59 protein-coding genes and 4 pseudogenes (2 of these 63 cut by a window edge) are annotated in these 54,989 nt (G+C 70.3%); 35 read left to right on the forward strand and 28 right to left on the reverse strand.

Annotated elements, in window-relative coordinates; all coding sequences use genetic code 11:
• Window positions 1-700: pseudogene (locus BIV23_RS05275) on the forward strand (adenosine deaminase); it begins 545 nt to the left of the window's first position.
• Window positions 701-737: 37 nt separating this feature from the next.
• A complete protein-coding gene (locus tag BIV23_RS05280) occupies window positions 738-1,424 on the forward strand; it encodes a glycerophosphodiester phosphodiesterase (protein WP_071379767.1) in 687 nt (228 codons plus the stop codon).
• 4 nt (window positions 1,425-1,428) lie between these two features.
• Here BIV23_RS05280 and BIV23_RS53850 read toward each other — a convergent pair.
• From BIV23_RS53850 to BIV23_RS05300, 5 genes and pseudogenes are all read right to left on the reverse strand, one after another.
• Window positions 1,429-1,701 (reverse strand): annotated as a pseudogene (locus BIV23_RS53850) (hypothetical protein); the annotation flags it as partial.
• 117 nt (window positions 1,702-1,818) lie between these two features.
• Window positions 1,819-3,132 (reverse strand): alginate lyase family protein, encoded by a 1,314-nt coding sequence (locus tag BIV23_RS05285; protein ID WP_071379561.1) that lies wholly within the window; start codon window positions 3,130-3,132, stop codon window positions 1,819-1,821.
• A gap of 100 nt (window positions 3,133-3,232) precedes the next feature.
• Window positions 3,233-3,745, reverse strand: a complete 513-nt coding sequence (locus tag BIV23_RS05290; RefSeq protein WP_071379562.1) for a hypothetical protein — start codon at window positions 3,743-3,745, stop codon at window positions 3,233-3,235.
• Window positions 3,746-3,810: 65 nt separating this feature from the next.
• Entirely contained in the window at window positions 3,811-4,275 is a 465-nt protein-coding gene (locus BIV23_RS05295) for a hypothetical protein (RefSeq protein WP_071379563.1), read from the reverse strand.
• A 348-nt stretch (window positions 4,276-4,623) separates the two neighbouring features.
• Window positions 4,624-6,093, reverse strand: coding sequence for a multicopper oxidase family protein (locus BIV23_RS05300; RefSeq protein WP_071379564.1), 1,470 nt, complete (start codon window positions 6,091-6,093; stop codon window positions 4,624-4,626).
• A gap of 1,052 nt (window positions 6,094-7,145) precedes the next feature.
• Here BIV23_RS05300 and BIV23_RS05305 point away from each other — a divergent pair.
• The 8 genes and pseudogenes from BIV23_RS05305 to BIV23_RS51560 all read left to right on the forward strand — a co-directional run bounded on the left by BIV23_RS05305 (window position 7,146) and on the right by BIV23_RS51560 (window position 14,037).
• The gene (locus BIV23_RS05305; protein ID WP_071379565.1) at window positions 7,146-7,811 is read left to right on the forward strand and encodes a response regulator transcription factor; all 666 of its coding nucleotides are present in this window, start codon (window positions 7,146-7,148) and stop codon (window positions 7,809-7,811) included.
• A complete protein-coding gene (locus BIV23_RS05310) occupies window positions 7,808-9,112 on the forward strand; it encodes a sensor histidine kinase (RefSeq protein ID WP_071379566.1) in 1,305 nt (434 codons plus the stop codon). Before BIV23_RS05305 ends, BIV23_RS05310 begins: the two co-directional genes overlap by 4 nt.
• A 446-nt stretch (window positions 9,113-9,558) precedes the next feature.
• A complete protein-coding gene (locus BIV23_RS05315; protein ID WP_071379567.1) occupies window positions 9,559-10,548 on the forward strand; it encodes a LysR family transcriptional regulator in 990 nt (329 codons plus the stop codon).
• Window positions 10,549-10,730: 182 nt separating this feature from the next.
• Window positions 10,731-11,909 carry a S1 family peptidase gene (locus BIV23_RS05320; protein ID WP_071379568.1) on the forward strand — a complete coding sequence of 393 codons (1,179 nt, stop codon included), beginning with the start codon at window positions 10,731-10,733 and terminating at the stop codon, window positions 11,907-11,909.
• Window positions 11,910-12,316: 407 nt separating this feature from the next.
• Window positions 12,317-12,580, forward strand: coding sequence for a hypothetical protein (locus BIV23_RS05325; RefSeq protein ID WP_071379569.1), 264 nt, complete (start codon window positions 12,317-12,319; stop codon window positions 12,578-12,580).
• A pseudogene (locus BIV23_RS05330) lies at window positions 12,544-12,906 on the forward strand (helix-turn-helix domain-containing protein); the annotation flags it as partial. The gene BIV23_RS05325 and the pseudogene BIV23_RS05330, both read left to right, overlap by 37 nt.
• A gap of 120 nt (window positions 12,907-13,026) precedes the next feature.
• Complete coding sequence (locus tag BIV23_RS51090) at window positions 13,027-13,407, forward strand: hypothetical protein (RefSeq protein WP_143079050.1); 381 nt, start codon at window positions 13,027-13,029, stop codon at window positions 13,405-13,407.
• Between the two features lie 390 nt (window positions 13,408-13,797).
• Window positions 13,798-14,037, forward strand: coding sequence for a hypothetical protein (locus BIV23_RS51560; protein ID WP_245790379.1), 240 nt, complete (start codon window positions 13,798-13,800; stop codon window positions 14,035-14,037).
• Window positions 14,038-14,102: 65 nt separating this feature from the next.
• Here the strand turns inward: BIV23_RS51560 and BIV23_RS05340 are convergent, their stop codons facing one another.
• A complete protein-coding gene (locus BIV23_RS05340) occupies window positions 14,103-15,296 on the reverse strand; it encodes an ABC transporter substrate-binding protein (RefSeq protein ID WP_071379570.1) in 1,194 nt (397 codons plus the stop codon).
• Between the two features lie 201 nt (window positions 15,297-15,497).
• Window positions 15,498-16,937, reverse strand: a complete 1,440-nt coding sequence (locus tag BIV23_RS05345; protein WP_071379571.1) for a gamma-aminobutyraldehyde dehydrogenase — start codon at window positions 16,935-16,937, stop codon at window positions 15,498-15,500.
• Between the two features lie 181 nt (window positions 16,938-17,118).
• On the opposite strand from BIV23_RS05345, the gene BIV23_RS05350 reads away from it, so the two are divergent.
• From BIV23_RS05350 to BIV23_RS05380, 7 genes are all read left to right on the forward strand, one after another.
• Entirely contained in the window at window positions 17,119-17,640 is a 522-nt protein-coding gene (locus BIV23_RS05350) for an Lrp/AsnC family transcriptional regulator (protein ID WP_071379572.1), read from the forward strand.
• Window positions 17,625-19,007 carry an aspartate aminotransferase family protein gene (locus BIV23_RS05355; protein ID WP_079172969.1) on the forward strand — a complete coding sequence of 461 codons (1,383 nt, stop codon included), beginning with the start codon at window positions 17,625-17,627 and terminating at the stop codon, window positions 19,005-19,007. Before BIV23_RS05350 ends, BIV23_RS05355 begins: the two co-directional genes overlap by 16 nt.
• Before the next feature lie 199 nt (window positions 19,008-19,206).
• Complete coding sequence (locus BIV23_RS05360; protein ID WP_071379574.1) at window positions 19,207-19,947, forward strand: ABC transporter ATP-binding protein; 741 nt, start codon at window positions 19,207-19,209, stop codon at window positions 19,945-19,947.
• Window positions 19,929-21,272, forward strand: coding sequence for a hypothetical protein (locus BIV23_RS05365; protein ID WP_071379575.1), 1,344 nt, complete (start codon window positions 19,929-19,931; stop codon window positions 21,270-21,272). The genes BIV23_RS05360 and BIV23_RS05365 overlap by 19 nt, the downstream gene beginning before the upstream one ends.
• 145 nt (window positions 21,273-21,417) lie before the next feature.
• On the forward strand, window positions 21,418-21,825 hold the full coding sequence (locus BIV23_RS05370) for a VOC family protein (RefSeq protein ID WP_071379576.1): 408 nt from the start codon (window positions 21,418-21,420) through the stop codon (window positions 21,823-21,825).
• A gap of 40 nt (window positions 21,826-21,865) precedes the next feature.
• Window positions 21,866-22,990, forward strand: coding sequence for an SLOG cluster 4 domain-containing protein (locus tag BIV23_RS05375; protein WP_071379577.1), 1,125 nt, complete (start codon window positions 21,866-21,868; stop codon window positions 22,988-22,990).
• 162 nt (window positions 22,991-23,152) lie between these two features.
• On the forward strand, window positions 23,153-23,848 hold the full coding sequence (locus tag BIV23_RS05380) for an LAETG motif-containing sortase-dependent surface protein (RefSeq protein ID WP_177239724.1): 696 nt from the start codon (window positions 23,153-23,155) through the stop codon (window positions 23,846-23,848).
• Window positions 23,849-23,912: 64 nt separating this feature from the next.
• Here BIV23_RS05380 and BIV23_RS05385 read toward each other — a convergent pair whose 3' ends face one another.
• The 6 genes from BIV23_RS05385 to BIV23_RS53855 form a co-directional block, all read right to left on the reverse strand.
• Window positions 23,913-24,710: a maleylpyruvate isomerase family mycothiol-dependent enzyme gene (locus BIV23_RS05385; protein ID WP_071379579.1), complete on the reverse strand. Its 798-nt coding sequence runs from the start codon at window positions 24,708-24,710 to the stop codon at window positions 23,913-23,915.
• 25 nt (window positions 24,711-24,735) lie between these two features.
• A complete protein-coding gene (locus BIV23_RS05390; RefSeq protein WP_071379580.1) occupies window positions 24,736-25,758 on the reverse strand; it encodes an ABC transporter ATP-binding protein in 1,023 nt (340 codons plus the stop codon).
• 20 nt (window positions 25,759-25,778) lie between these two features.
• A complete protein-coding gene (locus BIV23_RS05395; RefSeq protein WP_071379768.1) occupies window positions 25,779-27,380 on the reverse strand; it encodes an ABC transporter permease in 1,602 nt (533 codons plus the stop codon).
• Window positions 27,381-27,427: 47 nt separating this feature from the next.
• A complete protein-coding gene (locus tag BIV23_RS05400; protein ID WP_071379581.1) occupies window positions 27,428-28,510 on the reverse strand; it encodes a thiamine ABC transporter substrate-binding protein in 1,083 nt (360 codons plus the stop codon).
• Window positions 28,511-28,726: 216 nt separating this feature from the next.
• Window positions 28,727-29,833: a dual-specificity RNA methyltransferase RlmN gene (gene rlmN / locus BIV23_RS05405; protein ID WP_071379582.1), complete on the reverse strand. Its 1,107-nt coding sequence runs from the start codon at window positions 29,831-29,833 to the stop codon at window positions 28,727-28,729.
• A 187-nt stretch (window positions 29,834-30,020) separates the two neighbouring features.
• Window positions 30,021-30,404, reverse strand: coding sequence for a ribosomal protein L7/L12 (locus tag BIV23_RS53855; protein ID WP_079172970.1), 384 nt, complete (start codon window positions 30,402-30,404; stop codon window positions 30,021-30,023).
• A gap of 280 nt (window positions 30,405-30,684) precedes the next feature.
• Between BIV23_RS53855 and BIV23_RS05415 the strand changes: the two genes are divergently transcribed.
• A complete protein-coding gene (locus tag BIV23_RS05415) occupies window positions 30,685-31,473 on the forward strand; it encodes a nucleotidyltransferase family protein (RefSeq protein WP_071379584.1) in 789 nt (262 codons plus the stop codon).
• 24 nt (window positions 31,474-31,497) lie between these two features.
• Window positions 31,498-31,728 carry a hypothetical protein gene (locus BIV23_RS05420; protein ID WP_143079051.1) on the forward strand — a complete coding sequence of 77 codons (231 nt, stop codon included), beginning with the start codon at window positions 31,498-31,500 and terminating at the stop codon, window positions 31,726-31,728.
• A 236-nt stretch (window positions 31,729-31,964) separates the two neighbouring features.
• On the opposite strand, the gene BIV23_RS05425 is transcribed toward BIV23_RS05420, so the two are convergent.
• The 4 genes and pseudogenes from BIV23_RS05425 to BIV23_RS05435 form a co-directional block, all read right to left on the reverse strand.
• Entirely contained in the window at window positions 31,965-32,222 is a 258-nt protein-coding gene (locus BIV23_RS05425) for a hypothetical protein (RefSeq protein ID WP_071379586.1), read from the reverse strand.
• Window positions 32,223-33,018: 796 nt separating this feature from the next.
• On the reverse strand, window positions 33,019-33,951 hold the full coding sequence (locus BIV23_RS05430) for a transcriptional regulator (protein ID WP_245790391.1): 933 nt from the start codon (window positions 33,949-33,951) through the stop codon (window positions 33,019-33,021).
• 111 nt (window positions 33,952-34,062) lie between these two features.
• Window positions 34,063-34,254: pseudogene (locus BIV23_RS53120) on the reverse strand (helix-turn-helix domain-containing protein); the annotation flags it as partial.
• Window positions 34,251-34,571, reverse strand: coding sequence for a putative quinol monooxygenase (locus BIV23_RS05435; protein WP_071379588.1), 321 nt, complete (start codon window positions 34,569-34,571; stop codon window positions 34,251-34,253). The pseudogene BIV23_RS53120 and the gene BIV23_RS05435, both read right to left, overlap by 4 nt.
• Window positions 34,572-34,764: 193 nt before the next feature.
• Between BIV23_RS05435 and BIV23_RS05440 the strand changes: the two genes are divergently transcribed.
• The 14 genes from BIV23_RS05440 (at window position 34,765) to BIV23_RS05510 (ending at window position 42,211) form a co-directional block, all read left to right on the forward strand.
• The gene (locus tag BIV23_RS05440; protein ID WP_071379589.1) at window positions 34,765-35,097 is read left to right on the forward strand and encodes an SCO3933 family regulatory protein; all 333 of its coding nucleotides are present in this window, start codon (window positions 34,765-34,767) and stop codon (window positions 35,095-35,097) included.
• Between the two features lie 2 nt (window positions 35,098-35,099).
• Entirely contained in the window at window positions 35,100-36,437 is a 1,338-nt protein-coding gene (locus BIV23_RS05445) for an FtsK/SpoIIIE domain-containing protein (RefSeq protein WP_071379590.1), read from the forward strand.
• An 82-nt stretch (window positions 36,438-36,519) separates the two neighbouring features.
• Complete coding sequence (locus BIV23_RS05450) at window positions 36,520-36,726, forward strand: hypothetical protein (RefSeq protein ID WP_071379591.1); 207 nt, start codon at window positions 36,520-36,522, stop codon at window positions 36,724-36,726.
• 278 nt (window positions 36,727-37,004) lie between these two features.
• The gene (locus BIV23_RS05460) at window positions 37,005-37,277 is read left to right on the forward strand and encodes a hypothetical protein (protein WP_071379593.1); all 273 of its coding nucleotides are present in this window, start codon (window positions 37,005-37,007) and stop codon (window positions 37,275-37,277) included.
• A complete protein-coding gene (locus BIV23_RS05465; protein WP_071379594.1) occupies window positions 37,274-37,909 on the forward strand; it encodes a DUF2637 domain-containing protein in 636 nt (211 codons plus the stop codon). Before BIV23_RS05460 ends, BIV23_RS05465 begins: the two co-directional genes overlap by 4 nt.
• Before the next feature lie 19 nt (window positions 37,910-37,928).
• Window positions 37,929-38,108 carry a hypothetical protein gene (locus tag BIV23_RS05470; protein ID WP_071379595.1) on the forward strand — a complete coding sequence of 60 codons (180 nt, stop codon included), beginning with the start codon at window positions 37,929-37,931 and terminating at the stop codon, window positions 38,106-38,108.
• Between the two features lies 1 nt (window position 38,109).
• Window positions 38,110-38,295 (forward strand): mobile element transfer protein, encoded by a 186-nt coding sequence (locus BIV23_RS05475; RefSeq protein WP_071379596.1) that lies wholly within the window; start codon window positions 38,110-38,112, stop codon window positions 38,293-38,295.
• A gap of 19 nt (window positions 38,296-38,314) precedes the next feature.
• The gene (locus BIV23_RS05480; protein ID WP_071379597.1) at window positions 38,315-38,632 is read left to right on the forward strand and encodes a SpdD protein; all 318 of its coding nucleotides are present in this window, start codon (window positions 38,315-38,317) and stop codon (window positions 38,630-38,632) included.
• A gap of 1 nt (window position 38,633) precedes the next feature.
• Complete coding sequence (locus BIV23_RS05485; protein ID WP_071379598.1) at window positions 38,634-38,870, forward strand: hypothetical protein; 237 nt, start codon at window positions 38,634-38,636, stop codon at window positions 38,868-38,870.
• A 91-nt stretch (window positions 38,871-38,961) separates the two neighbouring features.
• A complete protein-coding gene (locus BIV23_RS05490; protein ID WP_071379599.1) occupies window positions 38,962-39,144 on the forward strand; it encodes a hypothetical protein in 183 nt (60 codons plus the stop codon).
• Window positions 39,145-39,149: 5 nt separating this feature from the next.
• Complete coding sequence (locus BIV23_RS05495) at window positions 39,150-39,356, forward strand: hypothetical protein (RefSeq protein ID WP_071379769.1); 207 nt, start codon at window positions 39,150-39,152, stop codon at window positions 39,354-39,356.
• A gap of 4 nt (window positions 39,357-39,360) precedes the next feature.
• Complete coding sequence (gene repSA, locus BIV23_RS05500; RefSeq protein ID WP_071379600.1) at window positions 39,361-40,749, forward strand: replication initiator protein RepSA; 1,389 nt, start codon at window positions 39,361-39,363, stop codon at window positions 40,747-40,749.
• A 2-nt stretch (window positions 40,750-40,751) separates the two neighbouring features.
• Window positions 40,752-40,949 (forward strand): helix-turn-helix transcriptional regulator, encoded by a 198-nt coding sequence (locus BIV23_RS05505; RefSeq protein ID WP_071379601.1) that lies wholly within the window; start codon window positions 40,752-40,754, stop codon window positions 40,947-40,949.
• Window positions 40,949-42,211 carry a tyrosine-type recombinase/integrase gene (locus BIV23_RS05510; protein WP_071379602.1) on the forward strand — a complete coding sequence of 421 codons (1,263 nt, stop codon included), beginning with the start codon at window positions 40,949-40,951 and terminating at the stop codon, window positions 42,209-42,211. Before BIV23_RS05505 ends, BIV23_RS05510 begins: the two co-directional genes overlap by 1 nt.
• A 179-nt stretch (window positions 42,212-42,390) precedes the next feature.
• Here BIV23_RS05510 and BIV23_RS05515 read toward each other — a convergent pair whose 3' ends face one another.
• Entirely contained in the window at window positions 42,391-42,597 is a 207-nt protein-coding gene (locus BIV23_RS05515; protein ID WP_071379603.1) for a hypothetical protein, read from the reverse strand.
• Between the two features lie 297 nt (window positions 42,598-42,894).
• Here BIV23_RS05515 and BIV23_RS05520 point away from each other — a divergent pair, with 297 nt between their 5' ends.
• Window positions 42,895-43,560: a YceI family protein gene (locus tag BIV23_RS05520; RefSeq protein ID WP_071379604.1), complete on the forward strand. Its 666-nt coding sequence runs from the start codon at window positions 42,895-42,897 to the stop codon at window positions 43,558-43,560.
• 87 nt (window positions 43,561-43,647) lie between these two features.
• Here BIV23_RS05520 and BIV23_RS05525 read toward each other — a convergent pair whose 3' ends face one another.
• From BIV23_RS05525 to rpsB, 5 genes are all read right to left on the reverse strand, one after another.
• Window positions 43,648-44,790 (reverse strand): phosphatidate cytidylyltransferase, encoded by a 1,143-nt coding sequence (locus tag BIV23_RS05525; RefSeq protein WP_079172971.1) that lies wholly within the window; start codon window positions 44,788-44,790, stop codon window positions 43,648-43,650.
• Window positions 44,790-45,347: a ribosome recycling factor gene (gene frr / locus BIV23_RS05530; protein WP_071379770.1), complete on the reverse strand. Its 558-nt coding sequence runs from the start codon at window positions 45,345-45,347 to the stop codon at window positions 44,790-44,792. The genes BIV23_RS05525 and frr overlap by 1 nt, the downstream gene beginning before the upstream one ends.
• Window positions 45,348-45,522: 175 nt before the next feature.
• Window positions 45,523-46,281: a UMP kinase gene (gene pyrH, locus BIV23_RS05535; protein ID WP_071379606.1), complete on the reverse strand. Its 759-nt coding sequence runs from the start codon at window positions 46,279-46,281 to the stop codon at window positions 45,523-45,525.
• 228 nt (window positions 46,282-46,509) lie between these two features.
• Window positions 46,510-47,346 carry a translation elongation factor Ts gene (gene tsf / locus BIV23_RS05540; RefSeq protein WP_071379607.1) on the reverse strand — a complete coding sequence of 279 codons (837 nt, stop codon included), beginning with the start codon at window positions 47,344-47,346 and terminating at the stop codon, window positions 46,510-46,512.
• A 173-nt stretch (window positions 47,347-47,519) separates the two neighbouring features.
• Window positions 47,520-48,419 (reverse strand): 30S ribosomal protein S2, encoded by a 900-nt coding sequence (gene rpsB / locus BIV23_RS05545; protein WP_071379608.1) that lies wholly within the window; start codon window positions 48,417-48,419, stop codon window positions 47,520-47,522.
• 273 nt (window positions 48,420-48,692) lie between these two features.
• Here rpsB and BIV23_RS05550 point away from each other — a divergent pair, with 273 nt between their 5' ends.
• Window positions 48,693-49,280: a murein hydrolase activator EnvC family protein gene (locus BIV23_RS05550; RefSeq protein ID WP_245790381.1), complete on the forward strand. Its 588-nt coding sequence runs from the start codon at window positions 48,693-48,695 to the stop codon at window positions 49,278-49,280.
• A gap of 789 nt (window positions 49,281-50,069) precedes the next feature.
• On the opposite strand, the gene BIV23_RS05555 is transcribed toward BIV23_RS05550, so the two are convergent.
• The 5 genes from BIV23_RS05555 to BIV23_RS05575 all read right to left on the reverse strand — a co-directional run.
• The gene (locus BIV23_RS05555; protein ID WP_071379610.1) at window positions 50,070-50,627 is read right to left on the reverse strand and encodes a TetR/AcrR family transcriptional regulator; all 558 of its coding nucleotides are present in this window, start codon (window positions 50,625-50,627) and stop codon (window positions 50,070-50,072) included.
• 115 nt (window positions 50,628-50,742) lie between these two features.
• Entirely contained in the window at window positions 50,743-51,585 is an 843-nt protein-coding gene (whiG, locus tag BIV23_RS05560; protein WP_071379611.1) for an RNA polymerase sigma factor WhiG, read from the reverse strand.
• A gap of 347 nt (window positions 51,586-51,932) precedes the next feature.
• Window positions 51,933-53,090 carry a DNA-processing protein DprA gene (gene dprA, locus BIV23_RS05565; RefSeq protein ID WP_071379612.1) on the reverse strand — a complete coding sequence of 386 codons (1,158 nt, stop codon included), beginning with the start codon at window positions 53,088-53,090 and terminating at the stop codon, window positions 51,933-51,935.
• Complete coding sequence (locus BIV23_RS05570; protein WP_071379613.1) at window positions 53,087-54,712, reverse strand: YifB family Mg chelatase-like AAA ATPase; 1,626 nt, start codon at window positions 54,710-54,712, stop codon at window positions 53,087-53,089. The genes dprA and BIV23_RS05570 overlap by 4 nt, the downstream gene beginning before the upstream one ends.
• Window positions 54,713-54,989, reverse strand: partial view of a YraN family protein gene (locus tag BIV23_RS05575; protein WP_071379614.1) — the 3' portion only. Its footprint extends 86 nt past the window's final position; only the last 277 of its 363 coding nucleotides appear in the window; the start codon falls outside the window, past its right edge — the gene reads right to left on this strand; its stop codon occupies window positions 54,713-54,715.

The following is a 54,989-nucleotide window of genomic DNA, read 5'->3' on the forward strand; positions in this document are numbered from 1 at the left end:
CGAGTCGGCCTTCATGGCGGCCATCGAGGACGCCCGCAAGGCGGCCGAGTCCGAGTTCGGCACCGTGCTGCGCTGGTGCTTCGACATTCCCGGCGAGGCCGGGCTGGAGTCCGCCGAGGAGACCGCCCGGCTGGCCACCGACGACCGGATCCGGCCGGAGGGCCTGGTGTCGTTCGGGCTCGGCGGGCCCGAGATCGGCGTACCCCGGCCGCAGTTCAAGCCGTACTTCGACCGGGCCGTCGCCGCCGGTCTGCACTCCGTGCCGCACGCCGGGGAGACGACCGGCCCGCAGACGGTGTGGGACGCGCTGACCGAGCTGCACGCCGAGCGCATCGGGCACGGCACCAGCTCCGCGCAGGACCCGAAGCTGCTCGCGCATCTCGCCGAGCACCGGATCCCGCTGGAGGTGTGCCCGACCTCCAACATCGCCACCCGCGCGGTGCGCACCCTCGACGAGCACCCGATCAAGCAGTTCGCCGAGGCCGGCGTGCTGGTCACGATCAACTCCGACGACCCGCCGATGTTCGGCACCGACCTCAACAACGAGTACGCGGTGGCCGCCCGCCTGCTCGACCTGGACGAGCGGGGCCTCGCCGGTCTCGCGAAGAACGCGGTGGAGGCCTCCTTCCTGGACGCGGCGGGCAAGGCACGGATCACGGCGGAGATCGACATGTACACCTCCGCCTGGCTGACCCGCTGACCCCGTCGGTTCGACCGGGCCCGCCACAATGGGGGGCATGCAGACCGTGACCGCCGTGGCCCACCGCGGCGACCCCTACCGCTTCCGCGAGAACACGACCGACTCGCTGCGTTCCGCGCTCGACCAGGGCGCGGACGCGGTCGAGATCGACGTACGGCTCAGCCGTGACGGCGTCCCCGTGCTGCTGCACGACGAGACGCTGAAACGGCTGTGGGAGGTCGACCGGCCGCTCGCCGCGCTGTCCGCCGAGGAGGTGCGCGGGCTCACGGCGGGCGGCGTGCCGACGCTCGCGGAGGCGCTGGCCGCCACCGGTGACGCCCGGGTGATGGTGGACCTGTGCGGCCGGGTGGAACGGCGCATGGTGGACCGGGTCATGGACGTGGTCCGGCAGAGCGGGGCCGAGGACCGCGTCTACTACTGCGCGCACGCCGAGGCCATGCTCGCCGTGCGCGCCGCCGACCCGGCCGCCGAGATCGCCCTGACCTGGACGACGCTCGCCCCGCCCCGGCCCGCACTGCTCGACGCGATCAGGCCGCGCTGGCTCAACTACCGTTTCTCACTGGTGAGTCGGGATCTGGCCGCCCGTGTCCACCACGACGGCCACCTCGTCTCCGTCTGGACCCCGGACACCCGCCGCGCGATGAACCGGCTGCTGGACCTGGGCGTCGACTCGATCACCACGAACCGCGTCGATGTCCTGCACGCCCTGCGCGGCGGCGTCTAGGCGTCTAGCCGTCGGACCGCTGGGCCACCGTCGAGGTGTCGGCCGGGGGTGGCGCGGGTGAGGTACTGCGGGACCGGGGTCTCGTCCCCGCCGGTGTCGCGGACCAGGCCGGAACGCCTGGCGCCCTGGTCGGGGCCGGTCGTGACGTCCTTCTCGACGGCGTCCCAGGTGCGGGGTCGTCCACGTGCCGCCCGCCGCCCGAGGCCACATGGAAGAGCTTGCCCGTCAGGCCCGTCCAGGCCGCCATGACCAGGCCGCCGGAGCGGTACCTCGGAGTCGGGGACACGGACGCGGACGGCGGCCGGAGCACCGGCGGCGCCACGGCCGTACCGTTCGTCCCGTACACCCCGCGCGTCCCGCACGTTCGCCGCCGATCCCGTCTCGCGCGCCCGTGTCACGCGCTGTAGAGCAGCGTCCCGAAGCCGAGCTGGTCGTAGCCTCCGCTGGTGGGCCCGTAGTCGCCGCCCCCGCCCTCCGCGCGCACCTTCTCGGCCATGGCCGTGACGTTCGGCGTGGCGAGCCGACGGCGGCGGGCGTAGTGGTGGTGCAGGATCTCCCAGACCGGGCGGAGCCGGCCACGGGCCGTGGCGGAGATCACGGTCTGCTCACGCCACGTGCCGTGCCCGTTGCCCGAGCGCCGGCCGTACGGCGTGAAGGGCACGTCGCCGCCGAGGTTGTAGCGGGCGACGTACTCGGCGGCGTGCAGGAAGCGGTTGTCGTCGTAGCCGTAGAGGTCGACGCCCTGGTTCCAGGCCATCTCGCAGATCGCGCCGAGCAGGCCGATGCCCATGATGCTGTGCCCCTGGTCGCGGCCGCTCTCCTGCCACTGGGCGAGGCCCTGGCCTGCGTAACGGAAGGGGATGGCGTTCCGGAAGGAGCCGTTGCCCTCGCCGCGCTTCAGGTACGTCACGGCGCCGCGGAACAGGGCGTGGTCGTCGAGGAGGATCCCGATGGCCATCACCGAGGCGAGGTTGCACAGGTCCCAGTTGGCCCAGTAGGTGGAGATGACGGCGTCGTTGTGGCGGGTCAGGAAGTCGATGTTCATCGGGTAGAAGACCGTGCGCAGCATCTTCTTGAAGCGCGCGAACTCGAAGTCCGGGTGGTCGCGGACGAGTTCGGCGGCGTTGGCGAACTGGTAGCCGTAGATCCCGGCGGCGAGGAAGCGGTCGGCGTTGCCGGTGAGCGTGGTGAGGGTGGCCGACCAGCTGTTGAGGAGGGCGACGGCCGTGTCGCCGTTGGCCCTGGTGCCGGCGATCCGCCAGCGCAGGGCGTTCTGGTAGGCGGCGTGGATGTCGTTGTAGAGGACGGTGTGGTTCTGGCCGGGCACGGCGCCGCGGACGACGGTGGCCTGCGGGCGAGGCCGCCAGGTGCTGGCGGAGTGCGGATTGGCGGTCAGCCTTCGCCAGCCGGCCAGCCAGGGGTCCCGGCCCGCGGCGACACGGGCCTCGGCGCGGTGCAGATCACCGGCGTTGTGCAGCAGGCCGGGGTGGATGAAGCGCTTCCGCCCGGCGGACGCCGTGGCGGCGGCGCTCACGGAGGGGCTCGCGCCGGCCGTACCAGGGGACTGCGCGGCGTCCGCTCCGGCACCGGAGAACGCGGCGATCCCACCGCCGAGCACTCCTGCCGCCGTGAGTCCGCCGCCGACGGGGAAGAGGCCCCCGCGGCTGAGGCGGTGCTGGTTGACGTGCTGGTGGGCGGGGCTGGGCATGAGGGCGACTCCGTGCGTGAGGGAACGGGTGACGCACGAGGAGACGGAGTGGAGGGGGCGCGGATATCAGTTTTTCGCGCACCGGCGGGCCGCCCGGCGGTCAACCGCCGGTGGCCGGCCGGGTCAGGGCCTCCAGTCGCTTGATCTTCTTCCGTACGACGTACAGCGGGACGACGCCGAAGACCCCGAAGGACATGTCGATCAGGCTCCACCAGAAGGGGATCGAGCGGATCGGCCCGCAGATCAGGGCCAGCGGGACGATCCCGGCGCAGGCGATCATCCCGAACTCGACGACCCAGATGTTGCGGACGGGGTCGCGGTAGGGCCCGTAGAAGGCGACGGCGATGACGAGGTGGGCGAAGGCCAGCCAGTCGGTGCCGTAGAGGAGGAACGGGTAGTCGGCGTCGGCGGTGTCGAGCCCGTGCCGCACCCGCACGGTCCAGTCCATCAGCCCCGGCAGCCGCTCCGGCACGGACAGCGCACGCAACAGGCTCTCGGTCCAGCGCAGTTCGTGCACGAGCGGGAAGGCGGTGGCCCCGCTGAGGACGAGACACACCACGAAGAGGACCAACCAGACGCGAATGCCCTTGAGCAGGGCGGCTCTGTCGCTCATGACAGCAGCCTACGCCGACAATTGAACACGTTCAAAAGTGCCCGCGCCCGACAGGACCCACGCCCTCACGGCAGGTCGTCACGCCCCCACCACGCCGGCCTGACCGGCACACCGTCCGCATACCGCTCGACGCCCTCGCCCTCCTCGGCCGCCTCCTCCGTCTCACCGGCCTCGTCCACCGGTTCGTCCGCCGGTTCGTCCGGTGCGGTCCTGTGCGCGCCCGGCGCCTCCTCGGGCTCCGGGGCGACGACGGGCGCGGCGGAGTCCGCGAGCAGCTCCGCCACCGTGAACCGGGTGGCGAACGAGTGCCACGCACCGTCGACGACGAGCAGGAACCCGTCGCCGTCCCTGAGAAGCCTTCGGCGCCTGGGACTTCTCGGGTGCTCGGGCGAGTAGTTCCACGCCCGCCGCTCCAGCTCCGCGAGCGCCTCGGCACGGGAGCCGGTGACATGCGCCAGGACGTACGCCTCGATGTGCTTGTGGTCCCCGGAACCGACGGTCGTCTCGATGACCAGTCCCCAGGTCGTCATGCTCCCTGCCCACCCCCTCGGTGTTCGTACGACACGGTAGACGGACGGCAGTTGGCCCACTTCCCCGGAACGGCAGTGGTCGTCCTGTGACCAGGATCGGTAGTTGGCACTCGGCAATGTTCGTGACCTGCGCTGATGCCAACTAGCTTCAGCAACTCGCGCCCCGGAAACAGAGAGTTAGTTGGCACTTTGGTACAGCGCAGGTCAGGGGGTGTTTCGCCGGGAGGAAGGGGCCAGCCACCCCCTGTCGGCGAAGGTCCCCTGTGCGTCTGACGGACTCCAGGTCCTGATACAGCTTCTCTGCCGCCTGCCGAACCCGCGCCGCACCGGTCGGCGCTGACGTGCTGCTCAGCCCGTGCTGCCGGCAGCAATGACGTTCACGTAGCCCATCATTCCGTTGTCCTCGTGTCCAGTGATGTGGCAGTGGAACATCCATATTCCGGTGAAGTCCGTAAAGCGGATCCGGATCACTACTTTGCCAGCTTTTCCATTGACCTTGTGGGGGACGCTCACGGTGTCCATGTAGTCGGCGGGAGGCTGGGCGACGCCGTTCACACTGAGGACCTGGAACGGTGCGATATGGAGATGGAACGGATGATCGTGGCCACTCGTGTTGGTGAGCGTCCATTCTTCGACTGTTCCGAGTGTGGCCGGTTTCTTGAAAGTCGGCATCTTCATGTCGAACAGCTTGCCGTTGATCCAGAAGTTGTTGCCGCCGTCGTCGCTCAGGGCCACGCTTCGGGATTGGGCGATGGGTTCTCCGGACAGATCGGGTTCGGATCCGGGAAGCGGTCCGGCGATCTGGGGCGAGGTGGCCATGCCCGACGGTCCCCCAGTGGCAGCCGGACCCGTGCTTCCGCTGCCCTGCTGGACATTGACCTTCATGAGGGGGGTGTCGGGGTAGACGTCGCCGTCGCCCGGCGACCCGGCCTCGTGGTGGAGGGTTCTGAGCCAGGTTGATCCGGGGGCTCCGGCGGTCACCAGGACGTCGAAGCGTCCGCCGGGCGGAACCAGAAGGTGCTTTACCCGGGTCGGCGCCACGGAGGGAGTCCCGTCCTGGCCGACGACGGTGAAGGTGCCGCCGCCGAGCTGGAGATCGTAGACAATGGCGTAACCCTCGTTGGCGATGCGCCACAACTGGGTTTCGCCGGCTTTCACGTTCAGCGTGGGCCGGTACTGACCGTTGACCAGGCGGACCGTCGGCGATGCGGGCTCCAGGACCCCGTCCGGGTAGACGATCGAGCTGGTTCCGCTGATCTGGGCGTCCTTGAGTGCCAAGGTGTGAGCGGTGATCTGGCGGTAGGCCGGCGGCAACGATTCGCGGCTGTCCCCGACAATGATTGTTCCCGACAGCCCCGCCCCGATCTGGCTCTCGGTTCCATTGCAGCGAGCATTCGCTGGGGCAGAGGACATCTCCATCCCCGGCATCGACTCGCCGTCCCTGGTGCACATTTCATGGTCGTGGTACCAGTACGTACCGGGTGCCTGGTTTGCGGGAATGTCGAGATGGTAGGTCAGAGTCCGGCCGGGCTTAGCGGACAGCATGATGTTGTCCGCGCTTCCCTTCGGGGACAGATGCATCCCGTGGAAGTGCAAGTTGGTTGACGTGCCAAGTTTGTTGGTCAGTTTCAAGGTGACACGCTGGCCAGGAACCACGTGAAGGGTCGGCCCGACGAGGCTTCCGTTGTAGGTCTCCGCGAGCACCTTCTTGCCCGAGATCATCGCTTCTTTCTCAACCGTCGTCAGCTCAACCGTCAGATCCTCAGGGGTTGCCTTGTTGAGTTCGGGCGGTTCCACCAGCGCAGCGCCGGGCACCATGCCGGCCGCCTGCTTTTCGGTAGTCGGAAGTGGCTTTCCAGCCGCCGAGTTCGGTCTTCTTCCACCGGCCGCCGAGTTCGGCTTTGCGCCCCCGCAACCTGCGAGGCAGGAAAACAGGAGAGTGGCCCCGACAGCGAGGACTCCGAGGCGGGTGATGGGCGATCGACTCGCGGTCGAGCGTGCGGTCAACAAACTATTCCTCTCTGGGTGTACCTGCTGAACGGGGAGCAGAAAGCCCCAGGTTGGACGCCTGATCGCTCCCCACGCTGCGTGCTCCACTCGTACACAAACGACGGCACGACCGCGCCCCTCCTTGGCTCGATTCCATGACGGCCCTGGAGACTTCCTGAGGAACCCTGAGGATTTGATGAGGGCGGAGTGCGCGCGCCGTCCGCGGCCTGGTTGTGACGCACAGCCGCGTGCGAGTTGTGGTGGCCAGGGATGACCCGGTACGGCTCCACCGGGACCTGCTCCGGCCGGGCTGTGCAGCCATGCTTCGGCAGCGGGTCGGGCGCCAGGCGCGTCGGGCCGGATTGCCGGCTCTCGCACAGTCCGCCGCTGCCCGGCCGGTACCGCGGCCGGGCAGCGGCGGACTCGGGCGTGCGGCACCACCGGCTCACCACGCTCCTGTGCCGGACGACGCGAGTCGCGCGACGAACCCGGTGGGTCCGGCGTCAGGACGGCGGCAGGCGAAGGCGGCGGAGCTCACCGAATGCTCAGGTTTCCCCTGTGATGATCGTGCGTGTCGGCAGCAGCAGCCTGCGGTCCCCCACGGACGGAGAGTCGCGCCGCCGACACTTTCGGTCCGGAGCCGTTGGCGGTCGTGGGCCGATGAATGGGCGGCGCCTTCCGATGAGACGTCCCCCTGGTCATCGGAGAGGCACCGCCACCCCGCCCCATGGTTCGACGTGGGCTGGGAGACCCGTCGATGGTGGAGAGGTTCAGCGGTGGCGACAGGGTTCAGCGGTGACGGCAGGAAGCCACCGGAGCCTGTGAGCGCATTCATGTCCTCGCCGACGCCTCGGCGCCTGTCGACGCCTATTCTGGCCGGCATGCGCGTACTGGTGGTCGAGGACGACGATGACCTGCGGTTCGCCGTGGCTGCCGCACTGCGCGGCGGGGGGCTGGCCGTCGACGAGGCCGGGGACCTCCCGGCCGCCGACGAGGCGCTGTACATCACCGGCTACGACTGTGTCGTCTTCGACCGGATGCTGCCGTCCGGCGACTCCGCGGAGTACGTGCACCGGATGAGGGCGGACGGCAGCACCGTCCCGGTCCTCTTCCTCACGGCGCGCGACTCCGTCGCCGACCGCGTCGAGGGCTTCGCCACCGGCGGCGACGACTACCTGGTCAAGCCGTTCGCCGTCCCGGAGCTGGTCGCCCGGGTGCGGAACCTGTGCCGGCGGACCACCGTAGTCCGGCCGTCGGTGGTTCGCTGTGGCGGACTGGAGGTCGACTCGGCCCGCCGCACGGTCCACCGCGACGGTGTCCTGCTGACGCTCACCGTCAAGGAGTTCGCCGTGCTGGAAATCCTCGCCGCCCGGCCCGGCGAAGCCGTACGGCGCACCGAGCTCACAGAGCGCTGCTGGGACGAGCTGACCGAGCCGAACTCCAACGTGGTCGAGGTCCTGGTCTCCCAGCTGCGTCGCAAGCTGGGCGATCCGCCGCTGATCCACACCGTGCGCGGGATCGGGTACCGGCTGGAGCCCCCGGCATGAGACTGCGCGTCGCAGCGGGCCGGACACGCCGCCGGACGCCGCCGACGCCGACCGGCCGGATCCACCGGATGCGACGGCGCATCACCCTGCTCTTCACCCTCGTAAGCGCGCTCGGCCTGATCGGCATGACGGTCTTCGCGGTGCACGCTGACGGCGCGTCCTGGCGCGACCAGGTCGACTCCGACCTGCAGACGCGGACCAGCGACATCGCCGCCGGCCTCACCCCTGACGAGGACGGTGTCCTCGCATACCCGGCCCCGAAGGACGGTGCGTACGACTGCCCCCCGGTGACTCTGTTCACCGCTGGTGGGGGGCACCTGTCCCGCGTGGTCTCACCGCGCCGGCCCTGCCTGGCCGTCCCCGCCCAGGCCCTGCAGGAGGCCGCTGCCGAGGCCGCCCGGGAGGAACACGGCGCCTTGAGCACCGCGACCACACCGAAGGGCCGCCGGCTGCGCCTGTCCGCCGAGCCCGTCACCGGACCGGCCGGCACCACGGACGCCGTGGTGGTCGCGGCCGTCGACACCTCCGGGTACCTGGACAGCCACAGGCGGCTGACGCTGTTCCTCACCATCGCCTGTGCGGTCCTGGTGGTCGTTTCGGCCATGGCCGGCCGCTGGCTCGCCGGACGCGCCGTCCGGCCGGCGCTCACGGCACTCGACCAGCAAGAGGCCTTCTTCGCCGACGCCGCCCACGACCTGCGCACCCCCGTCACCTCGATGCGGCTGCTCGCCGAGACCGGCCTGCGCGGGGAGGCGGACAGCCACGAAGTGCTGCGCCGCACACTGCGCCAGTCCACCCGGATGAGCGAGCTGGTCGACGACCTGCTCACCCGCGCCCGGCTGATGGCCGGCGCCGTCCCGCTGGAACGGGAGCCACTGCGGCTCGACCAGCTCGTCGATGCCATCGTCGCCGACACCCCGGTGCACGGGCACCGGGTGGCCGTCCGGGCCGAAGCCGTGGTCGTCCTCGCGGACGCGGGACTGCTGCGCCGTGCCGTCGCCAACCTGCTGGGCAACGCGCTCACCCACGGCCACACCCCGGGTGAGCCCGCCGACGTCGAGATCACCGTCACCGCGGACGGCACCGTCACGGTCGACGACGCGGGCCCCGGCATCCCGCCAGGCCAGGCGAAGTCCCTGTTCGAACGCTTCCACAGCGGTTCCGGTTCCAGCGGCCTCGGGCTGTCCATCGCCGCCTGGGTGGCCCACGCGCACGGCGGCTCGCTCACCGTCGTCCCCAGTGCCCGCGGCGGGTCCCGGTTCCTCCTGAGCGTGCCCGTCCGGGACCAGAAGCGGCCCTGACGCGGCGCCCGCGCCCGCGGGAACGCCTCACCGAATCCTCAGGTTCCTCCGGGCAGACTTCCCGCGGTCCCCCGAACAGCAGGCAACGAGCAAAGGACGTGCACCACCGGTTCTACGGGACCGGTCCGGAGGCGCGCGGAGCGAGGAATCGGTTTCATGGCCCGGATGCGGGAACACATGGTCGGCGATGTGGTGGCCGAGCGGTTCGAACTCCTGGTGCGGCCGGGAGCCGACGGCATGGGCACGGTGTGGCGGGCCCGCGACCTCGTCGGCGGGATTCTCCCGGAGAGCATCTGCGGGGTTCGTGCACCTGAACGGGCACCATCACGACGCCGTGATCTGGTCGCCGCTTCGGCGGTCCTGCGGGCCGTCGTCCACGAACCGAACTCTCGTCAGATCTTCGCCCCGACGCCTGTTCGCCGACTTTCTACCGTATAGGTCTGCCCGTGGAGCTGGAGTTTCGTCATCTGAGGATGATCCGGGCCATCGGTGACGCCGGAAGCGTGACCAAAGCAGCAGACCGCCTGGGACTCGCGCAATCGGCGCTCTCCAGCCAGCTGAAACGGATCGAAGCCGCCGTGGGCGGGAAACTCTTCGAGCGGGGCCGGGAAGGCGTACAGCCGACCCCGCTGGGCGTTCTGGTGCTGGAGCGGAGCCGAGTTCTGCTGCCCGCGATGCGTCAACTACAGGAGGACGCCCTGCGGTTCGCGACCGCGGCACGCGAGGACAGCGGACTGCACTTGGGGGCGACCCACGGTCCCTTCCTGGGCGCACTGGTCGACCGACTGGCGACAGCCCGGCCCGAGCTGGCGGTGAGCACTCAATCGTCCATGTCAGCCTCGGAGCTGGTGACCCGGGTGGTCGACGGTCGGCTGGACTTCGCCCTGACCGGGTACTGCGGGCACCGCAGTGCGACGGGCGACGAACGGCTGGAATGGCGGGAGATCGCCGTCGACCCGGTGTTCGCCCTGCTCAACGAGGAGCATCCGCTGGCAGGCGAGCGGGAGTTGAGGCTCCAACAGCTCGCTGATGAGCGCTGGGCACTGCCGCCCGGCGAGAGCTGCTTCGGAGAGTGCTTCGCGGCCGCCTGCGTCCGCGCGGGCTTCCTGCCCCGGTCGGTGTACGAAGCCGACGCAGCCTCCTGCCTTCACCTCGTCCTCTCGAACCGGGCCGCCGCCCTGTGCCGGGCGACGTTCTCGCCGCCCGCCGGCACCGTGGCCGTTCCGCTGGCACCACCGCTGTTGAGCTGGCGTCAGCTGATCTGCTGGCGCCCGCATGCGCTGGCGCACCTCGCGGACGAGTTGCTCCGCCACGCCAGAGCGGCACACGCGGAGGCGGTGGCCCGCAATCCGGTGTACGCGGCATGGCGGCGGCAACAGGAGGAAACGGCTGTACGGCTCGGGGAACGCGGGGCTCCACTCTCGGCGGACCGCTGACCCCGTCCGGGCCCGGCCGGCCCCGACCCGCTCGGAACCGCCCGAACGCGACGCCCTGACCGGCCCTTCTCCTCCCGTGTTACAGCCAGGTCCATAGCGCCGACAGAGGGGCACTTTGACATGTCCCCAACGCTTTCCAGCCTGGCTAGGGTTCCGGCAACCCCCACTCAGAGGAGAGCCCAATGCTCCGACGTCACAAGGCGGTTGCCGCCGGTTCCCTGGCCATCGCCGCACTGGTCGCCACGGTCGCACCGGCGGGCGCCAGCACGAACGAGACTGCGATAGCCAGGGCCATGACGGCCCATCAAGAGGTTGCGGCCCCGGTACCCGCCGCCCTGCTCCCGGCGCTCCGGCGCGACCTCGGCCTCACTCCGCAGGCCGCCGCAACCCGCCTGGCCGGCGAAGCCCGGGCCGCCGCGACGCAGGAAGCGCTCAAGCGGGCGCTCGGCAACCGCTGGGCCGGCGCCTGGCTCACCGATGCCGACACCACCCTGACGGTCGCCACCACCGACCCCGCCGCCGCCCGGACCATAGTCGCGGGCGGCGGCCGAGCCCGGGTCGTCCGCAACTCCCTCGCCACGCTCGACCGGGCCAAGGCCACGCTCGACAAGGCGGCCCGCACCGCCACCCCGAAGAACACACCGCTGTGGTACGTCGACCAAGCGGCCAACAGCGTCGTCGTCCAGTCCACCGACACCAACCGCACCAAGGACTTCCTCGCCAGGTCCGGAGTGGACCACGTCCTCGTCCGAGTCGTCCGCGCCTCGGACGCCCCCCGGCCGCTGGCCGACCTCCGCGGCGGTGACGCCTACTACATCAACAGCGCCGCCCGCTGCTCGATCGGCTTCCCGGTCACCCAGAACGGCCAGCCCGGCTTCGTCAGCGCCGGCCACTGCGGACAAGCGGGCTCCAGCGCCGCGGCTCCAGACGGCACCTCCATAGGAACCTTCCAGGGCTCGACCTTCCCCGGCAACGACTACTCGTGGGTGCAGGCCGATACGAGCTGGACGGCCCAGCCCCAGGTCAACAACTACGCCGGCGGCACGGTGACGGTCTCCGGCTCCGCCGTCGCCCCCATCGGCTCGACGGTCTGCCGCTCCGGTTCCACCACGGGCTGGCGCTGCGGAAGGGTCCAGCAGTTCAACGCCACCGTCAACTACGCGCAGGGCAGCGTGTTCGGCCTCACTCGTACCAGCGTGTGCGCCGAGCCCGGCGACTCCGGCGGCTCGTTCATCTCCGGCAACCAGGCCCAGGGCGTCACCTCCGGCGGCTCCGGCAACTGCACCGTCGGCGGAACCACCTACTTCCAGCCCGTCAACCCGATCCTCCAGGCCTACGGCCTGACTCTGGCCACCGGTTGATCCCGGACCGGCTGATACTCCAGCCGGAGTTCCCTGTCTGACCTGCGGGTTTCCTCAGGCGGCTCAGGGGTGAGGGCCGCGGAGCGGTCAGGGGTGGCCTTCTGCAGGCCGCCCCTCGATCGTGCCACGGCGTCGCAGGTAGTGACGGCGGCGCGACCGCTTGGCGTGGTCGGCGCCCGTTCGACCAGCTCAGGGGGCGGTATCGCCCTCGGCGGCCACCAAGGTGAGGCGGTCGGGGACGACAAGCTGCCAGAAGCCGCAGAACCTCCGCGACTGTGAACTCGATCGCACCGGCTGTCCCACCGGTGCCGCCCCCTTTTCTCGGACCTGGCGCGCCGTTGCGGGCGGCCTCTCCCTCCTCATCCACCACGAGATCGACCACCTCGAACCTGCTGTACACCGCTCGCATGCGAAACGGCGTCGATCCGATCTCTTCCCGGTCCGCCGACCTCGTCAAGGCATGGTGGACCCCGCTCGAACGAGACGCCCGGCGCCAATTCGGTGACACACTGCGCCACTCGTACCGCCGCGACTCACTGCCGTACGAACTCACCGGCCTCGACGTCATAGGCGAACCCAACCCCATCGACGTCCGGATCCGCTTCCACGCGGACCCGTCCTACCCGAGGCGCCCAGCGGAGCCTGGCCCCGCGTACTGGGCGACCCGGTGACGGCCGCCGCCCTGCGGGCGCTGCATTCGAACCCGGCCGCGCCGTGGAGCAATGACCGTCTGGCGGCGGAGGCGGGCGTCTCCCGTCCCACCCTGGCGCGCCGGTTCACCACCCTGGTCGGCCGCCCGCCGATGGCCTACCTCACCTGGTGGCGCGTGATCCGCGCCGCCACTCTGCTCCGCGACACCCCGGACACCCTGGCCACCATCGCCGACCGAGTCGGCTACGGCAGCCCGTACGCGCTCTCACACGCCTTCCAACGGGAGTTCGGCACCACACCGGGGCGGTATCGAGCGCAGGCCAAGGGACAACCCGCTGACGTCTAAACAGACTGACAGCAGGAACCCGGTCTGGTGCGCGGCTGCGCTGGTACCTGGCCTTGAATCAGCCGTCGGCCCGGATTCGCCGGCCGACGCGTCGCCGCAGGTTCTCGCAGAGGTACGGCGATGACGATCGCGTCAGGTGGTGCGGTCCCCGGCCGGTCGCCGCTGTGCGGCGTGTTCCACGAACGGCTCCAGGTGTCGGGGTTCCCCTTCGGCGTCACTGCTTTCTGCGCTTGTCAGCCGGTCGAACACGCCGTCCTGTTGCCGCTTGATGATCACGGAGTCGCGGAGATGGACCATGTAGCGCGTGAGTGCAGGGTCCCTGCGGCCGCTCTTCCTTCCCTGATGGAGCAGTTGGTGATCGAAGAGGTTCTCGCGACCTGGCAAGCGGCACGGGATGCAGGAGAGCTGTCGTGGAAACTGGGCCCGAAAGGGCCCCATCCAGATTCCTCCATCGAAGACACCTCCAACCGCCTTGGGCCGGCTGACCGCCGACCACGGTGACCTGAGGCCCAGAAGGAGCACCGTCCCAAGTCGGCTGATCTCGCTCAGCGATCACAGCTGCCTGCGCGAGCGCGGGGAACGCCTCCTCTCAAGCCTGGCAAAGATGTGGGCTCACCATCCTTCTCAGTACGGGCCACTGAGTGAGCAACAGTTCCTTGTTGAGGAATCGGAGAGGCAGTGACCCCGGACCACACAGCGTGGAGGGGCAGGTCGACGACGCCGTGAGAGGGCTCGCGCAGTTCGTCCGCGCCAAGACCTTCGCCGAAGCCCTGACGACGGTCGAGGAGTACTTGGAGATGCCGTACCGGATACGGCGTCGCCCCAAGTCCTCCTCCGCCGTACGACAGCAACTCACCGACGAAGTCAGCGGCCTACTGGCTCAGATGGCAGATGGCATTCCATCAGGCATGGCTCCAGATCGAGGCATCAGCCGTCGCGGGCCCCTACGCGACCCTCGTCGCCACGGCGCGAGCGGAGGCCGGCGCGCAGATGAGTCTCGCCTGGGACCAGCCGCCGATCACCACCGACAGCGGCATGAACCTCGGAGTCCCGTACGGCCGGGACCAATCAAACGCGGCCCGAGCCACGTGCATCGAGGTGATGCGCCGTCACCTGTTAGGACACCCGTGATCTTGGTGCCAACTATCCCTCTTTTGTGCCAACTAAAAATCCTCGTCACATCCAGCACCGCTGTTTCACAGTCCCACGATCGTGTTCCAGCGCTTGGCGAACTCCACCCGTTCCGTGGAGGTGATGTCGCGGGCGATGGCGAGGCGCCGCCGCATGGTGGGGTCCGGGAAGATCAGGGGGTTGTCGGCGAGGGCCGCGGTGTCCTTGTCCTTCGAGGACGCCAGGACCTCCTTGGCCGCGGGGACCGGGCAGACGTAGTTGACCCAGGCGGCGAGCTTCGCGGCGACCTCGGGGTCGTAGTAGTGGTCGATCAGGCGCTCGGCGTTGGCCTTGTGGCGGGCGCGGTTGGGGATCATCAGGGAGTCCGACCACAGCTCGGCGCCCTCCTCGGGGACGACGAAGCGGATGTCGGGGTTGTCCGCCTGGAGCTGGATGACGTCGCCGGAGTAGGCCTGGCAGGCGAGCACATCGCCGCTGACCAGGTCCTTGGTGTAGTCGTTGCCGGTGAAGCGGCGGATCTGACCGCGGTGGACCTGCCGTTCGACCTCGTCGCAGACGTCGTGGAAGTCGGCCGCCGTCCACCGGGTGATGTCCACCCCGTTGCCCTGCATGAGCAGCGCGAACGACTCGTCCAGGCCGGACAGGAGGGTCACCCGGCCCTTGAGGTCGCCGGCCCAGAGGTCCTTCACATGGCGGATCTCGCGGCCCAGCTTCTTGCGGTTGTAGGCGATGCCGGTGATGCCCGACTGCCAGGGCACGGTGGACAGGCGGCCCTTGTCGAAGGCCGGGGAGCGCAGCAGCGGGTCGAGGTACTTCGCGACGTTCGGCTGGTGGGCCCGGTCCATCCGCTGCACCCAGCCGAGGCGTACGAACCGGGCGCACATCCAGTCGCTGACGACGATCAGGTCGCGGCCGGTGGACTGGTGGTTCATCAGCGCGGGGCTGATCTTGCCGAAGAACTCGTCGTTGTCGTTGATCTCCTCGACGTAGTCGACGGAGATACCGGTGCGCTGCTGGAAGGCCTCCAGCGTGGGCCGCCGGTTCGGGTTCTTGTCGTCGGTGTCGATGTAGAGCGGCCAGTTCGCCCAGGTCAGCTTCTTGTCGGCCGCGGAGTCGTCCGGGACGGCGCGGTCGCCGGGCTGGACGTAGGCGGCGGGCACCCCACAGCCGGCCAGCGCGCCGAGCGCGGCGGTGCCGCCGAGGGCGCGCAGCAGGGAGCGGCGGGACATCACGGACGTACGAGAGGAAGTCTGGGGCACCCCGGAAGGATGCCCTCCCGCCCGGCGGGCGGACAATCGACGCTGCGTCGAGCGTGCCGTGCCCTGTCCGACACCTTGTCGATCGCGGTCGCGGGGCCGCGGCGGCAACGCGGTGGGGCGCCAACTCCCAAGGGGCGCGGGGAACTGCGCGACCAGCCCCCACGCACCCTCACCCGGAATGCGGCCGAATCCAGCGGAGCGTCACGCGTCGAGGGACGTCATCACGTGCTTGATGCGCGTGTAGTCCTCGAACCCGTACGCCGAAAGGTCCTTGCCGTAGCCGGACTTCTTGAAGCCGCCGTGCGGCATCTCGGCGACCAGCGGGATGTGGGTGTTGATCCACACGCAGCCGAAGTCGAGCCGCTTGGACATGCGCATCGCGCGGGCGTGGTCCTTGGTCCAGACGGAGGAGGCCAGGGCGTAGTCCACGCCGTTGGCCCACGCCACCGCCTGGTCCTCGTCCGTGAAGGACTGGACGGTGATGACCGGCCCGAAGACCTCGTTCTGGATGATCTCGTCGTCCTGCTTCAGGCCGGAGACGACGGTCGCGGCGTAGAAGTAGCCCTTGTCGCCGACCCGCTGGCCGCCCGCCTCGACCTTGGCGTGGGCGGGCAGGCGCTCGATGAAGCCGGAGACCTGCTTGAGCTGGTTCGGGTTGTTCAGGGGGCCGTACAGCACGTCCTCGTCGTCCGGCTGACCCGTCTTCGTCTCGGCGGCGGCCTTGGCGAGCGCGGCCACGAACTCGTCGTGGATGGACTCCTGGACGAGGACGCGGGTCGCGGCCGTACAGTCCTGGCCGGCGTTGAAGAAGCCCGCCACGGAGATGTCCTCGACGGCCTTGGCGATGTCGGTGTCCTCGAACACGACGACCGGGGCCTTGCCGCCCAGCTCCAGGTGGACCCGCTTGAGGTCCTTGGACGCGGACTCGGCCACCGACATGCCCGCGCGGACCGAGCCGGTGATCGACGCCATCGCCGGGGTGTCGTGCTCGACCATCAGGCGGCCGGTGTCACGGTCGCCGCAGACGACGTTGAAGACGCCCTTGGGCAGGATCGAGCCGATGATGTCGGCGATCAGGACGGTGGAGGCCGGGGTGGTGTCCGACGGCTTCAGGACGACCGTGTTGCCCGCGGCGATCGCCGGGGCGAACTTCCATACGGCCATCATCATCGGGTAGTTCCACGGGGCGACCTGGGCGCAGACGCCGACCGGCTCGCGGCGGATGATCGAGGTCATCCCGTCCATGTACTCACCGGCCGAGCGGCCCTCCAGCAGCCGCGCCGCACCCGCGAAGAAGCGGATCTGGTCGACCATCGGCGGGATCTCCTCGGAGCGGGTGAGCCCGACCGGCTTGCCCGTGTTCTCCACCTCGGCCGCGACCAGGTCCTCGGCGCGCTCCTCGAAGGCGTCCGCGATCTTCAGCAGCGCCTTCTGCCGCTCGGCGGGCGTCGTGTCGCGCCAGGCCGGGAAGGCGCGGGCGGCGGCCTCCATGGCGGCGTCCACGTCCGGCGCACCGGACAGCGGCGCGGTCGCGTACGCCTCGCCCGTCGCGGGGTTGACCACCTCTGTGGTCCGTCCGTCGGCGGCGTCCCGGAACTCACCGTCGATGTAGTTGCGCAGACGACGCAGCTCGGTGCTCACTGCCGGCCTCCTGATTCAGGTACTCGCTGGTACTCGCTGTCCGATTGCTGAGACACCCACCCTAGTCGTCAGACCCACGTTTTCAACACCCCCAGCAGCACCACTTCTGCGAAATCCGCAAGCATCGGACTTCGAAACAACGAATTTCATCGATGCAGGGTTGCGGAACTGTCGAGACCTCGTGCACAGTGAGGTCGTGGCCAGTCGAAGCGCAGACCAGAGGGACTCCGCCCGCGAGTCCAGGAACGGCAACAGCCCCCAGCTGGACGCCGTCTCCCTCGCCATCATCCAGCAGCTCCAGGAGGACGGCCGGCGGCCGTACGCCGCGATCGGCAAGGCCGTCGGCCTGTCCGAGGCGGCCGTGCGCCAGCGCGTCCAGAAGCTGCTGGACCAGGGCGTGATGCAGATCGTCGCCGTCACGGACCCGCTCACCGTGGGCTTCCGCCGGCAGGCGATGGTCGGGATCAACGTCGAGGGCGACGTCGAGTCGATCGCGGACGCGCTGACCGCCATGTCGGAAGTCGAGTACGTGGTGATGACCGCGGGCTCGTTCGACATCCTCGCCGAGATCGTCTGCGAGGACGACGACCACCTGCTGGACGTCATCAACAAACGCATCCGGGCCCTGCCCGGGGTGCGCTCCACCGAAAGCTTCGTCTACCTGAAGCTGAAGAAGCAGACCTACATGTGGGGAACCCGATAACCGTGACCCAGAAGGACCTCAGCCGCACCGCGTACGACCACCTGTGGATGCACTTCACCCGCATGTCCTCGTACGAGAACTCCCCCGTCCCGACCATCGTCCGGGGTGAGGGCACCTACATCTACGACGACAAGGGCAAGCGCTACCTCGACGGTCTCGCGGGTCTGTTCGTGGTCCAGGCCGGTCACGGCCGCACGGAACTCGCCGAGACCGCCTTCAAGCAGGCCCAGGAGCTCGCCTTCTTCCCGGTGTGGTCCTACGCCCACCCGAAGGCCGTGGAGCTGGCCGAGCGCCTCGCCGACTACGCGCCGGGCGACCTGAACAAGGTCTTCTTCACCACCGGCGGCGGCGAGGCCGTCGAGACCGCCTGGAAGCTCGCCAAGCAGTACTTCAAGCTCAAGGGCAAGCCGACCAAGTACAAGGTCATCTCCCGCGCGGTCGCCTACCACGGCACCCCGCAGGGTGCCCTGTCCATCACCGGTCTGCCCGGTCTGAAGGCCCCCTTCGAGCCGCTCGTGCCGGGCGCGCACAAGGTGCCGAACACCAACATCTACCGCGCCCCGCTCTTCGGCGACGACCCCGAGGCCTTCGGCCGCTGGGCCGCCGACCAGATAGAGCAGCAGATCCTCTTCGAGGGCCCGGACACGGTCGCCGCGGTCTTCCTGGAGCCCGTGCAGAACGCCGGCGGCTGCTTCCCGCCCCCGCCCGGCTACTTCCAGCGCGTGCGCGAGATCTGCGACCAGTACGACGTGCTGCTCGTGTCGGACGAGGTCATCTGCGCCTTCGGCCGCCTCGGCACGATGTTCGCCTGCGACAAGTTCGGCTACGTCCCGGACATGATCACCTGCGCCAAGGGCATGACCTCGGGCTACTCCCCGATCGGCGCCTGCATCATCTCCGACAAGCTCGCCGAGCCGTTCTACAAGGGCGACAACACCTTCCTGCACGGCTACACCTTCGGCGGCCACCCGGTCTCCGCGGCCGTGGGTCTCGCCAACCTCGACCTGTTCGAGCGCGAGGGCCTCAACCAGCACGTGCTCGACAACGAGGGCGCCTTCCTGCAGACCCTGCAGAAGCTGCACGACCTGCCGATCGTCGGCGACGTCCGCGGCAACGGCTTCTTCTACGGCATCGAGCTGGTGAAGGACAAGAACACCAAGGAGTCCTTCAACGAGGAGGAGACCGAGCGCGTCCTGTACGGCTTCCTCTCCAAGGCGCTGTTCGACAACGGCCTGTACTGCCGTGCCGACGACCGCGGCGACCCGGTCGTCCAGCTCGCCCCGCCGCTGATCTCCAACCAGGAGACCTTCGACGAGATCGAGCAGATCCTGCGCGCGACGCTGACGGAGGCGTGGACGAAGCTCTGAGCCCCGATCCTCTGATCAGCTGATCATCACCGGCCCCGGTGCCGTCCGTTCGAGTGGGAACGGCGGCCCGGGGCCGTGTGCTGTCCGGCCTCCCGGCACCGGCTGCCTAGCGTGCCAGTGACCGATCGGCCCAGCCTTCGTTCCCCCGGACGAGGGAAGAGGCAAACGGGAAAACGGATCAGAACCGAGGTGTACGCCCATGGAGGCCCCACCGGACAACGACGTGCTCTGGGCGCGCTCGCTGCACTACCGGCACCCCGACGGCTCCCCCGGGCTCGCGGGGGTCTCGCTCGCGGTGCGGGAGGGCGAGATCCTCGCCGTCACCGGCGCCCGCGGAAGCGGCAAGTCGACCCTGCTGTCCTGCCTGGCCGGCCTGCTGCCGGCGGGCGGCGGCGAGGTCTGGTTCAACAGCGTGCCCGTGCACACCCTCGGCCCGATGGCCCGGGAACGGCTGCGCCGGGACCGCTTCGGCTGGATCGGCCCCGCCCCGGTCCTGATCCCCGAGCTGAACGCCTGGGAGAACACCGCGCTGCCCCTGATGCTGCGCGGCACCGGCCGCCGCCGGGCCAAGGTCGCCGCGCAGGAGTGGCTGGTCCGCCTCGACGTCGGCGACAAGGCCCGCTGCCGGCCGCACCAACTCCAGCAGGCCGAACGCCAGCGCGTCGCCATCGCCCGGGCGCTGGCCACGGCTCCCACGGTCCTGTTCGCCGACGAGCCGACGGCCCCGCTGCACCGCGCGGACGGCATCCATGTGCTGCGCACGCTCACCACGGCCGCGCGCTCGCACGGCATCACCGTCGTCCTCGCCACGACCGACCCCGACACCGGGGCCCTCGCGGACCGTACGGTCTCGCTGCTGGACGGCCGGCGCGTGCAGACCCTGTACCTGCCGGAGACCTCGCAGACGGAAGGCCGGGCCGCGTGCTCGCTCTCCGTCTGACCCGCGCGGCCCGGCCCGCCGTCCAGCTGCGCCGCCTGCTGGTGGCGACGGCCACGGCGGGCACCGGCTTCCTCCTGCTGTCCTGCCTCGGCTACGCCCTGGCCCACCCGGGCTCGGCCCACGCCGCCACGCTGCGCCTGGTCTGGTGCGCGGTGCCGCTCGCCGCCACGGTGTACCTCGCACTCGCCGTCGCCCGCACGGACCCCGCCACCAGGCCGCGCCCCGGACTGTCCGCGGCGGGCCTCGGCCCGGCCCAGCTGATGGCGGTCTCCGCCCTGACCACGGCCGTGTCCTGCACGCTGGGCTCGCTGCTCGCCCTGCTGGCCTTCCTCCACCTGCGCGGCGACCTGACGGGCCTGCCCTTCGACGGCGTGGCAGCCGGCTTCCTGGCCGCCGGCCGGCCCTTCCCGTTCCCGGCGGCCCTGACCCTGCTGACCCTGGTCCCGGTCACGGCGTCGGTGACGGTGGCGCTGTCCCTGCGCCCGCGGGACCCGCGCCCCGCCGCCCGGGGCCCGCGCAGATTCGGCCGGTTCGGGGCGTACGGCGAGGTGAGGGGCCGGGAGACGTTCGGGGCGTACGGGAGGTTCGGCGCGCGTCTGGGCCGTAAGGCCGCGGACGGCAGCACGACCGCGACGGCACCCGGCACGGACGGGAGCGGCACCGGCCCGGAAGCGAGCGGCGAACCCGGTGCCGAGCTCCCGGCCCCGGACCCGGCCCCCGCGCCGGACTCCGCGTGGCCCGACGGCACTCCCCAGCCTCCCCAGGGCTCCCCCGCCGGCCTGCCCTGGGGCATCACCCTCGTCACCGCCGGCCTCACGGTGCACGCCTACGCCCCCCGCCAGGACCTCGCCGTCCTCGGCGGCTGGCTCCTCATCGCCACCGGTCTCGTCCTCGCCGCCCCCGGCCTCACCCACCTGTGCGGCCTGCTCCTGCAGTGCACCCGCCCCGGGGCCCTCCGGCTCCTCTCCGGCCGGGTGCTCATGTCGGAGGCCACCCGGATCGGCCGCCCCCTGGGCGTCGTCTGCGCGGTCCTGTCCGCCGGGTACGCCATGACGTCGCTGTACGCCGGCTCGGCGGCGGCGTTCGGCCCCCTGGCCACCCTCGGCGCGCTGCTCGTCACCGGCTGCACGATCGCCACCCTGCTCACCGCGGCCGTGGAGACCCGCCAGTGCCGGGCCGACACGACCGCCGCGCTGCTGCGGCTCGGCGCGCCGCCCTCGATGCTGCGCGTGGCCGCGGCCCTGCGCGCGGCGGCCCTGCTGACCCTGTTCGGCCCGCTCACCCTCGCCGTGGCCGCCCTGGCGGCGCTGCCCGTGGGCCGCTGAGAAGCGGTGCGGAGAAGCGGCTGCGAGGACCGCCGGGAAGATCCGCCGGAAGACTTCCGCAATCGCCGATGAGTTCGAGCCGGCCCTCCGGTCTATCCCCTCGAACACGCTGACCCCAGCGCGCACACCACGGGAGAGAGACCCCATGTACCAGCAGATGATCTTCGTGAACCTGCCCGTGAACGACCTCGACGCCTCGAAGAGGTTCTTCACCGAGCTGGGCTACTCGATCAACGCCCAGTTCAGCGACGAGAAGGCGGCCTCCGTGGTGATCAGCGACACCATCGTCGCGATGCTGCTCACCAAGCCGTTCTACGCGACCTTCACCGACAAGGAGATCGCCGACGCCACGAAGACCAGCGAGGTGCTGGTCTGCCTGAGCGCGGAGAGCCGCGCGAAGGTCGACGAGCTGGTCGACAAGGCGATCGCGGCGGGCGCCACGGAGACCGGCCCGACCCAGGACCAGGGCTTCATGTACGGCCGGGCCTTCGACGACCTCGACGGCCACACCTGGGAGGTCATCTGGATGGACCCGGCGGTGGTCGAGGGCTGAGCCCGCTCCGGCCGGTCGTAGGGGTGCCTAGCATGGGCGGGTGGATCCGACACCCGCCCAGCCGCTGCGGGGTGCCCGCAGTCGGGACATCGAGTCCCTCGCCGAGTTCGACGAGGTCGTCGCCGAGCAGGGCACCCTCGCCCGGTACCGCGTCCAGGCCGTCGACCTGACCGGCCGTACGGACGTCCTGCTGACCCTCGACGCCACCGGCGCCATCTTCCTCGGCTGTGCGCTGGCCCCCGAGGCCGCCGCCCGGGTCCGGTCGGCCGGGGCCCTGGTCTTCCCGCCCGTCCCCGGCCTGCCCTTCGACCCGTACCGCGCCTTCACGTACACGCCCGACGAGCTGTTCGAGTCGCTGGAGGAGGGCTACGAGGCGACGCCGGACGCGCGCGCCTACGCCTGGTACCGGCGCACGAAGGCCGACGGCGACGTGTTCGCCTCGATGCTGCGCGCGATCCACGACGACGCCGTGTCCGACGCGATGGACGAACTCCTCGCCGGCGCACGGGTGGTGGGCGTCATGGGCGGCCACGCGACGGGGCGGGGCACGGCCGGGTACGCGGGGGCCGCGCGGCTGGGCCGGGAGCTGGCCCGGTCCGGGTTCACCGTGGCGACCGGGGGCGGGCCGGGGTCGATGGAGGCGGCGAACCTCGGCGCGTACGCGGCCCCCTTCGCGGACACGATGCTGGACGAGGCGCTCCGACTCCTCGCCGCGGTCCCCTCGTTCCGGCCGTCCGTCACCGACTGGGCCCGCACCGCCTTCGAGGTGCGGGCCCGCTGGCCGAAGGGGGGCGCCTCGGTCGGCATCCCCACCTGGTTCTACGGCCATGAGCCGCCGGGCGCCTTCGCCTCGGACATCGCGAAGTACTTCGCCAACGCCACCCGGGAGGACGGTCTGCTGGCCCGCTCCACCGCCGGGGTGGTCTTCCTGCCGGGTGCCGCCGGGACCGTACAGGAGATCTTCGACAACGCGACGCCGAACTACTACGAGTCGCGCGGCGGACCCACGCCCATGGTGCTGGTCGACGAGGGCCACTGGACACGGGAGTTGCCCGCCTGGCCACTGTTGCGCTCGCTCGCAGCGGGCCGGTCGATGGAGTCCCGTATCGCCCTCGTTGACCGGATCGAGCAGGCCCCGGAGGCGATCAAACGTCTCGGTGCTTAATAAGCAGGTAAAGTCAACTGTTGTTGACGGCATATTCATTGACACTGCTTACGGAGCGCTTATAGACCTGTGAGCCTCCTGGGGGTGCTGGGGCGTCTCCCTCATCCGTCGCCGCAACTCCCCCTCAGCCCCCCGCAGTTGTGCACTCTGTAAAGGACAAACGTGTCCATATCCCGCCGCAGCGCACGCCGTTCCGTGCGCATCCTGGGTGTTGCCTCCGCCTCTGCCGCCGTGGTCCTGGGCCTGGCCAGCACCGCGTCCGCGTGCACCATCAGTGAGTTCAAGGCCGAAGCCAAGTGCGACGGCGCCAAGGGTGTCATCGTCGTGACCGACACCGACGGCTCCGGTACCCCCGCCACCATCACCGTGTTCCGCACGAACAGCGGCGGGGTCGAGAAGCAGGTCGGCGAGCAGCCGGTCAAGGGCTCCGCCCAGGGCACCGAGGTCACCTTCCAGGAGAACTGGCAGCCGAACGCGACGTACCGCGTCCACGTCACGGCCGTCCCCTACGTCGACCAGGACATCACGCCTGCGCTGAGCACCCCGTCCACCGCCTGCAAGGGCGGGAGCGCCACCCCGACCGCGCCGGCCTCCACGACGCCGAAGCCGTCGCCGTCGGAGTCCACCCCGGCCCAGTCGGCGTCCCCGACCCCGTCGGGCTCCGCCTCCAGCTCCGCCCCGGCGAGCGCGGGCCCGAGCAACGCGCCGTCCCCGGCCGCCGGCAGCTCGAACCTCGCCGAGACCGGTGCGAACTCCGACACCCCCCTGATCGCCGGAGTCGCGGGCGCGCTGGTCGTCGTCGGCGGCGGCGCGGTCTGGTTCGGCATGCGCCGTCGCGGAGCGCGCGGCAACGGCTGACACCTCACGCGTACGCCACCGCGGCCCGTCCCCCGATCCCGGGGGGACGGGCCGCGGTCGTGTGTCAGCCGAAGGTGGCGTGCTTGCGCCAGAACTCCAGCACCTCACGCTCGCCGTGGACCTCGAGACCGGGTGCGTCCAGCGGCAGCCGGTTGTAGAAGGCGAGCAGCACGGAGGCGAGCGGGCCGCGCAGGGCGACCGTGGCCTTCTCGTGCCCGCGCCGCCACCCGAGTCCGTTCTCGCCCAGCTCGATCAGCCACTCGGCGTTCAGGTCCGGGGCGGCGTCGGTGGCGTGCAGATGGATACTGCGGGCGGGCCCGCGCAGCTCGTCGGCCCACTCGCGTGCCCCGGAGCGCTGCACCCACTCCGCGATCTGCAGCCATTCGTCCAGCGCGTCGGCGGCGACGTCGGGCGCGACGTCGTAGGGCGCGCCGACGGTGAGCGCGGCGTCCGCGCGGTGGACGGTGATCTCGTTCGTCATCCGACGGGCCCAGAACCCGCTGGTGGCCATGCCCATCCAGGACCACACCTTGGCCTCGGGACCGGCCTCGCGCAGCGCCCCGACGATCATCTCGCCGGTCTCCGCGAGCCAGGCGTCGAGCGCCGCCGCGTCGCCCTCGGCCTCCGGTCCGCCGCCGAGCGGCACCTGCTCGCGCGGGAGCATCTCCTGGGCCCGGGCCCGGACCAGCGTGGCCGCCCAGCGCAGGGCGCCGCCCATGTGCCGTGCGAGCTGTTCCAGCGTCCACTCGGGGCAGGTCGGCACGGTGGCCGACAGATCGGCTCCCGAGGTCACCAGGGCCCTGAACTGGCCCATCTGGCGGGCGATTTCGTCACAGTATCGGTCATGCGCGAGCAACGTCATGCCCCACACCCTAGGGCGGGAACGATCAGTCGAGCACGACGATTTCGGCCGCGTCGAACTCCACGCCGACCGCGTCCCCGACCTCCGGCGCCTCCCGCAGCCCGCACGCGGCCTCCAGGCGCGGCTGCCCGTCCCCCGGCCGGAGGTGGACGGCCACATGCGTGCCCTTGAAGGTGCGGGCGGTCACCGTGCACGGCAGGCCCGCGTCGGCCGCCACGAGCCGTACGCCGGCGGGCCGGACCAGCACACTGCGCGCGCCCTGCGGGGAGCCCTCGGGCACCGGGAGCTTGCCCCACGGGCTGTCGGCGGCCGTACCGGCGACGGTCGCCTCGGCCACGTTGTCGAAGCCGAGGAAGCGGGCCACGAACGCGTCGGCGGGCCGCTGCCAGACCTCAAGGGGCGTACCGGTCTGGGCGATCCGCCCGTCGCGCATCACCACCACGCGGTCGGCCAGCGCGAACGCCTCGCCCTGGTCGTGGGTCACGGCGAGTACGGTCGTCCCCAACCGGCCGAACATTTCCCGCAGTTCGACCACCAGGCGCTCACGCAGCGAGCGGTCGAGCTGGCCGAGCGGCTCGTCCAGCATCAGCAGCCGGGGCCGGGGCGCGAGCGCGCGGGCGAGGGCCACGCGCTGCTGCTCGCCGCCGGACAGGGAGGCCACGGCCCGCCGCGCCGCCCCGGGCAGTCCGACCAGTTCCAGCAACTGCGCGACCTCGGCGTCCCGTTCGCCCTTGCCGACGCCGCGCACGCGCGGCCCGAAGGCGACGTTCGCGCCGACGTCCCGCTGCGGAAAGAGCTGGTGGTCCTGGAACATCAGGCCGACGCCGCGCTTGTGCGCGGGGACGCCCGTCCGGTCGCGGCCGTCGAGCAGGATCCGTCCGCCGGACAGGGGCTGGAGCCCGGCGACCGCCCGCAGCAGCGTGGACTTGCCGCTGCCGCTGGGCCCGAGCACGCACACCACCTCGTGCTCGGCGACATCGAGGTCGACCGCGTCGAGCACCGCCCGCCCGCCGAAGCGCACGGTCGCGGCATCGAGGCTGAGCAGCATCAGAACTCCCCCGTCGGCATCTAGAACTCCCCCGTCCGGTCGGTGCGCAGCCGCTCCAGCAGGAGCAGCGCGGCGGCGCACACCACCATCAGAAGGGTCGAAAGGGCCATCGCCTGGCCGTAGTTGAGGTCTCCGGGGCGGCCGAGCAGCCGGGCCACGGCGACCGGGAGCGTGGGGTTGTCGGGCCGGGCGATGAACACGGTCGCCCCGAACTCGCCGAGCGAGACGGCGAACGCGAAACCGGCCGCGACCAGCAGCGCCCGCCGTACCAGCGGCAGATCCACCTCCCGCCACACCCGCCACGGCGAGGCCCCGAGCACGGCGGCGGCCTCCCGGAGCCGGCCGTCCACCGCGCGCAGCACGGGCAGCATGGTCCGGACGACGAAGGGGGCGCCGACCAGCGCCTGGGCGAGGGGGACGAGGATCCAGGACTCGCGCAGGTCCAGCGGCGGCTTGTCGAGGGCGATCAGGAAGCCGAAGCCGACGGTCACGGCGGAGACGCCGAGCGGCAGCATCAGCAGCGCGTCGAAGCTCCGGACCAGCCGTCCGGCGTCCCGGCGGGCGAGCGCTGCGGCGGCGAGAGCGCCGATCACGACGGCGATGGCGGTGGCGGCGAGTGCGTACTGGAGCGAGGTCCACACCGCGTGGACCGGTGCCACCAGGAACGTACCGCCGTCGGAGCTGGTGAGGGCCCGGTAGTAGCCGAAGCCGGGGGCGTCGAGGGAGCGCTGGACGAGGACGGCGAGCGGCAGCACGAGGAGCAGCGCGACCGTGACGAGGACACCGGCGAGCAACGCCCACTGCCCGCTCCCGCGCGGCCGCCGGACGGTGACCGCCGGATCGACGAGCCGCAGCGCCGTCTCGCGGCGCCGTACGGTCCAGGCGTGCACGGCGAGGATCGCGCCGACGGCGGCGAACTGCAGGAGGGTGAGGACCGCGGCCGTGGACAGGTCGAAGACCTCGGAGGTCTGCCGGTAGATCTCGACCTCGAGGGTGGAGAAGGTGGGGCCGCCGAGGATCTGGACGACGCCGAAGGAGGTGAAGGTGAACAGGAACACCATCAGCGCGGCGGCGGCCACGGCGGGGGCGAGCGCGGGCAGGGTGACCCTGCGCCAGGCGCCGAGCGGCGAGGCGCCCAGCATGCGGGCGGCCTCCTCCTGCCGGGGGTCGAGCTGGGCCCACAGCCCGCCGACGGTCCGTACGACGACGGCGTAGTTGAAGAAGACGTGGGCCAGCAGGATCGCCCACACCGTGGTGTCCAGCCGTACGCCCCACAGGTCGTCCAGCAGCCCGCCGTGCCCGACGAGCGCGAGGAAGGCGCTGCCGGCGACGACCGTCGGCAGCACGAACGGGACGGTGACCACGGCCCGCAGCACCTGCTTGCCCGGGAAGTCGAGCCGGGCGAAGACGTAGGCGGCGGGCAGCGCGAGGAGCAGGGTGAGCGCGGTGGAGGCGAGTGCCTGCCAGGTGGTGAACCACAGCACGTGCCGGATGTCCGGCTGCGTGACCACGTCCGCGATCCGCCCGAGCTGCCAGGCGCCGTCCACCTTCAGCCCGCGCGTGACGATCGCGGCGACCGGCCAGGCGAAGAACAGCGCGAAGAACGCGACGGGCAGGGCCATCAGCCCGAGCCGCGTCACGTTCCCGCGCACCGTCCGCCGGGGTTCGGCTACTTCAGTACGAGCGAGGTCCACGCCTTGACCCACGGGTCGCGGTTGGCGGCGATCTTGCCCGGGGCCATCGTCTCGGGGTGCTGGGCGGCCGGGCCGTACTCGGTGAACTCGGCGGGCACCTTCGCCCCCTTCACCACCGGGTAGACGTACATGTTCAGCGGCATGTCCTCCTGGAACTCCTTGGAGACCAGGAAGTCGATGAACGCCTTGGCGCCCTTGGGGTTCTTGGCGTTGCTCAGCAGCCCGGCGAACTCGATCTGCCTGAAGCAGGTGCCGTTCGCCACGCCGGTCGGGGCGGTGCTGGGCCGCTTCTTGGCGTAGATCACCTCGGCGGGCGGCGAGGAGGCGTAGGACACGACGAGCGGCCGGTCGCCGCCCGCCTTCCTGCCCTCGGAGGAGCCGGAGAACTCCTGGTAGTAGGCCTGCTCCCAGCCGTCGACGACCTTGACGCCGTTGGCCTTCAGCTTCTTCCAGTAGTCCTGCCAGCCGGTGTCGCCGAACTGCGCGGCGCTGCCCAGCAGGAAGCCGAGGCCCGGCGAGGAGGTGGCCGCGTTCTCGGTGACCAGGAGGTTCTTGTAGGCGGGCTTGGCCAGGTCGGCGAAGGACTGCGGCGGGGTCAGCCCGTGCTTGCCGAAGTACGCCTTGTCGTAGTTGACGCAGATGTCGCCGTAGTCGATCGGCGTGACCCGGTGCTGGTCCTTGTCGAGCTGGTAGGCGGCGCCGACCTGGTCGAGTCCCTTGGCCTGGTACGGCTGGAACAGCCCGTTGTCGAGGGCGCGGGAGAGCAGGGTGTTGTCGACGCCGAAGAAGACGTCGCCCTGCGGGTTGTCCTTGGTCAGGATGGCCTTGTTCACGGCCTGCCCGGCGTCGCCGTCCTTGAGGACCTTGACCTTGTAGCCGGTCGTCTTCTCGAAGTCCTGGAGCACGTTCTTGGAGACGGCCCACGAGTCGTGGCTGACGAGGGTGACGGTCCTGGAGTCGGCGCCGCTCTTGGTGTCCGCGGATCCGCACGCGGTCAGCGTCGGCATGGCGACGAGACCGAGGCCGACGGCGACGGCCACGAGGGTCTTGTTGTGCACTGGATGTCCTCCTGGGGTTGGCCAGGAAGAACGCGGCCCTGCCCGGATGCCCGGGCAGGGCGCAACAGCTTGAGTGATGACCGAACTTCCTACCCAGAATGACCTGGGCGAGGTTCAGAGGGTCTGCGGCCCTGTCCGCCGCACTCTCAGCGCTGTGGCGCTCCCCTGTCGGAATATGAAGGTGTCGATATGAAGATGTGGGTGACGGTGGCCAGATTACCGCTCGGTGGCCGCCAGCTGACCACAGGCTCCGTCGATCTCCTGGCCCCGGGTGTCCCGGACGGTGACGGGCACGCCGTGGGCCGCGATGGCTTCGACGAACGCCTTCTCGTCCTCGGGCCGCGAGGCGGTCCACTTCGAGCCCGGCGTCGGGTTCAGCGGAATGAGGTTGACGTGCACGGGCTTGCCCCGCAGCAGCCGGCCGAGCCGGTCCCCGCGCCAGGCCTGGTCGTTGATGTCGCGGATCAGCGCGTACTCGATGGACAGCCGGCGCCCGCTCTTCTCGACGTACTCGAACCCGGCGTCCAGCACCTCGCGCACCCTCCACCGCGTGTTCACGGGGACGAGGGTGTCGCGCAGTTCGTCGTCGGGAGCGTGCAGGGAGATCGCGAGCCGGCACTTGAAGCCCTCGTCGGCGAACCGGTGGATGGCCGGCACGAGCCCGACCGTCGAGACGGTGATGCCGCGCTGCGAGAGCCCGAGCCCGTCCGGCGCCGGGTCGGTGAGCGCGCGAATGGCTCCGACCACCCTCTTGTAGTTGGCGAGCGGCTCCCCCATGCCCATGAAGACGATGTTGGAGAGCCGGGCGGGCCCGCCGGGCACCTCCCCGTCCCGCAGCGCGCGCATGCCGTCGACGATCTGGTGGACGATCTCGGCGGTGGACAGGTTCCGGTCCAGTCCCGCCTGTCCGGTGGCGCAGAACGGGCAGTTCATGCCGCAGCCCGCCTGCGAGCTGATGCACATGGTGACCCGGTCCGGGTAGCGCATCAGCACGGACTCGACCAGCGTGCCGTCGAACAGCCGCCACAGCGTCTTGCGGGTGGTGCCCTGGTCGGTGGCCAGATGCCGGACGACGGTCATCAGCTCCGGGAACAGCGCCTCACGCAGCTTCTCGCGCGAGGCGGCGGGGATGTCCGTCCACTGTTCCGGGTCGTGCGCGTACCGCGCGAAGTAGTGCTGCGAGAGCTGCTTGGCGCGGAACGGCTTCTCACCGGTCTCCGCCACCGCGTCCTTGCGCTCGGCGGGCGTGAGATCGGCGAGATGCCGCGGCGGCTTCTTGGCTCCGCGCGGGGCGACGAAAGTGAGTTCTCCGGGCTTAGGCATGGCGCTACCAGTGTCGCAGATCCAATTGAGTGACCTGGGGCTGGCGCTTGCTACGACTGTCGTTAGTAGTCGGCACCTGTTGCCACTGAGCGGCCTCGGACGGCCCAGAGACGGCCCAGGGCGTGGGGCCGTGCAGCTCTCGTATCTGTCGACGCTCCTCGGTCTCGCCTGTTGCTGACGCTCATGGTCAATCGACTGGCAACGGAGGCTTCCCTGGTCGGTACCGCCACCACGTGCGGACCTCGATCACCGCGCCGGCCTCTCGCAGGGGACCGACCCACCTCGACACCACCTCATCCCCAACACCCTCGGCGAGACGCACCGGCGGCGTCTGCGTGACCGTTTGCTTGGCCCTCCATAGCCCCCCGCCCGCAAGCCCGCGGAGCGCCTTCGCCACTTCCAGGGGTTGCGGTCCTGGGTCGAGCAGAACAATGTCCCGGGGAATCTCGTCGCAGATCAGCAAGAACGTCCGGGGCATGCTGCTCCTCAATGCCGGGTGGCCGCTGAATGTAGCCCTGGCGCCTCGCCGCAGGCCACTGGGTTTCCGCCCGGCCGCGCTGGTCGGCCACATGGTGCTCCATGCCGACTGGGGCCACCTGCGGCAGCCCGTCACCCGAAGTCCCTAGTTTGGAAGATCGCGTATGCGGGTGTGGCCTGACCTCGCGAGACGCTGACCTGTGCCTTCCTGGCTAAGCCACCGCGATTCCCCGCTGTTTCCCGTCTCGTGCCCTTGGAACGGGCATGTGGGGGGGCACGTGCGCACCTGAGCAGCGCTCGAACGGTGCGAAGGCGGTTCTGTCTGGTCTCACACCCCCCGGGCCTTGTGCGGGCTTGTAGAGCATACTTCTGGCATGTCGTTGCCTTTCAGTAAGTCGCAGATCACTCGCCTTGGTGAGCGCCTGGTCAAGGCTGGTGAGCCGAGTGACGAGGATCTTGCGGCACTGAGTGAGCTGTTACTGGGGTACGACGAGACGCTGGCCTCAGCCCTGGAGGTAGTTCGAAGCCTCGGGTTCGATCCCACGAGCCGAGTGAAGAACACCGGAACGATCTTGGAGAAGCTCGCGAGGCACGGTGGCTCGTGGCTCAAGAGCATCCAAGATCTAGCTGGCATGCGGATCGTCCTGGAGGGTGGCAGAAGAGCTCAAGACGATGCGGTTGATCTGATCGTGCGGGCCTTTAGCTCGGCTCCGCGTGAAGCGAAGATCGTAGATCGCCGTACAGAGCCCAGTCAGGGCTATCGAGCGGTGCACGTGGTCGTGTTCCCTGAGGGTGTTCCTGTAGAGGTCCAGGTCAGGACGCGGTGGCAGCATGAGTGGGCCGACATGTTCGAGAAGCTGGCTGACTTGATCGGACGAGGGATTCGTTACGGGGAGCCTCCCGTTCACTGGTGGGACACCCTGGACCCTGCGCCTGCGGACGAGTCGCATCACCAGAGGAAGATCTACGATGCCTCGTACCGCCTCCGTGAGGCGATGGTCGCAAGTGCTGTCGCGCTGAGTGACTTCATTGATGCGCTTGAGGCGTATGAAGCCTCTGAAGAGGCGGAGGCTGCCACGGTGCGGCGCTATGGGGACAAGGTTCAAAAGGGTCTGGCCGACCTCCGTGAGCAGATGAGCGGCATGACATCCGTGTCACATTAGGGTGATCTTGGTAGCGTGGGCTTCATGACTAACGTTCTCGTCGTCTATGACCGCTCGGCTGGTCACCTCCTGCATGAGCAGGAGTATGAGCGTCGGCGAGACGCCTTCGCTGCCCGTTTTGAGGCTGAGAAGGAGTACCGGGACCACGCAAACATTGAGGTAGTGGTGCTGAGTGCGAAGAGTCGTGCCGACCTACTGCGGACGCACGCTCGTTACTTCCTCAGCTTGGATGAGCTTGCAGCTCGCATGGCCTGATCGAACCCTCGGAGGCCGGTGGAGCCCCATGAGCGAGTCGAGCTGTCGGGGCGCCACCCTCGGTTGACGGTGGCGCCCCGTGTTGTAGCCAAGCTTTGAGGCCTGGCCTCATCCATTTCAGGTCGATCACAGGGGACCGGCCACGTCGGTCAACCGGTCCTGCGCCTGGGCCGATCGTCCACTGAGGTCCAGCGCCGATCGCTGCTGTTCGCGCCTGTTGGTGTCAGCCGCTGGTGTCAGGCCATGCCGACCCGCTTGACACGCGGCCGCGGAAGGCGCGCTGCGATCACACGCACGACGATCAGAACGATCACTGCGACCACCAACCACGTAGCCTGGCGAAGCAGAGCGGTCATCGCCTCGGCGTTGATCACGCAAGTCACGACCACGGCCAGCGCGATCATGATTTTCTTGCGACTGTGAGTCCCGCGTGCGACAGTTTCAAGCAGGTGGGTGTCGAGCGCTGACAGCCTGCCAAGACCCGGGATGGGCATACGTCCTCCTTGGTTGTCAGAAGGGCGCGCCCGGATCCTCTTCCCAAAGGCGGGCGCGCCCTTCGGTGTTGGTGCTCCAACGGTATGGCACGACGCCGAGACCCCAGGCCGCGCAAGGCAATTGAACCTTGCGGTACACGGGGTAGCACTCGTCACGACATACGTGTGTCAGCGCGCTGACGCCCTTATACCCCTGACCTGTGGAAATAGGGCGGCTATACCACGCGGCACTGACAGAACCCCGTTCATAACGCCTGCGTTATATCCTGCACCCAGCCTTTTCGTAACCTATGCACCCATTTGTATAGTGACTCGAATCACATACTGGGATAGCGGTACCTCCACCTCAACCCACACCCTCCCCAGCTCCCATCCCGTACGCCGTCGACCCACACCACGGTGGAGCGGGCGTGGTTCATGGCGTCCAGGTGGAGCGCGCCACTGTACGAACGACCTGGACGCCATGGGCCGCGTCTGCTCGGCTCTGCCTGGGTCGATGGTGTGCGGGATGGGAGCCCCCAGCATCCGCCACGACGGACCCGCAGTCGGGAACGGCGCCCCCTCCATCCCGGTGCCGGCCGATCCCCCGCCGGAGGCACTGTTCTGACCATGGCCGCGATGTGCGGTGATCGGCTCATGGCCACCGGCCCTATCCACCAGTGGGCGCGCGTCGGCGCAGCGCGGGCGGAGCGGGCCGGAGGCAGGAGCGTCGCCCGCAGCGGAGCCGGGAAGCGCGCCCGGCGGAGCGGAGCGCAGCCGGGGCTTGATGAGGTAGAGAAACCTGTAACAGCTCGGTCTAGAGGACAGCGCTCCGCTCGGCCAAGTCACGCAAGGCTTCAGGCACTCGGGGACCGGAGAGTTGGATCAAGTCTCGAATGACCCCGCGGGCAAGGTGGTGGTCTTGGATTTGCTCGGGCGCCAAAGCCTCGGCCTCCAGGATCGCGGCTGTGGCCTCGCCGACGTGTCGCCGCTGCGCGTGTGCTCGCGCCACGTCAAGCAAGAAACGCGACTGCCGCTCGGGCGACAGGCCCGATGTGTCAACGTCCTGGGCCACCTCCAGGGCAAGCCCCGCATCCCCTAGCTCAACCGCTGTACTTACGGCGTGGACCTCCACGTTCGTCGGCCCAAACTCCGTGTCAAAGTCGTTGCGGTCCTCACCCAACCGAGCCGCGATCCCTCGCGCCCGCTCAATGTGTTCATGGGTCCGTCCCCGATTCCCCTCCCTCGCGTTGATCACCGCTAGGACCAGGTTCATTGCGCCCAACAGCGACAGTTCTTCAGGCGGGCACGCTGGGGCCTCTGCCCTTGGCGCCATGACGGCTACTGCGGACTTCGCTGCCTGCTCGGCCTGCTCCATGTGCTGTTGCCGCATGAAGGCATGCGCCATGCGGAAGAGGCTCGCAACGACCTCCAGGGGCTGTCCCGCAAGTTCGGCTGCTTGCAGTGCCCGGTCTGCCGCGATCCATGCCGCATCCGCCTGGTCCTGTCGCGTGAAGCTGGCTGCGGCTACCTGGTACGCCTTGGCGCGTAGAGAGTGAAGCTCCGTGCGCTCACCTGCGGGCGCGTGACGTACTGCGGTCTCGATGCTGGGCAGCAACTTGGCCAGATGATCGCTCAGCGCCGCGTAACTCGATGCGTGCACGAGAGTCCACGCCTCTTCGACCTGGTCACGGAAGTCGGCAAGCGACGGAGTCGGTTCGGCTGGAGGTTGCTGAAAGAGGCTGCCCAACGCGGGGTGACCTGTGAGGGCTACTCGTAGTCCGTCGAGGTCGTTGCTCCTCGCCGGGGCCTCTGGTTCGGCTTCCTCTGCTGGGGGAGCGTCTGGCCGAAGCTCTCGCACCGACACGTTGAGCGCGTCAGCCAGAGCTTGCAGAACCGACAGTCGCTCGACGGGCTGTACGCCTCTTTCGACCTGAGACACCCAGCTCTCTGAACGCCCCATCGCGGCGGCAAGGTCGCTCTGCGACATGCCTGCGGCGCGGCGCAGCTCCTTGACCCTCGGGCCTAGGGCCGCGGTGTCGGAAGTTGTCACTTCTCGGCCCCGGTCGGGTACTTGCCAGCGTACGGCTGGAGGCGGTCAACCTCGGTCTTCTCGACGTACTTGTCCCGCTCCGTCAGGAAGTGACGCGTGTGCGGCTGGCGCTCGTGCTCCTCGAAGGCGGCTCGATCGGCGTACAGCTCGAAGAAGATCCGCTCATTGGGGGCTCCCTCGACCTCGTGGCACGCGTACACCAACGTGCCCGGCTCGTGTGCCTGGATCCCTGCGGCGGTCTCTCGGATCAGCGTGTCAAACGCCTCGCCAGCGCCGCTGCGAAGAGTGAAGCGGACAAAAAGCCCGTAAGTGCTCATTTATTCCTCCCTTGCCTTCGTGCTCAGTCTCGCAGACCCGGAGTTCCGCTACTAGTCGCAGTTTTTCTGTTGACTCGCAGTTTTTCTGCGAGTAGCTTCGGTGGTGTCGCAAGAACAAGGCGCCCCCGGGCTACGTGCCATCCGCCAAGATCACGACGCAGCCCGGGGCTCATCCCAAGAGGGAGACTCCAGAATGCCGTCATTCAAGATCGACGTTTCGACCGCTGTGGTGTTCGTGGCGACCGCCCCGGAGGCCAAGATGGTCAACAAGAAGACCGGTGAACGGGCCGTGGACCGGGAGACCGGTGCGGACCTGTCGACCGTGGGTCTGCTGGTCTCGGATGAGGGGGAGGGGAACCTCTACCAGGTGACCGTGCCGGAGACCGGTCTCCCCAAGGGGCTGACGCCGGGTACGCCCGTGGCCGTGACGGGTCTGAAGGCGCGTGACTGGGAGAACGAGTTCAACGGTCAGAAGCGTCACGGGATCTCGTTCCGCGCGGTCGCGGTCACCCCGCTGGGGGCCTGATCATGACCGACGTAGCTGCCTGGTTCGAGCTGGGAGGTGCCGCGGCTGGTGTCGGTGGGCTCGGCTATGCCAAGGCCCGTGCCCCGCGCGTGTACTGGTCGCTGGTGGGTCTGCCGGTCACCTGGTCCCGGTTCACCTGGAACTACAACTCCACGATGGAGGTGTGCGGGCTGACGGTGCAGCCGTCTCGCCTGCGGGCGTTCATGACCCGGAACGTTGCCCGTCGGGAGGTGCGGCCGGTGCCGCCGAAGGTCCGCCGGGTTAGGCCGACCATGACCGGTCTGAGGATTACGCTGCGGCTTCCGGCGGGCCTGGAACCGGCCGACCTGGCTGCCGCCTCCCAGCGGCTCCGGCACGCCTTCGGGGTGCAGTCGGTGACCGTGGTGGAGACCAAGCCGGGGTACGTCGAACTGAGGATGACCGGGTACGACGTGCTTCGGCGGGTCCGGCTTCCTCGCTCGGCCCGCCCTCGTGACCTGGTCGTCCCTGTCGCGCTGCGGGAGGACGGCACGGTCTTCGAGCGGGACTACCGCAAGGTGCCGCATGCGCTGACGCTCGGGGCGAACCAGTCCGGCAAGTCGGTGTATCAGCGCAACCTGGTCAAGGGTCTGGCGCAACTGCCGGTCGCTCTGGTCGGGATCGACTGCAAGCGCGGGGTGGAGCACAGTGCCTATACGCCGCGGCTGTCGGCTCTGGCCACCGATCCGCAGAGTGCCGGGTACCTGATTGACGCTCTGGTCGGCGAGATGGAAGACCGCTTCGACCTGCTTTCCCTCCATGGTGTCTCCGATGTGTGGGCTCTGCCGGACAAGGTCCGCCCGGTCCCGCTCGTCGTCCTGGTCGATGAGGTGGCTGAGCTGTTCTGGGTGACCTCGAAGAAGGATGAGGCGGCTCGGGACCGCACGGTCATGCAACTGGTCCGGCTGGCTCAGATGTCCCGTGCGGTCGGGATCTACCTGGAGGTGTGCGGCCAGCGTTTCGGCTCCGACCTCGGCAGGGGCGCGACCACGCTGCGCGCTCAGCTCACCGGGCGGGTCGTGCACCGGGTCAACGACAAGCAGACCGCCGAGATGGGCTTGGGAGACATCGCCCCGGACGCGGTCTCTGCCGTGACCGTGATCCAGCCGGATCGCCCCGGTATCGCGGTGGCCGGTGACACCTCCGGCGGCTGGTCCCGCATCCGCACCCCGGAAACCACCCCCGAACAGGCCGCGGCTGTCTGCCGCGAGTTCGCCCACCTGACGCCGGAGTTGCCGTTCCTGGCACCGTTCCGGCCCGTCCTCGGCATCCCGACCCCGAAGGACGCACCGGCTGTCGAGTCCATCCCGGCCGCTCCCTGATCACCCCTGCTCCACGGTCGGCGTGACCGCCTCGCGCCAGGTCCCTACCCGAGCCATGCCTGAAGCAAGGAGATCACCCGTCATGTGCCCGCACTGCGAGGACTTCGCCCGCACGGTGCTGATGCTCGGCCAACTCGCCCTCTACGCCGACATGACCAGCGCGGATCAGGACTTCATCGACGCCATCGGCCCGTCCCTGGCCGTGTCGCTGCCGGAGCCGCCGCCCGGCGTCTTCCCGCCCGGCTACGACCCGAACGAGGGGCCCGAGTACCCCGGCCAGGAGCGGTGACCATGGCCACCGCGAAGAGGCCCGCCACCCGCCGCAAGGCGGCTCCGCCGGAGCCTGAGCCTGCGAAGTGCCCGGTCTGCAAGGGCACCGGAGAGGTCTCCCGCACCGTCGGGGTCGGCCGCAAGCACCGTGCGGTTGGGGCTCAGACGGGCCTGTGCCTGAACTGCCTTGGCTCCGGCGACGCCCCCGCCGACTAGCCCCGCTGCCGAGACCGGGCGGCCGACCACCAACCGCCCGCCCTGGCCCCGTCCCGATCACCAGAACGGAGACGCCTCACCATGTCTCAGCCGCTGACCACCTTGGACGATCTCACCGCGGATGACTTCCTGCGTCGGCTCGCTGCACTGCGAGATCAGCGGGAACAGATCGACCGGGACATCCGCGCCTGCCTGGCCTACGCGCGGGAGTTCACCGGCCCCCGTCCGTACACCCTGGCCTCGCTGGCTGAAGCGGCCGGACTGTCCATCTCGGGCGTTCGCACCGCCTACACCCCGGCCGACTGTGAGGCCGTGGCCCGTGCGCTGGGCCGCGCTCCCCGGAGGCGGGGATGACCCGGCCCACTGGGCGCCTCCGCCCCGATGCCGTCCTCGTACAGGCCGTGATTGCCGGGGCCCTGTCCTTCGCCCACCTGCACGACCTTGCCGCCGCGGCCGGACAGTCCGGCTGGAAGGCCTGGGCCTACCCCGTCTCGGTCGACCTGCTCCTCGTCGCCGCCTGGCGCAGGCTGCGGGTGCAGCGCTCCCGGCTGGCCTGGTGCTGGTTCCTCGTGGCCCTGGTCGCCTCACTCGGCGCCAACGTCGCCACCGCCGGATTCCTCGACCTGGCCAACCCGCCCGCACTGCTCCGCCTCGGCATCGCCGGATGGCCCGCCCTCGCCTTCCTCGGCGGCACCCTGCTCGCCCACTCGCCCACACCCGACCCGGCCGACAACCCGGCGCCGGTTCGGCCGGCACCCACAGCACCCGCACCCGACCCGGAGCCGGAGCAGATCACCGCCCCGGAGCCCGCTCCGGCTCTGCCGGAAACGGCCCCGGCTGTGCCGCCCGCGCTGGTCGAGCACGCCCGCAAGGTCGCCGCCGACCACCGCACCCGCACCGGCACGGACATCGACACCGCCACCCTGCGCGCCCGGCTCGGCGTCCCTGACGACCTCGCCGGGGCCATCGCCGCCCAACTCGCCTGACACCCAAGGAGGTTCAACCATGCGCCCGTCCATCGAGTCCGCTCTGAAGCGGTCTGCCGAACTCACCCGGAGCAACCGGCTCGTTGACGCCGTGGCTACGGCTGAAGCCGCGATGAACCAGGCCACCGGCGACGAGCACGCCGAGATCCGGCAGTGGCTGACTGACCACGCCGACGACTTCACCGGGTCGGAGGGCTGACGTGCGCCCGAACCGCTTCTACGACGTGATCCGCATCGGGCCCGTTCAGGTCGGCTCGTACAACAACGGCCGTGGTCAGATCCGGCACGCCGCCGCCTGCACCGCCCCGAAGTGCGGCTTCTCCACCGACCACGGCGACCGCTCGGCCGCCGAACTCGCCGCCCGCACCCACCACTGCACCGCCTGATCCGGAAGGAGACCCGCTCGTGTTCACCCCGAAGTACCCGACCCCGGACACCGCCCCGGCACCAACCGTCATCCAGCCGCAGGCCCCCGCCCTGGCCCCGGCCCCTGCCGTACAGGCCCCGGCCTTGATCGCGCCCGTGGCCCCGGTCCCGAACCGGCCGACCATCCAGCTCACCCCCGGCACCGCGCTCGCCCTCGTCGGCGGTGGCACCGCCGTGGTCCTCGTCGTCGGCGCGGTCCTGGTCTCGCTCCTGCTGGCGGTCGCCATCACCGGCATGTCCGTCGCCGTGACCGCTGTCGTCCTGCGCTCGCTCGTCAACAACCAGAAGGGTCACTGACATGGGCTTGTTCAGCCGCAAGAGCAGCACGCCGGAACCCGCCCGCAACGAGGAGATGGTGGAACTCGGCCGCGAGTACGCCATCGCCCGCCGCCACCGCGACACCAAGGCCATGAACCGGATCATGCGGCAGGTCGGCAACGACAAGGACGTGACCGACCTGAGCGACTTCCGCGCCGGCCAGGAGTCCTACGACTCCATCCCGCCCATCCCCCGCGGCCGCAACCGCCGCCGCTAACGGCCCCCGGGGCGGCTCTCTCGCCAAAGAACCGCCGCCCCGGACGCCTCCACCCATTCCTGATCCACGGACCCGAAAGGGAAGCCCCATCATGCCTCAGCGCGCCCTGAACACGCCCGTCTGCCGCGACTGCGACGGCTTCTCCACCGCCGCCATCGACACCGGCACCCGCAACACCGACGGCACCCGCGCCACCCTCCGCGTGAACTGCCCGACCTGCAAAGGCACCGGCCACACCGCCCCCGCCCCGGCGCTCGCCCGGGCTGGGAGGTGATCGGCGTGTTCCGCAAGCCCTCCAGCGACCTGTACCCCACCGAGGAAAAGCCCGGCCTGCGCGTCCGCGGCGGCACCCGCTACACCAGCTCGCAGGGCGACTACGTGTGCGGCAGCTGCGGCGCGGAGGACCACGCCAACGGCGACGACAACGTCAAGGCCCTGGTCGAGGACTACACCGCCAACCACGGCCCCTCGCACGGAAGGAAGTAACCGCGTGACCACCGCCACTACGGCGGGCCTGGACCCGGTCACCCTCGCCGATGTGCTGAGGCTGGCCGGGTCTCCGGACTACGTCCGCATCCAGGACCAGATCCGCCGTACCGGCGGCTGCTCCGACCCGATCCACCTGCAAGGCTCCACCGTCACCCGCGACACGGTCACCGGGCAGGTCCTGCACCACTACTCGACCGACACCGAACCCGGCGGACGGCTCCGCCTCGCCTGCGGCAACCGCCGCGCCTCCCGCTGTCCCTCCTGCGCCTGGACCTATGCCGGAGACACCTACCACCTCATCCGCGCCGGACTCGTCGGCGACCCGACCAAGGGCACCCCCGAAACGATCAGGGATCACCCCCGCGTCTTCGCCACCCTCACCGCCCCCTCGTTCGGCCCGGTCCACAACCGGCACGACAACCGGCCCTGCCGGTGCGGCACCCGACACAGCGAGGACGCGCCCGAACTCGGCACCCCGCTCAACCCCGACACCTACGACTACGCGGGCGCCGTGCTGTGGAACAACCACGCCTCCGACCTGTGGCGCTACTTCACGATCTACCTGCGCCGCGAGATCGCCCGTCACGCTGGCCTCACCCAGAAGGAAGCCCACGCACAGGCTCGCGTCTCCTTCGGCAAGGTCGCCGAGTACCAGAAACGCGGTGCCGTCCACTTCCACGCCGTGATCCGCTTCGACGGCCCCGACGGACCCGACAGCCCACCTCCGGCCTGGGCCACCCTCGACCTGCTCACCGACGCCATCCATGCCGCCGCGGCCCGGGTCCAGGTCGACGTGCCGACCGCCGGGGACCAGCCCGCCCGCAGCCTCACGTGGGGCAAACAGCTCGACGTGCGCCCGATCCGGGCCTTCGGCAAGGGCGAAGAGATCACCGAACAGGCCGTCGCCTCCTACGTCGCCAAGTACGCCACCAAAGCCGCCGAGACCACCGGCACCGTCGACCGCCGCATCGGCAACAAAGAGGCCCTGGCGCTGCTCGGCGTGCCCGACCATCCCGCCCGGCTCATCGCGGCATGCCTCGACCTGCACGCCCTCTACCCGGACCGGAAGCTTCGGGACTGGGCTCACATGCTCGGCTTCCGGGGCCACTTCTCCACCAAGTCCCGCCGGTACTCCACCACCCTCGGCGCCCTCCGCCAGGTCCGCGCCGACTACCGCGCCGCCCAGCAACGCGCGGCCCTCGGCCTGCCCGACCCCGACGACGAGACGGAGGCAACCACGCTCACCCTCGCCCACTGGACCTACGCCGGCCACGGCCACACTCCCGGCGAATCCTGGCTCGCCGCCAACATCCGCCGCGACATCCAGCACAACCGCGAGATCGCCCGCGACGAACTACCCGCCCTGCTCGCCGACGAAAGGAACTTCTGACCATGGCCTCAGAGCTGCCGAACCGGTTCCTGACCCCTGAGGACCTGGTCGAGATGTTCGAGCTTCCCAGCGTGGAGACGGTCTACCAGTGGCGCCGGAAGCACACCGGTCCCCGCGGCTTCCGGGTCGGCCGACACCTGCGCTTCGACCCCAGTGACGTGCGGGCCTGGGTGGACTCCCAGCTTGGGGAGGCTGCCTGATGGCTGGCCACATCCAAGACCGCTGGTACAAGACCGAGACCGGGCCGAACGGTAAACCTGGCAGGGTCAAGACCGAGCGCTACGGCACCGGCATGCGCTACCGCGCCCGCTATATCGGGCCCGACGGCACCGAGAAGTCCAAGAGCTTCCCGGACCGACAGAAGCGCCTCGCTGAGCAGTGGCTGACCGATATTGCGTCGGACATGTCGCGCGGCCAGTACATCGACCCGCGCGCAGCTCGGATCACCTTCAAGGGCTACGCCGAGAAGTGGCTCAAGGCGCACGGCATCGACCCGGCCAGTCAGGTCGTCGTCGAGCAGCGGTTGCGCCTGCACGCGTTCCGTCTGATCGGCTCACGGCCGCTGGACTCGTTCCGCCCGGAGCACATCCGCGGCCTGGTGAGCGCGCTGGAGAATGACCCGGCCGTGAGCGGCGGCTACGCGCGGAACATCTACGGCGACGTGCGGGCCGTTCTCAGTGCAGCCGTTGACGACGGGCTCTTGCCTCGCAACCCGTGCTCCGCGAAGTCCGTCCGTCCGCCGGCCGCCGAGCAACGCCGTGTTGTGCCGTGGCTGCCTACCCAGGTTCGCGCGGTCCGTGCCGCACTCCCCCAGCGCTACCGGCCCATGGTGGACGTGGGTGCCGGGTGCGGGCTGCGTCAGGGCGAGATCGTGGGGCTGGCGGAGGATGCGCTCGACTTCGACGGCGGCATCATTCGGGTAGTCCGGCAGGTGAAGCTGATCCGCGGCAAAGCCGTGTTCGCCCCTCCGAAGTGCAACAAGGAGCGGGACGTACCACTGCCGCCCTCCGTGGCTGAGGCCCTGCGGGCCCACATGGACGCCTGCAAGCCGGTGGAGATCACGTTGCCCTGGCGTAAGCCGGACGGCCCGAAGGTGTCGGCCCGCCTCCTGTTCACGAACACCGCGAGCGGGCTCGTCTGGCGCAGCAACTTCAACATCCAGGAGTGGAAGCCTGCTCTCGCGGCTGCTGGCTTCATCGCGGAAGCCGGGACGGACGGCAAGTACCAGTCCGCCCGTGAGCACGGCATGCACGCGCTGAGGCACTTCTACGCCTCGGTGCTGCTGGACGCCGGCGAGAGCATCAAGGCCGTGAGTGAGTACCTGGGGCACTCCGACCCTGGGTTGACGCTGCGGGTGTACGCGCACCTGATGCCGTCGAGCCAGGAGCGTACGAGGAGGGCGGTGGATCGGGTGCTTCTGCCGGCCCCGCGCGAGCCTGACGGCCCAGAGACGGCCCAGTGACCCGCACCAGGCCCCCTATCCGCGCCGAACGCGCTGGTAGGGGGCTTATTGCTGCCCAACTACTGCCAGTTCTCCGGGCTTAGGCATGGCGTTACCAGTGTCGCAGATCCACTGGGGTGGCCTGGGGCCGGCGGTCGCTACGGCCGTCGTCGGCGGTCGTCACCGGCCCGGTGCGCCGCTCAGAGGCAGGGGACGTTGGCGTAGCCCGGGTAGAAGTAGCGCCCGGCCGGGCCGGCGCTGTGGACGCAGCGGTCGAAGCCGGGGCTCTGGGGCTTCGGGCTCTCGGTGGCGGCGGTCGCGGTCGGAGCGGCGAAGGCGATCACCCCGAGGACCACTGCCGCCACCATCGATTTCTTGCCCGGTATGCGCCTCCGGAACGTCTTCATCGTCGCCCTCCTTCGGGCTGGTACGGGAACGCCGCGCGGTACACAGGGCGACAGTTCGGCGCTCGTGATGGCGCCCATCCTCATATGCCGCAGACATGGCGTCAACACCCTAAATCCGGGCATTAACGCTGAAACTTGACTGTGGAGCGACCTGGCGCCGCGGTGGTGACGGTCCGGGTACAGCGAGTGCAACGTGTGCAGGGGACGGCGAGCGACGTGTGAAATTCTGCCGACGAACGGTCGGGTTTCCTGGTCAGGCCTTGTCCTGCTCTTTGCCGTGCCGTAACAACTGGCGCCATGAACCTTTTCGGCCGCAATTCCTTTCACCGGCGCGCGCAGCCGTCCGCCGCGCCCGTGGCGACCGCGTCACCGGTGGCCGGCGCCACCGCCACCGCCGTACTGCCCGACCCCGCGCTGTCGGCTCTCACCGGCGAGTGGCTGATCGATCCCGCGCACAGCAGGATCGGGTTCTCCGTACGGCACGCGATGGTGACCACGGTGCGCGGCGCGTTCGCGCAGTACGAGAGCCGGCTGTACTTCGACGGCCGCGACCCGTCCCGGTCCCGGGCCGACATCGTGCTCTACACCTCCAGCGTCGACACCGGCGTCGAGCAGCGGGACGCCCATCTGGTCGGCCGCCAGTTCCTGGACGCCGCGGCCCATCCGCGGATGACGTTCACGAGCACCGCCGTGCGGCTCGTGGGCAAGGACGTCTACCGCATGACCGGCGACCTCACGATCAAGGACACCACCCGTCCGGTCGACCTGGACCTCACCTACATCGGCCATGTCACCGACGCGTTCGGCGACGAGCGGGTCGGCTTCGACGGCACCACCACGATCAACCGCTCCGACTGGGGCCTTGCCTACGACGCCCGGCTGGCCCAGGGCGGGGCCATGGTGAGCGAGACGGTCCGCCTCCAGTTCGACATTGCGGCGATCCGCACCATCCCCGCCGCCTGACCCCGGCATGCGGAAGTGCCCCCGCCCTGCGTCCAGGGCGGGGGCACTTCCGCATGCGGCCACCGACTCACGACAACCACCGCCGGCTCACGCCGACCCGACGAACACCACCAGCAACAACCACACCACCGGCGCGGTCGGCAGCAGGGAGTCCAGGCGGTCCATGATGCCGCCGTGACCCGGGAGCAGGGTGCCCATGTCCTTGATGCCCAGGTCGCGCTTGATCATGGACTCGCCGAGGTCGCCGAGCGTGGCGCTGGCCGCGACCGCGAGGCCGAGCAGCAGGCCCTGCCACCACGTGCCGTCATCGATCAGGAACTGCATGCACAGCGCGCCCGCGACCATCGCGAAGGCCACCGCGCCCAACAGGCCCTCGCGGGTCTTGCCGGGGCTGATGCGCGGGGCCAGCTTCGTCCTTCCGAAGCGCCAGCCGACCGCATACGCACCGGTGTCGCTGACGACCGTCAGGAGGAGGAAGGTCAGGACGCGCCACGGGCCGTCGTCGGCCGTGAGCATCATCGCGACGAACGTGGCGAGGAAGGGCACGTAGAACGCCGCGAAGACGCCTGCCGTGACGTCCTTGAGGTAGCCCTCCGGCGGTTCCGTCATGCGCCAGACCAGGACCGCGAGCGCGGTGAGCGCCATGGCGACCCAGGCGCCCTCGGCACCGCGCACGTACCCGGCGACCACCATCGCCGCACCGCCCACCGCGAGCGGCACGAGCGGCGCCTTGATCTCCTTGCGCTCCCGCAGCCTGCTGGTCAGCTCCCACAGGCCCACGACCACGGCGACCGCGACCACGCCGACGAACACGGCCTTGTAGACGAACAGGGACGCGACGATCACCACACCGAGTCCGACGCCGACCCCTATGGCCGCGCTCAGGTCACGGCCCGCGCTCTTCTTCTGCGGCGCTGGCGCCGGCTGGGGGGCGTCGGGCATGGGCTCCGGATTCTGGTTCTCGGCCGAGAGGGACCCACCCGGTGCGGGCTCGGGCCGTACCTCGTTGTGGAACGGGGGGCCGCTCGGCCGAGCAGCCCCCCGGTCGTCCTGGTCCCCGCCATACGCGGGTACGTCGGGCACGATGGGCATGGGGCGAGTGTGCTGCGCCTGAGGCGCATCGTACGCGGGACCCGCCGGGGCGGCTCCCTGGGCGGGCCCGCCCCCGGTGGGCCCCCAGTAGCCGGCCGGACCCGCCGCCCGCGGCGCCCCCCAGGAAGAGTCGCTCATCAGACTTCGAGCAGTTCCGCTTCCTTGTGCTTCAGGAGCTCGTCCACCTGGGCGACGTACTTCGCCGTGGTGTCGTCCAGCTCCTTCTCAGCACGACGGCCCTCGTCCTCGCCGACCTCGCCGTCCTTGATCAGCTTGTCGATGGTGTCCTTGGCCTTGCGGCGCACGGAACGGATGGACACCCGGGAGTCCTCCGCCTTGCCCTTGGCGACCTTGATGTAGTCGCGGCGGCGCTCCTCGGTCAGCTCGGGGAACGTCACCCGGATGATGTTGCCGTCGTTGCTCGGGTTGACGCCCAGGTCGGAGTCGCGGATGGCCTGCTCGATGTTGCGCAGCGCGCTCTTGTCGAACGGCGTCACGACCGCCATGCGCGGTTCCGGCACGGAGAACGAGGCCAGCTGGTTGATCGGCGTCAGGGCACCGTAGTAGTCGGCCACGATCTTGTTGAACATCGCCGGGTGCGCACGGCCGGTGCGGATCGCGGCGAAGTCCTCCTTGGCGACCACGACGGCCTTCTCCATCTTCTCCTCGGCCTCGAGGAGGGTCTCTTCGATCACCACTTGCTCCTGCGTGTCTTGAGTAAGGCCCGGCTGCGGTTCCTCGTCGGGGCGGCGGCCGGCTGCGTCGCGTCTTCTTCCTGCACGGTTCCCGACCGGCAGGACATTGTCCATCCCCCGGCCAGGGGCCGGCCCCGTTACGGGGCCGTGCACCACCGGCCGGATCGATGCCGGGTCAGTCCCGGCTGCCCTGGTCGCCGACCAGCGTGCCGATCTTCTCACCCTTGACGGCCCGAGCGATATTGCCCTCCGCGAGCAGCTCGAAGACCAGGATCGGAAGCTTGTTGTCGCGGCACAGCGTGATGGCGGTGGCGTCGGCGACCTTCAGGTCGCGGGTGATGACCTCGCCGTAGCCGAGGGCGTCGAACTTGACGGCGTCCGGGTTCCGCTTCGGGTCGGAGTCGTAGACCCCGTCCACGCCGTTCTTGCCCATGAGCAGCGCCTCGGCGTCGATCTCCAGGGCACGCTGGGCGGCGGTGGTGTCGGTGGAGAAGTACGGCATGCCCATACCGGCGCCGAAGATGACCACGCGGCCCTTCTCCAGGTGGCGCACGGCGCGCAGCGGGATGTACGGCTCGGCGACCTGGCCCATGGTGATGGCGGTCTGCACCCGGCTGTCGATGCCCTCCTTCTCCAGGAAGTCCTGGAGGGCGAGGCAGTTCATGACCGTGCCGAGCATGCCCATGTAGTCGGAGCGGGCCCGGTCCATGCCGCGCTGCTGGAGTTCGGCGCCGCGGAAGAAGTTGCCGCCGCCGATGACCACCGCGATCTCGGCGCCGTCCCGGACGACGGCCGCGATCTCACGGGCGATCTTGTGCACCACGTCCGGGTCCACGCCCAGGCCGCCCCCGCCGGAGAAGGCCTCTCCGGACAGCTTCAGCAGAAACCGGCCGCGTACTTTGCCGTCGTCGCTCTTCTGGGCCTTGGTGGTCATGGGAGATCCCGCCTCTTTCACGTGTTGCACATACGAAGAAGGCCATTGCCGGCGGGGTCGCTTTTCGCTCCCATACGCGGCAATGGCCTCCTCGTCAGATCTGCTGCCGTCCGCCTCACGCCGGGGTGGGGCGGTGTACGCGGACGACTGCTTACGACCCTATCGGGATTTCTCCCGGGATCGCTCCCGGAATCCCTCCGTGGGTCGTGCGTCGATCACGGTACGGGCTCAGATGCCGACCTTGATGCGCGTGAAGCGCTTCAGGGTGACACCGGCCTCGTCCAGAACCTTCTGGACCGACTTCTTGTTGTCCAGCGCGTAGGGCTGGCCGAGCAGCGTGGCGTCCTTGAAGAAGCCGTTGAGGCGACCCTCGACGATCTTCGGCAGGGCGGCCTCGGGCTTGCCCTCGGCGCGGGTGGTCTCCTCGGCGACGCGGCGCTCGGACTCGACGACCTCGGCCGGGACGTCCTCCTTGGAGAGGTACTTCGGCGCGAAGGCGGCGATGTGCTGGGCGACACCCTTGGCGATCTCGGCGTTCGGCTTGTCCAGCTCGACCAGGACACCGATCTGCGGGGGCAGGTCGGGCATGGTGCGGTGCATGTAGGCCGTGACGTAACCGCCGGAGAACTGCGCGAAGCGGTCCAGGACGATCTTCTCGCCGAGGTTGGCGTTGGCCTCGTCCACGAACGCCTGGACGGTCTTGCCGGCCTCGATCTCGGAGGCGAGCAGGGCCTCGATGTCGGCCGGGGCGGTCTTCGCGACGTGCTCGGCGATGGCCTTGGCCACGGCCTGGAACTTCTCGCCCTTGGCGACGAAGTCCGTCTCGCACTTCAGCTCGACGAGGACGCCGGAGGTGTTGTCGTCGGCGATGATGGAGACCACGGCGCCGTTCTCGGCGGAGCGGCCCTCGCGCTTGGCGACGCCCTTCTGGCCCTTGATGCGGAGCGCCTCGACGGCCTTGTCGACGTTGCCCTCGGCCTCGTCCAGCGCCTTCTTGCAGTCCATCATGCCGGCGCCCGTGAGCTCACGGAGCTTCTTGACGTCGGCGGCGGTGTAGTTCGCCATGAGTCTGTGAGTCTTTCTCGAAGTCTGGAAGATCTTCAGGTCAGCACGGTTTTGCGTTCCACATGTACGCGCGGATCACATACATCGTGCCGACCTACGGGTGAACAGCGGGGGCGGACTTCACCGCGCCGGGGCGCTGTGGTGCCGTACCGCCCCCGCTGTCGACGCCTGCGTCAGGCCTGCTCGCCCTCGGCGGCCTTCTCCTCGGCCGGGGCGGCCTCGGCAGCCGGGGCCTCGGCGGCGGCCTCGGCCGGCTTCTCGGCCTCGGCGGCCGGAGCCGCGTCCTCGGAGTCCGCCTTCTTCTCGCCCTCGAGCAGGTCGCGCTCCCACTCGGCGAGCGGCTCGCCCGCGGCCTTCTCGCCCTTGTCACCGGTGGCGACGCGAGAGCGGGAGATGAGGCCCTCGGCGACGGCGTCGGCGATCACGCGGGTGAGCAGGGTGACGGAGCGGATCGCGTCGTCGTTGCCCGGGATCTTGTAGTCGACCTCGTCGGGGTCGCAGTTGGTGTCGAGGATCGCGACGACCGGAATGTTGAGCTTCCGGGCCTCACCAACGGCGATGTGCTCCTTCTTGGTGTCCACGATCCAGACGGCGCTCGGCACCTTCTGCATCTCGCGGATACCACCGAGGGTCTTCTCCAGCTTGGCCTTCTCGCGCGAGAGCACGAGAAGCTCCTTCTTGGTCAGACCCGACGCGGCGACGTCCTCGAAGTCGATCTGCTCGAGCTCCTTGAGGCGCTGCAGACGCTTGTAGACGGTCGAGAAGTTGGTGAGCATGCCGCCCAGCCAGCGCTGGTTGACGTAGGGCATGCCGACACGGGTGGCCTGCTCGGCGATGGCCTCCTGCGCCTGCTTCTTGGTGCCGACGAACATGACCGTGCCGCCGTGGGCGACGGTCTCCTTGACGAACTCGTAGGCGCGGTCGATGTACGACAGCGACTGGAGCAGGTCGATGATGTAGATGCCGTTGCGCTCGGTGAAGATGAAGCGCTTCATCTTCGGGTTCCAGCGACGGGTCTGGTGACCGAAGTGGACGCCGCTCTCCAGCAGCTCCCGCATCGTGACGACGGCCATGGCCGTATCTCCTCGAATTTCTCGGTTGTGCCGCGTCCGCCGGACGGCGGACGCGCCTGACGCCCGCGATGCGCCGTGCCGCTAAGGACCGAGAGGCGCTGACACCGACCGCTTGGCGGCCCGGTGTCGGGGCGTGCGAAGTCGACCCGGTGACCCGGATCGCCAGAAGAAGTGTACGGGACCGCCGGGGCACCGGGTGACGCCGCTCTCCACAACCGGGGAGTCGTCCACAGACTCCGGCCATGATCGGCGGGGCTGCGGGACGGTGTTCGCATGCGACGAGCGATGCGATACGCCCTGGTCCCGGCGTCCGTGCTCCTCTGCCTGGCGATGGCGGCCCTGCTGCCCCGCTGGGCCTGGGCGGACCCGTCTCCCCCGCCCCCACCGGCCCCGGTGCCCCGGATCGCCCGGACCTGGCCGGTGGGCGTACGGCCGCCGGTCCTGCGCGGCTGGGATCCGCCGGCGTCGCCCTACGGCCCGGGTCACCGCGGCGTCGACCTCTCGGCCCCGCCCGGCGCGCCGGTCCGGGCGGTGGCACCGGGCCGGGTGTCCTTCGCGGGGCGGGTGGCGGGGCAGGGCGTGGTGTCACTGGACCTGACGGGCACGGCCCTGCGCACCACCTACGAGCCGGTCAGCCCATCGGTACGAAAGGGCGACGAGGTCCGGACAGGAGACGTGGTGGGCACACTCGAACAGCCGAGCACCCCCCACTGCCCGACAGCATGCCTCCACTGGGGACTGCTGCGAGGCGGGACATACCTGAACCCGCTGTCCTTGCTGCCACCGTGGCTGCGAGAGAGGGGGCCGTCGAGACTGCTGCCGGTGCTGGACGTACCGCTGCCGGAGGGTGAGGGGCGGTAGCGGGTGGGGGCGGGCGGTCACGGTCCCGGGGCGGTGACGCTGAGGAACGGTCCTGATCCGGGGGCGGCCACGCCGCGCGGGCAACGGGGTGGCGGAGCAGCAGGCGACCGGGCTGCGGGAACGGTCGGGCCACGCGGGCGAAGTCACGCTGCGGGCAACGGGGTGACGGAACAGCGGCAGGTCGGGCAACGGGAACGGTCGGGCCACGCGGGCGCCGAGACGGCGGGCGGTCGCGCCCCGACCACCACGGCGGTGAACAGTCGCGCCGGGCCCACGGAGCCGCAGGCGATCAAGCCACCGGGGTGGCAAGGCCACAGGCGGTCGCGCCGCGGGGGGGGGTGAGGCCGCGGACGGTCGCGCCACAGGGGTGGTGAGACCGCAGGCAGTCGGGCCACAGGGGGGTGAGACCGCGGGCAGTCGGGCCACAGGGGTGGTGAGACCGCGGGCAGTCGGGCCACAGGGGGGGGTGAGACCGCGGGCAGTCGGGCCACCGAAGCGACGCAGCCGCAGGCAGTCGGGCCGGGCCCGCCGGAGCAGTTGAGCCGCGGACGGTCGCGGCGCCGGGGCGATGCGGTCGCTGTCGGCCAGGCGACGGCGGCGGGCCCGGTGCGGACCGGGCGACGGCGGCGAGCCCAGTGCGGGCCGAGGACGGCGGCGAGCCCAGTGCGGGCCGGGCGACGGCGGCGAGCCCAGTGCGGGCCGAGGACGGCGGCAGGCTGGGAGCGGGCCGGGGGCAGTGGCGAGCCCGTGTGTGTGGGGGCGGTGGCGGCCCCGGCGCGCGTGGGGGCGTCAGCCCTGTACGCCGTGCAGGACCATCGTCACCGCCGCGTCGGTGACGGCCTCGGGGACCTCCGCCGCCCCCAGCTCGATCCTGCGCACCGCCGCGTCCACGACCCCCTGGACCAGCATGGCCGCCAGCCGGGGCTGCTCGTGTCCCATCTCCCCGAGTGCCTCGACGATCATCGCGACCAGACCGCCGTGTGCCGCCCGGATCTTCTCCCGCGCGCCGGCGTCCAGCTCGCTCGCGGAGATGGCCACGACCGCCCGGTGCCGCCGGTCCCCGACCAGCGCCAGCTGCCTGCGCACGTACGCCTCGACCTTGCCCTCGGGCGATTCCTCCCGCTCCATGGCGGCGGCCACCTCGGCCGCCCACAGCGGAAAGTCGACTTCGCACAGCTCCTCGACCACGGCGGCCCGTGACCGGAAGTACTCGTACACGGACGAGCGCGCGAGCCCCGTCCGCTCGGCGAGAGCCGGGAAGGTCAGCGCCTCCGTCCCGCCCTCGGACAACAACGACCGAGCCGCGTCCAGCAGGGCGGCTCGCTGCATCGACCGGTGCTCGGCCACGGAGGCCGCTCGAATCCTTGGCACGCCGTCCACTTTACGGACGCCCCGAGCCGAACGGGAGAGCCGATCGCCCGCGCGAGATCGGCGACAGGACCGCGCCGGCCCCGCACCGGCCTCACTGTCCGAAGCTCGCCAGCTTGGCCCGCAGCTGGAGCACGGACTTGGTGTGGATCTGGCTGACCCGGCTCTCGGTGACCCCGAGGACATTGCCGATCTCGGCGAGCGTGAGCCCCTCGTAGTAGTACAGCGTGACCACGGTCTTCTCGCGTTCGGGCAGTGTGTTGATCGCGCGCGCGAGAAATCTGCGCAGTTCGCGGTCCTCGGCCACCTCCACGGGATCGTCCGCGGCGGTGTCCTCCAGCGTGTCCATGAGGCTGAGCCGGTCGCCGCCCTCGCCGCCGACATGCAGCAGCTCCTCCAGGGCGACCACGTTGGCCAGCGACAACTGGCTGAACACGGCGTGGAGTTCGTCCACCTCCATCTCCAGCTCGGCGGCGACCTCGCCCTCGCTCGGGGTGCGCCGCAGCCGCGCCTCCAGGGTGGCGTAGGCCCGCTCCACGTTGCGCGCCTTCTGCCGCACCGACCTCGGGATCCAGTCCAGCGCCCGCAGCTCGTCGATCATCGCGCCCCGGATCCGGGTGATCGCGTACGTCTCGAACTTGATCTCCCGGTCGATGTCGAACTTCTCGATCGCGTCGATCAGCCCGAAGACCCCGGAGGAGACGAAGTCTGCCTGCTCCACATTGGGCGGCAGCCCGACACTCACCCGGCCGGCCACGTATTTCACGAGCGGCGAGTAGTGCAGGATCAGCTGCTCCCGCAGCCGGTCGTCACCCGTCGCCTTGTACGACCGCCACAGCTCGTCGAGCGTCGAGGGAGCGGGCGGCCGCGCGCTGCCACCGTCGCGGGCGGCTGGGGGGATCGCCGCCCGGTCTGACCCGGAGGTGTGCTGGGGCATTCGTCGCCTAGTGCCGTTCTGCCGTGAAGTGCTGTGAAGTGCTGTGAAGCGCCGTGGGGTGTCGTGAGTGCCGCGGGCCGGCGGTGGTGGGGTTGGCGGGTGAATGGGCTGCCTGGGTGAGCTGTCGGTCTGATGTCGAGTTGGTGCGATCTGTATCACTGACTTCGTGAGCGTAGCGTGACTGAGGTGTCGCGGTGTGCGAACAACGAGGCTCCACCCCTGCGCGGCCCCTCCGGCCGGTCTCGCGAGCGCGCCGTACAACCCGCTCCGCGCGACCGGCCGACGGCGCCAACTCCGGGAAACGTCAAGGGCGTCGGGCATTCCCCCGGACGGCCGAACCCCCCGGGTCAGCGGGGGTCGTGACCGGTGCGGACGGACATCACCGCCTGGCGTGTCAACTTCCAGCCGTCGCCGTGTCGTTCGACGTAGCCAAGTGCTCGGAGTTCGTACAGTCTCGCGATCGCCTCGTCCCGCGTGGTCCGCGCGCCGAGCGCGATCTCGTCGGCGGGGGCCGCGCGGTCGCCGGGCAGGGCGGCGAGCACGGCCCGGACAGGGGGATCCAGCAGATCGCGCGGAAGCACGGGCCCGCGCCGGACCGGCGCCAGCTCGCCGATGTCGCCGACCAGCTCGACGATCTCCGCGGCGTCGGTGACCAGTGCGGCCTCGCCCCGCAGCAGTTCGTGCACGCCGGCGGAGAGTGCGCTGGTCACGGGGCCGGGCACGCCCATGGTGAACCGGCCGAGACGCTGTGCGGCCCGTGCGGTGGACAGGGAGCCGCTGCGGTGGGCGGCCTCCACGACGACGGTGCCTCGGGTCAGTGCGGCGATGACGCGGTTGCGCAGGATGAACCGGCTCGGCGTCGGATGGTCGCCCGGCGGCAGCTCGCCCACGACCAGTCCCTGCTCCGCGATCCTGCCGATCAGGGCGGCATGGCCGCGCGGGTAGGGGCGGTCGACACCGCAGGCCAGGACGGCGACGGTGGCTCCGCGGCCGGCGAGGGCGCCTCGGTGGGCGGCGCCGTCGATGCCGTAGGCCCCACCGGACACCACCACCCAGCCCCGCTCGGCGAGCCCGCTGGCGAGGGCGGCGGCCACGTGGGCCCCGTACTCCGTGCAGGCCCGAGCCCCCACGACGGCCACGGATCTCAGCGCCCACACCCGCAGGCTGGGCCGTCCGCGCACCCACAGTCCGAGCGGCCGGGCGTCCCCGAGATCGTCGAGCTGCCGGGGCCACTCCGCGTCGCAGGGTGCCACGAACCGTGCCCCCGCACTCCCGGCCGCCTCCAGATCCCGCTCGGCATCGGCCTGCGCGGCTCGCGCGACAAGCCCCGCCCACCGCTGCTCGCTCACCCCCGGCAGCACTTCGCCGCCCCGCAGCCGCCGCACCACCTCCCCCACTCCGAACTCCCGCACCCACCGCCCTCCGACCTCGTCCCCGGGCTCGATGACGCGGGTGAGGAAGATCCGGCCGAGCAGTTCGCCGTCGCGGCTGTCGTCCGCTGTCATGCCGACGCCCCGATGGCCATCGGCACACCGCGCGGCACCCCCGTGCGCAGTTGCAGGGCCAGGGCGACGTCCGTGGCGTCCGGGCGGTCGTGTCCGACGAGGTCGGCGACCGTCCAGGCGACGCGCAGGACCCTGTCGATCCCGCGGGCGGTGAGCATGCCCCGCTCGAGGTTGCGCTCGGCCTCGTCCATCGCGCCGGGCGCCGCGTGATAGCGGCTGCGCAGCTCCCGGCCGGGCACCTCGCTGTTGGTGCGCCACGCGGTACCGGCGAGGCGGGCCGCCGCCCTTTCCCGGGCCTGCCGCACCCGCCCGGCCACGGTCGCCGTCGACTCGCCGCGGGCTCCGGGTTCGGTGAGCTGGGCGCGGGTGACCGGGTCGACCTCGACGCGCAGGTCCACCCGGTCCAGCAGCGGGCCGGAGAGCCGGGACTGGTAGCGGCGGATCGCCGACGGCGGGCACTCGCACAGCGAGTCGCGTTGCGAGAAGCGGCCACAGGGGCAGGGGTTGGCCGCCAGCATCAGCAGGAAGCGGGCCGGGAACCGCACGACGCCCGCGCTGCGGGCGATCACCACATGCCCCGACTCCAGGGGCTGGCGCAGCGCGTCGAGGTTCTGGCTGTGGAACTCCGGCGCCTCGTCGAGAAACAGGACTCCGCGATGGGCGAGGGACACCGCACCGGGGCGTGCGACGCCGGGGCCGCCGCCGACGAGTGACTGCATCGTGGCCGAGTGGTGCGGGGCGCAGTAGGGGGCGGCGTCGATGAGCGGTTTGCCCGGTGGCAGCAGTCCGGCCACCGAGTGCACGGCAGTGACCTCCAGCGATTCCTCCCGGGTGAGCCGGGGAAGGACGGCCGGCAGCCGTTCGGCGAGCATGGTCTTGCCCGCGCCCGGCGGCCCTTCGAGGAAGAGATGGTGTCCTCCGGCGGCGGCCACCTCCACGGCCGTACGGGCCGAGGTCTGGCCGACGACGTCCGCCAGGTCGTGATCGTGGTCGTGCTGTGCGGCCCCGACGCTGTGCATGCCGGTGGCCGCGCCGGTGCCGGGCATGCGCAGACCGGCCAGGAGCGGGTCCGGGCGGCCCTGCTCGTCCGGTTCCTCGTCGGGGACGGGTTCCTCGGCGAGGACCGCGATGAGCTGACGCAGGCTGCGGACACCGAGCACGGACACCCCGGGGACCAACGAGGCCTCCGCGGCGGCGCACTCCGGTACGACCACCTGCTCGTAGCCGGCGTCGGCCGCCGCCAGCACCGCGGGCAGGATGCCCCGCACCGGCCGTACCCGTCCGTCCAGGCCCAGCTCTCCGATCATGACGATGTCGGCGAGGACGCGGGGATCGATCCGTTCGGCGGCGCCGAGCACCGCGCAGGCGACGGCCAGGTCGAAGCCCGAGCCGGCTTTCGGCACCGATGCCGGGCTGAGCCCGACGGTGAGCTTCTTCTGCGGCCATTCGCCGCCCGAGTTCACCACCGCCGCCCTGACCCGGTCCCGGCTCTCCGTCAGGCTCTTGTCCGGGAGGCCGACCAGGGTGAAGGCGGCGACGCCGGGTTCCAGGTCGGCCTGGACCTCGACGACCACTCCTTCGACACCGACCGGGGCGACCGAGCATGTGCGGGCGAATCCCATTCAGGCCACCCCCCGCGCGTGCTCGACGGACGGGGCACCGCGCCGGGGCAGCAGGACACCGACCAGGTCGATGCGGACGCCGCCCGGGGGTGCTCCTCCGTGGGCCTGGATCCAGTGCTCGGCCAGCTCGCGAAGTTTCGCCGCTTTCTCCGGGCCCACCGCGGCCATCGGGTGTTCGTAGTCACCGCCCCGGCGGGTCTTGACCTCGCAGATGACCAGCGCGTCCCCGTCACGGGCCACGATGTCGATCTCGCCGGACCGCCCGCAGCGCCAGTTC

The sequence above is a fragment of the Streptomyces monashensis genome (assembly GCF_001866665.1).
In the GTDB taxonomy this organism is placed as follows: Bacteria; Actinomycetota; Actinomycetes; order Streptomycetales; family Streptomycetaceae; genus Streptomyces; species Streptomyces monashensis.

What these genes read in the sequence shown, in the direction of transcription:
- BIV23_RS05285 (WP_071379561.1), bottom strand. Translation starts at nt 3,132, where the DNA reads ATGCCCAGCCCCGCCCACCAGCACGTCAACCAGCACCGCCTCAGCCGC.
- BIV23_RS05390 (WP_071379580.1), bottom strand. Translation starts at nt 25,758, where the DNA reads ATGCTGCTCAGCCTCGATGCCGCGACCGTGCGCTTCGGCGGGCGGGCG.
- rpsB (WP_071379608.1), bottom strand. Translation starts at nt 48,419, where the DNA reads ATGGCCGTCGTCACGATGCGGGAGCTGCTGGAGAGCGGCGTCCACTTC.
- BIV23_RS05485 (WP_071379598.1), top strand. Translation starts at nt 38,634, where the DNA reads ATGGGCTTGTTCAGCCGCAAGAGCAGCACGCCGGAACCCGCCCGCAAC.
- BIV23_RS53855 (WP_079172970.1), bottom strand. Translation starts at nt 30,404, where the DNA reads ATGTGGCCGACCAGCGCGGCCGGGCGGAAACCCAGTGGCCTGCGGCGA.
- BIV23_RS05525 (WP_079172971.1), bottom strand. Translation starts at nt 44,790, where the DNA reads ATGAGCGACTCTTCCTGGGGGGCGCCGCGGGCGGCGGGTCCGGCCGGC.
- BIV23_RS51560 (WP_245790379.1), top strand. Translation starts at nt 13,798, where the DNA reads ATGGCATTCCATCAGGCATGGCTCCAGATCGAGGCATCAGCCGTCGCG.
- rlmN (WP_071379582.1), bottom strand. Translation starts at nt 29,833, where the DNA reads ATGCCTAAGCCCGGAGAACTCACTTTCGTCGCCCCGCGCGGAGCCAAG.
- BIV23_RS05385 (WP_071379579.1), bottom strand. Translation starts at nt 24,710, where the DNA reads ATGACGTTGCTCGCGCATGACCGATACTGTGACGAAATCGCCCGCCAG.
- whiG (WP_071379611.1), bottom strand. Translation starts at nt 51,585, where the DNA reads ATGCCCCAGCACACCTCCGGGTCAGACCGGGCGGCGATCCCCCCAGCC.
- BIV23_RS05415 (WP_071379584.1), top strand. Translation starts at nt 30,685, where the DNA reads ATGTCGTTGCCTTTCAGTAAGTCGCAGATCACTCGCCTTGGTGAGCGC.
- BIV23_RS05445 (WP_071379590.1), top strand. Translation starts at nt 35,100, where the DNA reads ATGACCGACGTAGCTGCCTGGTTCGAGCTGGGAGGTGCCGCGGCTGGT.
- BIV23_RS05570 (WP_071379613.1), bottom strand. Translation starts at nt 54,712, where the DNA reads ATGGGATTCGCCCGCACATGCTCGGTCGCCCCGGTCGGTGTCGAAGGA.
- BIV23_RS05360 (WP_071379574.1), top strand. Translation starts at nt 19,207, where the DNA reads ATGGAGGCCCCACCGGACAACGACGTGCTCTGGGCGCGCTCGCTGCAC.
- BIV23_RS05280 (WP_071379767.1), top strand. Translation starts at nt 738, where the DNA reads ATGCAGACCGTGACCGCCGTGGCCCACCGCGGCGACCCCTACCGCTTC.
- BIV23_RS05465 (WP_071379594.1), top strand. Translation starts at nt 37,274, where the DNA reads ATGACCCGGCCCACTGGGCGCCTCCGCCCCGATGCCGTCCTCGTACAG.
- dprA (WP_071379612.1), bottom strand. Translation starts at nt 53,090, where the DNA reads ATGACAGCGGACGACAGCCGCGACGGCGAACTGCTCGGCCGGATCTTC.
- BIV23_RS05550 (WP_245790381.1), top strand. Translation starts at nt 48,693, where the DNA reads ATGCGACGAGCGATGCGATACGCCCTGGTCCCGGCGTCCGTGCTCCTC.
- BIV23_RS05395 (WP_071379768.1), bottom strand. Translation starts at nt 27,380, where the DNA reads ATGGCCCTGCCCGTCGCGTTCTTCGCGCTGTTCTTCGCCTGGCCGGTC.
- pyrH (WP_071379606.1), bottom strand. Translation starts at nt 46,281, where the DNA reads ATGACCACCAAGGCCCAGAAGAGCGACGACGGCAAAGTACGCGGCCGG.
- BIV23_RS05435 (WP_071379588.1), bottom strand. Translation starts at nt 34,571, where the DNA reads ATGAGCACTTACGGGCTTTTTGTCCGCTTCACTCTTCGCAGCGGCGCT.
- BIV23_RS05370 (WP_071379576.1), top strand. Translation starts at nt 21,418, where the DNA reads ATGTACCAGCAGATGATCTTCGTGAACCTGCCCGTGAACGACCTCGAC.
- BIV23_RS05460 (WP_071379593.1), top strand. Translation starts at nt 37,005, where the DNA reads ATGTCTCAGCCGCTGACCACCTTGGACGATCTCACCGCGGATGACTTC.
- BIV23_RS05505 (WP_071379601.1), top strand. Translation starts at nt 40,752, where the DNA reads ATGGCCTCAGAGCTGCCGAACCGGTTCCTGACCCCTGAGGACCTGGTC.
- BIV23_RS05310 (WP_071379566.1), top strand. Translation starts at nt 7,808, where the DNA reads ATGAGACTGCGCGTCGCAGCGGGCCGGACACGCCGCCGGACGCCGCCG.
- tsf (WP_071379607.1), bottom strand. Translation starts at nt 47,346, where the DNA reads ATGGCGAACTACACCGCCGCCGACGTCAAGAAGCTCCGTGAGCTCACG.
- BIV23_RS05320 (WP_071379568.1), top strand. Translation starts at nt 10,731, where the DNA reads ATGCTCCGACGTCACAAGGCGGTTGCCGCCGGTTCCCTGGCCATCGCC.
- BIV23_RS05425 (WP_071379586.1), bottom strand. Translation starts at nt 32,222, where the DNA reads ATGCCCATCCCGGGTCTTGGCAGGCTGTCAGCGCTCGACACCCACCTG.
- BIV23_RS05490 (WP_071379599.1), top strand. Translation starts at nt 38,962, where the DNA reads ATGCCTCAGCGCGCCCTGAACACGCCCGTCTGCCGCGACTGCGACGGC.
- BIV23_RS05325 (WP_071379569.1), top strand. Translation starts at nt 12,317, where the DNA reads ATGCGAAACGGCGTCGATCCGATCTCTTCCCGGTCCGCCGACCTCGTC.
- BIV23_RS51090 (WP_143079050.1), top strand. Translation starts at nt 13,027, where the DNA reads ATGACGATCGCGTCAGGTGGTGCGGTCCCCGGCCGGTCGCCGCTGTGC.
- BIV23_RS05470 (WP_071379595.1), top strand. Translation starts at nt 37,929, where the DNA reads ATGCGCCCGTCCATCGAGTCCGCTCTGAAGCGGTCTGCCGAACTCACC.
- BIV23_RS05515 (WP_071379603.1), bottom strand. Translation starts at nt 42,597, where the DNA reads ATGAAGACGTTCCGGAGGCGCATACCGGGCAAGAAATCGATGGTGGCG.
- BIV23_RS05450 (WP_071379591.1), top strand. Translation starts at nt 36,520, where the DNA reads ATGTGCCCGCACTGCGAGGACTTCGCCCGCACGGTGCTGATGCTCGGC.
- BIV23_RS05520 (WP_071379604.1), top strand. Translation starts at nt 42,895, where the DNA reads ATGAACCTTTTCGGCCGCAATTCCTTTCACCGGCGCGCGCAGCCGTCC.
- BIV23_RS05290 (WP_071379562.1), bottom strand. Translation starts at nt 3,745, where the DNA reads ATGAGCGACAGAGCCGCCCTGCTCAAGGGCATTCGCGTCTGGTTGGTC.
- BIV23_RS05305 (WP_071379565.1), top strand. Translation starts at nt 7,146, where the DNA reads ATGCGCGTACTGGTGGTCGAGGACGACGATGACCTGCGGTTCGCCGTG.
- BIV23_RS05510 (WP_071379602.1), top strand. Translation starts at nt 40,949, where the DNA reads ATGGCTGGCCACATCCAAGACCGCTGGTACAAGACCGAGACCGGGCCG.
- BIV23_RS05295 (WP_071379563.1), bottom strand. Translation starts at nt 4,275, where the DNA reads ATGACGACCTGGGGACTGGTCATCGAGACGACCGTCGGTTCCGGGGAC.
- BIV23_RS05300 (WP_071379564.1), bottom strand. Translation starts at nt 6,093, where the DNA reads ATGGTGCCCGGCGCTGCGCTGGTGGAACCGCCCGAACTCAACAAGGCA.
- BIV23_RS05420 (WP_143079051.1), top strand. Translation starts at nt 31,498, where the DNA reads ATGACTAACGTTCTCGTCGTCTATGACCGCTCGGCTGGTCACCTCCTG.
- BIV23_RS05440 (WP_071379589.1), top strand. Translation starts at nt 34,765, where the DNA reads ATGCCGTCATTCAAGATCGACGTTTCGACCGCTGTGGTGTTCGTGGCG.